Below are 57,671 nucleotides of genomic sequence, written 5' to 3' on the forward strand. Positions count from 1 at the left end.
CCTGAGCTACCTCGGCGGAGTCACTCTGGCCGCCATCATCACCTTCTACCGCGTCCGCAATTAACAGACACGACCTAGTCGCGCGTGCGCCGAACGTGAAGACATGTGCGAATTTTCGAGCTCAAGTCGACATCGTCTTCACGCTCGGCGCCGGCGTCAGCGCGCGACGATCACCGAGGAGCCGTGGCCGAACAGGCCCTGGTTGGCGGTGACGCCGACCTTCGCGCCCTCGACCTGGCGGCCGGTGGCCTGGCCCTTGAGCTGCCAGGTCAACTCGCACACCTGCGCGATGGCCTGCGCCGGGATGGCCTCACCGAAGCAGGCCAGGCCGCCCGACGGGTTGACCGGAACCCGGCCGCCGATGGTGGTGGCTCCGGAACGCAGCAGCTGCTCGCCTTCACCCTTGGCGCACAGGCCCAGGTGCTCGTACCAGTCCAACTCGAGTGCGGTGGACAGGTCGTATACCTCGGCCAGGCTGACGTCCTCGGGGCCGATCCCGGCCTCGGCGTAGGCCGCGTCGAGGATCTGGTCCTTGAACACCCGCTCCGGCGCGGGCACGACCGCGGTGGAATCTGTTGCGATGTCCGGCAATTCGGGCAGGTGCTGCGGGTACTGCGGCGTCACCGTGGAGATCGCGCGCACCGACGGCACACCCTCCAGCGAGCCGAGATGCTTCTCGGCGAACGACTTCGACGCCACGATCAGCGCGGCGGCGCCGTCGGAGGTGGCGCAGATGTCGAGTTGACGCAGTGGGTCGGAGACCACCGGGCTGGCCAGCACGTCCTCGATCGCAGATTCCTTGCGGTAGCGCGCATTCGGGTTCTGCAGGCCGTGGCGCGAGTTCTTCACCTTCACCTGGGCGAAGTCCTCGGCGGTGGCGCCGTAGAGGTCCATGCGCCGGCGGGCCAGAAGCGCGAAGTACACCGGGTTCATCGCCCCGAGCAGGTGGAAGCGCTGCCAGTCGGGATCGTTCTTGCGCTCACCGCCGACGGGGGCGAAGGCGCCCTTGGGCGTGGTGTCGGCGCCGATCACCAGTGCGACGTCGCAGAACCCGGCCAGGATGTGGGCGCGGGCACTCTGCAGCGCCTGCGAGCCCGACGCGCACGCGGCGTAGGAGGACGACACCGGCACGCCGTTCCAGCCCAGCTTCTGGGCGAAGGTGGACCCGGCGATGAAGCCCGGGTAGCCGTTGCGGATGGTGTCGGCACCGGCGACCAGCTGGATCTGGCGCCAGTCCAGGCCGGCCTCGGCCAGGCCCTCGCGGGCGGCGACGACGCCGTACTCGGTGAAGTCGCGTCCCCACTTGCCCCACGGGTGCATGCCCGCGCCGAGGATGTACAAAGGCTCCGGGCTCATCAGGGGATCCTCCAGGCGTGGGTGGTGCGCTCGACGCCCTCGTCGTCGGTGTAGAGCGTCATGGTGGTCAGCTCCATCTCCATGCCGACCTTCAGATCGGCGGCCAGCGTGCCTTCGACGACCTTGCCGAGCACGATCAAGCCCTCATCGGCCAACTCGACCGCGGCGATCGCGAACGGCTCGAACGGGTCCGACTTCGGATACGGCGCAGGTGGGAGATACCGGTTCTCGGTGTAACTCCACACCTTGCCGCGGCGTGACAGTGGGACCAGGTCGAGGGTGTCGCTGTCACACGCCGGGTTGGGGCAGTTGTTCTCGCGCGGCGGGAACACGTACGTGGCGCACTGGGTGCACTTGCCGCCGATCAGATGCGTGGCACCGGCGTCGTCGGTGGAAAACCATCCGTCGATCGCGGGTTGCGAAGATGCTGCTGGCACGCGGTCAGCCTAAACGATCCCGCACCTGAAATTGAAACGTGTTGCAGTTTTGTCCCAGTGAGTGGTGTGGCCAGTTGCCGGAGACTGTTTGTCCGGAGGATTGCAGTCACCGCTGAGCAGCTATCCCCACGGGGCCACGTCACCCCGTCGGTTGTAGGTAGCGGGCGCGGTTGAGGGCCGCTTCGGTGCCGAGTTCGGCACGTAGCTCTGGGTTTTCGACGTACGTCCGTACGTAGCTGTACAGAATGTAGGGGTCGACATCGAACTGTCGGCAGTCGAATTCGATCATCGGTGCTGGCGGTAGGCGGTCGATACGCCAGAGCCGTGTGGTGTACCGGTGGGGCCAATCGGCATTGGTATACGCGATCGCCAGGATGACCGGGTACCCGTTGGTTGCCGCCTTGAAGGCCGCAAAGGCCGACCAGTCCAGTCGTGACTCGAAGCTTCGTCCGCGTTGGGTAATTCCCTGACTCGTCAGTGTGACGCCGCCACGGCGGACGTGTCCGGAAACCACAACTGCGAGGAAGGACGCAAACATGATTCCCAGGGCACCAATCACCGCGGCGAAGCCGGGAAACCCCTCATCTTGGTAAATGAATGTCTCGACTGCAGCCGTCGCGCAAAAGAGGGTGCCGCACCCCATCAAGGCAACCAGGATGGTGAATTGCCAGCTTGAGTAACGGATTTCCGTCCCCAGGACACCATCCGGCGTCATTTCTGTCCGAATCGCGGCCGAAAGAACCACTCGCTGGTGCCGCACGACGAGGCCATAAGCGACGGTAAGAACCATCAACAGCGCGAACAGCAAGAAATATTTGAGTGCGATGACATTGCCTGCTGCTGCGACGACGATTCCGAACATGGTGGAGAAGAAGGCGATGGCACTCAGTCCGACAACGGAGAGCCAGAACCGAACGCCATCGTGCGTCTCGGTCCATCCCGTGGGAATGTCTGGTTGCTCAGAAGATCGCATCTGTGACGTAGCCCCCGAAAGTCGTCCCAGTGCCCACCCGGAACAACCTACGCGGCGGATCGCAGCCGCTATATCAAGGAGTGATCCGCCGTCCAAGCGCCCGGCCGCCCGCGGGCTGACCTAGTTGACTCGTCGCCGTCTGCACGTCGGTGACCCCGCATAGAGTGTGGGCCGTGAGCCCTGCGAAGACCGAGACGAAATCCGCGCCGACGTCGACCACCGACGACAAGCCCACGCTGATGCTGCTGGACGGCAATTCGCTGGCGTTTCGGGCGTTCTATGCGCTGCCCGCCGAGAATTTCAAGACCCAGGGCGGGCTGACCACCAACGCGGTCTACGGGTTCACCTCGATGCTGATCAACCTGCTGCGCGACGAGCAGCCCAGCCACGTGGCCGCGGCGTTCGACGTGTCGCGCCAGACCTTCCGTAAGGACAAGTACCCGGAGTACAAGGAGGGCCGGTCCGCGACGCCGGACGAGTTCCGCGGCCAGATCGACATCACCAAGGAGGTGCTCGGCGCGCTGGGCATCACGGCGATGGCCGAGCCCGGCTTCGAGGCCGACGACATCATCGCCACGCTGGCCACCCAGGCCGAGCAAGAGGGCTATCGGGTGCTGGTGGTCACCGGCGACCGTGATTCGCTGCAGTTGGTCACCGACAACATCACGGTGCTCTACCCGCGCAAGGGGGTCAGCGAGCTGACCCGGTTCACCCCGGAGGCGGTGGTGGAGAAATACGGGCTGACGCCGGCGCAGTATCCCGATTTCGCCGCCCTGCGCGGGGACCCGAGCGACAACCTGCCCGGCATCCCCGGGGTGGGTGAGAAAACCGCGACCAAGTGGATCGTCGAATATGGCTCCCTGCAGGAGCTGGTGGACAACGTCGAGAAGGTCAAGGGCAAGGTGGGTGACGCGCTGCGGGCCAACCTGTCCAGCGTCGTGCTCAACCGCGATCTCACCGAGCTGGTGCGCGACGTCCCGCTGGCCCAGACCCCGGACACCCTGCGGATGCAGCCGTGGAATCGCGACCAGATCCACCGGCTGTTCGACGATCTGGAGTTCCGGGTCCTGCGCGACCGGTTGTTCGAGACGCTGGTCGCCGCTGAGCCGGAGGTCGAGCACGGTTTCGACGTGCGTGGCCGTGCCCTGGAGCCGGGGGAGCTGGCGGCCTGGCTGGCCGAGCACAGCCTGGGCAACCGGTTCGGCCTGGCGGTGGTCGGTACTCACCTGGCCTACGACGCCGACGCCACCGCGCTGGCCATCGTGGCGGCCGACGGCGACGGCCGCTATATCGACACCGCGTCCCTCACCCCTGACGACGAGGAGGCGCTGGCGCGCTGGCTGGCCGATCCGGGTCCGCCCAAGGCTCTGCACGAGGCCAAGCTGGCGATGCACGATCTCGCCGGGCGCGGTTGGACACTGCGCGGTGTCACCTCCGACACCGCGCTGGCGGCCTACCTGGTGCGGCCGGGGCAGCGCAGCTTTGCCCTCGATGATCTCGCGGTGCGGTACCTGCGCCGCGAGTTGCGGGCGGAATCCCCTGAGCAGCAACAGCTTTCGCTTCTCGACGATTCCGAAGGGGTTGATGAGCAGGCCGTGCAGACCCTGATCCTGCGGGCTTGCGCGGTGCTGGACCTCGCCGACGCGCTCGACGAAGAACTGGCCCGCATTGATTCGTCGTCGCTGCTGGGCCGGATGGAGCTGCCGGTGCAGCGGGCACTGGCGGAGATGGAGTCAACGGGCATCGCCGTCGACCTGGACAAACTGCAGGAGCTGCAGAGCGAGTTCGCCGACCAGATCCGCGACGCCGCCGAGGCCGCCTATGCGGTGATCGGCAAGCAGATCAACCTCGGCTCGCCCAAGCAGCTGCAGGCGGTGCTGTTCGACGAGCTGGAGATGCCCAAGACCAAGCGCACCAAGACCGGATACACCACCGACGCCGATGCGCTGCAGTCCCTGTTCGACAAGACGGGCCACCCGTTCCTGCAGCACCTGTTGACCCATCGCGACGCCACCCGGCTCAAGGTGACCGTCGACGGTCTGCTCAATGCGGTGGCCTCCGACGGCCGCATCCACACCACGTTCAACCAGACGATCGCGGCCACGGGCCGGCTTTCCTCGACCGAACCGAACCTGCAGAACATCCCGATCCGCACCGAGGCGGGCCGGCGCATCCGGGACGCGTTCGTGGTCGGCAAGGGCTATGCCGAGCTGATGACGGCCGACTACAGCCAGATCGAGATGCGGATCATGGCGCATCTTTCCAAGGACGAGGGCCTGATCGAAGCCTTCAACACCGGAGAGGACCTGCACTCGTTCGTCGCATCGCGGGCGTTCTCGGTGCCGATCGACGAGGTCACCGCGGAACTGCGCCGCCGGGTCAAAGCGATGTCGTACGGCCTGGCCTATGGGCTCAGTGCGTACGGGCTGGCCAGCCAGCTCAAGATCTCCACCGAAGAGGCCAAGGTGCAGATGGAGCAGTACTTCGACCGGTTCGGCGGCATTCGCGACTACCTGCGCGACGTGGTCGACCAGGCCCGCAAGGACGGCTTCACCTCGACGGTCCTGGGCCGTCGTCGCTACCTACCCGAGCTGGACAGCAGCAACCGCAACGTGCGCGAGGCCGCCGAGCGGGCTGCGCTCAACGCACCGATCCAGGGCAGCGCTGCCGACATCATCAAGGTCGCGATGATCAATGTCGACGCGGCGATCAAGGACGCCGGGCTGAAGTCCCGGATGCTGTTGCAGGTCCACGACGAGTTGTTGTTCGAGGTGGCCGAGGGGGAGCGCGACGCCCTGGAGGCGTTGGTTCGCGAACACATGGGCAACGCGTATCCGTTGGACGTGCCGTTGGAGGTGTCGGTGGGGTACGGCCGCAGCTGGGATGCCGCCGCGCACTAGCGGCACAACCGCCGAGGACGCGCACCGAGTTGATCATGACCGAGACGTCGACCACTCAGCAGATCCGTTTCCTGGCCCGGCTGGGTGCGGCGATGGGGGCCGCGAACTATCCGGTCACCCTGGTGCGTCAGATGGTGGAACGAGCCTCCACCGCGTACGGGGTGCCCAACGACTACGTCGCCTTCCCCAACCACGTGCAGGTGATCGGTCCGACGATGGAGTCCGGGACCCCGGTGAAAGCGGCCCACCTCAAGGAGGATCTACGTTTCGACCAGACGTTCCCCTTGGCGCGCCTGGTATCCGACGCGATGACGGGCCGCGTGGCTCCGGCTGTGGGCGAGGCCCGGCTGGATCGCATCCTGGAGACGCCCAGCAGGTATCCCGGCTGGGTGACGGTCTTGGGCTACGGCGTCCAGAGCGCGGGGCTGGCGCTGGTGCTCGAGCCGTCACCGCTGAACCTTCTGGTCGCCACGGTCCTCGGGTTCATGGTGGGAATGTTCTGTGCAGTCGGGCGCCGGGTCGGCCTGCTGCAGCATCTGGTCCCAGCGGTCAGCGCGTTTGCAGTTTCGGCGATCTGCATCGCAGGTGCCCAGCGTCTGGGTCTGGACCACGTGAGTCTGCGCGCGCTGATTCCGCCGCTGGCCATGTTCCTGCCTGGAGCGGCGATCACGCTGGCGGTGGTCGAGTTGACCGCACGCGACGTCATCTCCGGGTCTTCTCGACTGATCGCAGGTTTCATGCAGATCGCCCAGTTGGCTTTCGGCATCCTGATCGCGACGCAGGTACTCGGGGTCGACGGGAGCCAGCTCAGTCCCGAGTCCATCAACAAGATCGGGCCGTGGGCGCCCTGGTTGGGGGTCGCCGTCTACTCGGTCGGTGTGATGCTCTTCCTGGCTCCTCCGCTGTCTTTCATGCCCTGGCTGCTGCTCATCACCTACACCGCGTTCGCCGCACAGTTCGTCGGTGATCTGGCGCTGGGCAGTTATGCCAGCGGGTTCTGTGGCGGACTGACGCTCACCGTGGCTGCGTTGACAATCTCGCGAAGGTCCACCGCGCCCCCGGCGATCACCTTGATCCTGCCCGGCTTCTGGCTGTTGGTTCCTGGGTCGATGGGGCTGATCGGAGTGACGGAGTTGTTCGGCGCGGACGGCGACTCCGCGTTTCCTGCCACTGTGATCTCGATGATCTCGGTGGCACTCGGTCTGCAAGCCGGGCTGGTGATCTGGCAACTCGCCAGGCGGCGAGCTGCGCATTAGCGGCTCAGTACCGGACCGGTGCCTGGTAGTGCATCATCCAGTGCAGGATGGGCGCGGCTGACCGGGCGGCAGCGACGGCATACACCTCTTCTTGTTGGAGGGCGTAGACCTGTGCGTCCCCGAAGCCGCGGTCGATGCGGTCCCGGACGAAGGCGAGTTCGACGACGGCGGCGGCGAACGCGCCGACGGCCTTTCCGGCGGGGCGGCCACCGGCCAGTGTGGCCTGCCGGATCGCGTCGTGGCGGGTCTTCAACGAGCCGAGCCAAGTGGCCTCGTTGTGCGTGATCAGTCCGGCCGCGACCATGCCGGGCAGTTTGGCCGCCACCACGTGTTGTTCGCGGCGTCGGCTGAGGACGGCGACCACGATCATCGCGATGAAGATCGGCACCATCCACACCAGGTACACGATGAAGTAGGTGCCGGCGCCCACCAGCGACGAACCATTCCACAGCCCGTGCATCAGCACCGCGCCCAGGTAGCCGGCGAGGATGCACAGCGTCTTGGCCAGGCCGCTGCGTCGTTGCAGCGCGAAGTACACCCCGATCGCGGTCATGGTGGTGAACAACGAGTGCGCGAACGGCGCCATGATCAGCCGCATCGCCGCGGTCAGCAGGGATCCGGCTAGTGAATCGGCGCTGGCGATGTACATGATGTCTTCCAGCCAGGCGAAGCCCAGCCCGACCAGGCCGGCATACACCAGGCAGTCGGTCAGCGAGTTCAGCTCGTTGCGGCGCCGGCCGGTCATCATGATCAGCAGGAACAGGCCCTTGGCGGCCTCCTCGATCAACGGCGCCCGCACGGCCACCGAGGCGAAACTGCGCGCCGATTCGGCGGAGTCCACGCCCGGTGCCAGCAGTGCGTCGGTGAACAGGCTCAACACGAGGGACAAGACGATGGCCACCGCGGCACCCCAGCCGAAGGCCAGCAGCAACAGCCGGGGTGGCTCGGGCTCCCAGCGGTCCAGCCACAGGTAGGCGAACACGGCGCCGGTCATCACGATGCTGGACAGCGTGAACCCGATGATCGCACCGACCGGGTTGAGCGCGGTGAACAGCAGGACCAGGGCGCCGATGACGACGCCACAGGCGATGATCGCCGCCAGCGGCGCCCCGACCTTGCGGACCGGTCTGGGCAGTGGTGGGGCGACCGGGAACCACGGCCGGTGCGCGGGGCCGTGCATCATCGGCCCGGGTGTCGGGTAGTACGCCACCGCAGAAGCGTAGCCGTGGGACAGTGGTCTTCCGGACATGAATTCGGTGTGAGCCCGGCGCCCGCGGGCACGGCAGTTTGTCCTGCGTGTACCTGGTCGAGTACCCTCGTTACGTATCTGTGCGTACAGCTAGTGATCGTCTAGTCATCGTCACGGATCTGCACGAACGCAATACACGCAACACAATTGTCCCTACGAGTAAACCTGTCCGGAGCAACCCACCACATGCCAAGTCCCTCCGTCACCTCGCCGCAAGTAGCCGTCAACGACATCGGCTCGGCTGAGGACTTTCTCGCCGCCATCGACAAAACCATCAAATACTTCAACGATGGCGACATCGTCGAGGGAACCATCGTCAAGGTTGACCGTGACGAGGTCCTGCTCGATATCGGTTACAAGACCGAAGGTGTCATTCCTTCCCGCGAACTCTCCATCAAGCACGACGTCGACCCCAACGAGGTCGTTTCCGTGGGCGATGAGGTCGAGGCCCTCGTTCTCACCAAGGAGGACAAGGAAGGCCGCCTGATCCTGTCCAAGAAGCGCGCTCAGTACGAGCGTGCCTGGGGCACCATCGAGGAACTCAAGGAGAAGGACGAGGCCGTCAAGGGCACCGTCATCGAGGTCGTCAAGGGCGGCCTGATCCTCGACATCGGTCTGCGTGGCTTCCTGCCGGCATCGCTGGTCGAGATGCGTCGCGTCCGCGATCTGCAGCCGTACATCGGCAAGGAGATCGAGGCCAAGATCATCGAGCTGGACAAGAACCGCAACAACGTGGTGCTTTCCCGCCGTGCCTGGCTGGAGCAGACGCAGTCTGAGGTTCGCAGCGAGTTCCTCAACCAGCTGCAAAAGGGTGCCATCCGCAAGGGTGTCGTCTCCTCGATCGTCAACTTCGGCGCGTTCGTCGATCTCGGCGGTGTCGACGGCCTGGTGCACGTCTCCGAGCTGTCCTGGAAGCACATCGATCACCCGTCCGAGGTGGTTCAGGTGGGCGACGAGGTCACCGTCGAGGTGCTCGACGTCGACATGGATCGCGAGCGGGTTTCGTTGTCGCTCAAGGCGACTCAGGAAGATCCGTGGCGCCACTTCGCCCGCACCCACGCGATCGGTCAGATCGTGCCGGGCAAGGTCACCAAGCTGGTGCCGTTCGGCGCGTTCGTCCGCGTCGAAGAGGGCATCGAGGGCCTGGTGCACATCTCGGAGCTGTCCGAGCGCCACGTCGAGGTCCCGGACCAGGTGGTCCAGGTCGGCGACGACGCGATGGTCAAGGTCATCGACATCGACCTGGAGCGTCGCCGCATCTCGCTGAGCCTCAAGCAGGCCAACGAGGACTACACCGAAGAGTTCGACCCGTCGAAGTACGGCATGGCCGACAGCTACGACGAGCAGGGCAACTACATCTTCCCCGAGGGCTTCGACGCCGAGACCAACGAATGGCTCGAAGGCTTCGACAAGCAGCGGGAGGAGTGGGAGGCCCGCTACGCCGAGGCCGAGCGCCGGCACAAGATGCACACCACGCAGATGGAGAAGTTCGCCGCGGCCGAGGCCGAGGAAGCTGCCCGTCCGGTGTCCAACGGTTCCTCGCGCTCGGAGGAGTCCACCGGTGGCACGCTGGCCAGCGACGCACAGCTGGCTGCACTGCGTGAGAAGCTCGCAGGCAACGCCTAAACAGCGCAACAACGAACGCCCCGACCCAATGGGTCGGGGCGTTCGTCGTTCTCGCCGAGAGTGAAGAAAATGGCGATGTTCGGGCGAAAACTCGCCAACTACTTCACGTTCGGGGGGACGGTATGGTGTCCCGGTGCTGCGAATTGGACTGACAGGTGGGATCGGTGCGGGCAAGTCGACGGTGTCGGCCACATTCAGCGATCTCGGCGGCATCATCGTCGACGGTGACGTCATCGCCCGGGAGGTGGTCGAGCCCGGAACGGAGGGGCTGGCCAAGCTGGTCGAAGCCTTCGGTGACGGGATCCTGCTGCCCGAGGGAGCGCTGAACCGTCCGGCACTGGCCGCCGTCGCCTTCAGCGATGACGAGAAGCGCGCCACCCTGAACGGCATCGTGCACCCACTGGTGGCGCATCGTCGTTCGGAGCTGATCGCCGCCGCCCATGACGATGCCGTGATTGTCGAGGATATCCCGCTGTTGGTGGAATCGCAGATGGCGCCGATGTTCCCGTTGGTCGTCGTGGTCAATGCCGACCCGGAGCTCCGGGTCAAGCGGCTCATCGAATACCGCGGGTTCACCGAGTCCGACGCCCGTGCCCGTATCGCCGCACAGGCCACCGAGGACCAGCGCCGCGCCGTTGCCGATGTCTGGCTGGACAACTCGGGCAGCCCCGGCGCCGTCGTCGAAGCGGCCCGCGCCCTGTGGCACGAGCGGATCCTGCCGTTCGCGCACAATGTTCAGACCCGGCAGCCGGCCCGGCGCGACACCACTGTGGTGCCCTACGACCCGACGTGGCCGGAGCAGGCCCGGCGCATCGTCGCCCGGCTCAACACGGCCTGCGGACACCGGGCGGTGCGGATCGACCACATCGGGTCGACGGCGGTGCCCGGCATGGACGCCAAGGACGTGATCGATGTGCAGGTGACGGTCGAGTCCCTGGCCGTCGCCGACGAACTCGCCGACGCCCTGTTGACGGCCGGCTATCCCGTGGTGCCGGCCATCACCGCCGACACCCCGCACACCGACGATCCGGCCATGTGGCACAAACGATTCCATGCGTCGGCAGATCCGGGCCGGCCGACCAATGTGCATCTTCGAGTCGACGGCCGGCCCAACCAGCGGTTCGCTCTGATGTTCGTCGATTGGTTGCGGGCCAACCCCGGCGTGCAGGCCGACTACCTGGCCGCCAAGCGTGCTGCGTTGGAGACTCCCGACTACGCCGTGGCGAAAGAGCCGTGGTTTCTGGACGCCTACCGGCGGGTCGGAGAGTGGGCCGACGCCACCGGTTGGACACCTTAGTTCCCTGGGCTGTACCACAATTCCGCAGTGACGGTGCGGTAGCGTCTGATGCGTCCAAAGGGGGGCGCATGACAATCGCAAAGTCCGCGTTGGTACCGGTTCGTCAGATCGCTGCCCATGAGCTGGTCGTGGACCAGATGCGGCGGGCGTTGGAACTCGGCCAGTTCCGACCCGGTGACCGGCTGCCCACCGAACGTGAACTCTCCGACATGCTCGACGTGTCCCGCACGACCGTGCGCGCCGCGGTCGCGGTCCTGGAAGGGGAGGGCCTGATCACGGTGCGCCGTGGCCGTGGCGGGGGGTTCACCGTCCAGGCGCCGCAGTACGATCCGGCCGAGATGCGTCGTGAGCTGCGCCGAAACCGCAGAGAAATCCGCGACGCGTTCGATTATCGCGTCATCGTCGAAACCGGTTCCGCCCGTTTGGCCGCCGAGCGACGCCGATCCACCGACCTGACCGAACTCCACAAGCTGCTCACGGGCATGCAGGCCGCATTGAAGACCGGGATGAACGATCAGTCGGCCCGGCACACCACCGAGTTCCAGACCCTGGATTCAGCTTTTCATCTCCGCATCGCCCAGGCCGCCCAGAACGACCGGCTGCTCGACGCGGTGGCGGACGCCCGCAGGCGGATGTGGCTACCGGTCGGTGCGATGTTCGGCCGTCTGGAGCCCAATGCCAACGACTTCCACGAGGCAATCCTGGCGGCGATCGAGAGCCGCGAACCGGAAATCGCCGCCACACAGATGGAGGCTCACATCAACGACACCAGGCGCACGGTCGAATCCTGGCTCCAGCGTTGATGTCAGGCGGCCGCACCGGGCGGCGCAGGTTCCACGGTTGGGGCGACGGCAGGCTCGGGGAGGCCGGCGTCAGGACCCTCGGGAGCGACGTTGACGGGCGCCGGGGTGTTCAGCGCGGCGCCACAGGGCAGACTGCCGTAGTCCGGGTCATCCTTGGGCCGGGTGAGACGCGGTGCGACGAACGTGTCGGCCTGGGCCACGATCTGATCGTCGACCAGGATCTCGCAGTGCAGGTTCGCCGAGTACGGCCAGTCGATCCGTACCGCCATGCCGGCAGACTGCGGATCGGACACCACGCCGGTGGCTTCGAAGACACGGCCGGGCAGCATCGACGGGTCGGCGGTATTGATGTTGTCGTCGTCGATCTTGTAGGCGATCGTCGCGTTGCGCGAGACACCGTCGATCCGGGCACGGTAGGTGACGTTGTGCAGTTGCGGGGCGGGTTGGGGCTCGACCTGCGGCGGAGCTTCTGGGTCGGCGTGCGCCGCGGCGGGAATGAACAGCGCGCCGAAGATGAGTCCGGCCAGTGCAGCAGTCGCTCTCCAGGCGTACTTAGCTGAGCTCATGAATCCTGACCTTACGCTGCTCGCCACGTCAGGGCCATTCCGTTGCCGGAAAGCCAGCTGTTGAGCTGATAGCCGCAGCTGGCCAGGCCCTCGATCGCGCGGGCGGCGGTTTGCACCGCCTCCTCGGCGACCTCGGGGCTCAGCAGGCCGTGCCGCACCGCGGTGAGCAGTTCGTCGACGTCACACAGTTCGACGCCGCGGCCGGTGCGGACCACCAGATCCAGGTAGTGATCCTCGGACTGCCAGACGGTGGACCCGGCGGTGTATCGACCGACGTCGAGGTAAAAGTCCTGGTCCCGCTCATGACCGGGGTTGAAATGGAACACGCTTGCCCGCAGCCCGAGCGAGGGCAGCAGCCACGATTCCAGGTAGTGGAACTGGGCTCGGCCCGGTGTCGGCCGGGCCATGTACAGCCCCCACGGCTCGATCGTGTAGACGTCGACGGCCCGCACGATGCCTTTGGGATCGGTGTTCGTGCGGGCCTGCAGGTCGAAGGTCTCATGTTTGGGCGGGTGAATGCGGTCAGCCTACGCGGACAGTGAACACGAGCGGAAGTTGTCGGTGTGCAGTTCTACGCTGGTGAGCATGGCCTTCGCGACCGAACACCCCGTGCTCGCGCATTCGGAGTATCGGGCTGTCGACGAGATCGTCCGGACCGGTGCGCGGTTCGAGGTGGTCAGTGAGTACGACCCTGCCGGTGACCAGCCGGCCGCCATCGACGAACTCGAACGGCGGATCAAGGCGGGCGAGCGTGACGTGGTGCTGCTGGGTGCGACCGGCACCGGAAAGTCGGCCACCACGGCCTGGCTGATCGAGCGGCTGCAGCGCCCGACGCTGGTGATGGCGCCGAACAAGACCCTGGCTGCCCAGCTCGCCAACGAACTGCGGGAGATGTTGCCGCACAACGCCGTCGAGTACTTCGTCTCGTACTACGACTACTACCAGCCCGAGGCGTACATCGCCCAGACCGATACGTACATCGAGAAGGACAGCTCGATCAACGACGACGTGGAGCGGCTGCGTCACTCCGCGACCTCGAGCCTGTTGTCCCGCCGCGACGTGGTCGTGGTGGCGTCGGTGTCGTGCATCTACGGCCTGGGCACGCCGCAGTCCTATCTCGACCGGTCAGTGGAGTTGGCGGTCGGTCAGGAAGTGCCGCGCGACGGATTGCTGCGGTTGCTGGTCGACGTGCAGTACACCCGCAACGACATGGCGTTCACCCGCGGCACCTTCCGGGTGCGCGGTGACACCGTCGAGATCATCCCGTCGTATGAAGAGCTTGCGGTGCGCATCGAGTTCTTCGGCGACGAGATCGAGGCGCTGTACTACCTGCATCCCCTGACCGGTGACATCGTCCGCCAGGTCGACTCGCTGCGGATCTTCCCGGCCACGCACTATGTGGCCGGCCCGGAACGGATGGCGCATGCGATCTCCACCATCGAGGCCGAGCTGGAGCAACGGCTGGCCGAGCTCGAGGGCCAGGGCAAGCTGCTGGAGGCCCAGCGGTTGCGGATGCGAACCAACTACGACGTCGAGATGATGAAGCAGGTCGGCTTCTGCTCGGGCATCGAGAACTACTCGCGCCACATCGACGGCCGGCCGGCCGGATCGGCGCCGGCGACCCTGCTGGATTACTTCCCGGAAGATTTCCTGCTCGTGATCGACGAGTCCCACGTCACGGTGCCGCAGATCGGCGGCATGTACGAGGGGGACATGTCGCGCAAGCGCAATCTGGTCGACTTCGGCTTCCGGTTGCCCTCGGCGGTGGACAACCGCCCGTTGACGTGGGAAGAGTTCGCCGACCGGATCGGGCAGACGGTGTATCTGTCCGCCACGCCGGGAGATTTCGAGATCAGCCAGTCCGGCGGTGAATTCGTCGAGCAGGTGATCCGCCCGACCGGGCTGGTCGATCCCAAGGTGGTGGTGAAGCCGACCAAGGGGCAGATCGACGATCTGATCGGCGAGATCCGGGCCCGCACCGAGCGGGACGAGCGGGTGTTGGTCACCACGTTGACCAAGAAGATGGCCGAGGACCTCACCGACTACCTGCTCGAGCTCGGCATCAAGGTGCGCTACCTGCATTCGGAGGTCGACACCCTGCGCCGGGTCGAGCTGCTGCGGCAGCTGCGGCTGGGCGAGTACGACGTGCTGGTGGGCATCAACCTGCTGCGTGAGGGTCTGGACCTCCCCGAGGTGTCACTGGTGGCGATCCTCGACGCCGACAAGGAAGGTTTCCTGCGTTCCACCCGAAGCCTGATCCAGACCATCGGCCGCGCGGCCCGCAACGTGTCCGGCGAAGTACACATGTACGCCGACAAGATCACCGACTCGATGCGGCAGGCGATCGACGAGACCGAACGGCGTCGGGCCAAGCAGATCGCCTACAACGAGGCGAAAGGGATCGACCCGCAGCCACTGCGCAAGAAGATCGCCGACATCCTCGACCAGGTGTACCGCGAGGCCGACGATAGCGAGTCGGTCGAGGTCGGTGGTTCCGGACGCAACGCCTCGCGTGGCCGTCGCGCCCAGGGTGAGCCTGGGCGGGCGGTCAGCGCCGGCATCGTGGAAGGCCGCGACACCACGAACATGCCGCGTGCCGAGTTGGCCGATCTGATCAAGGATCTGACCGAGCAGATGATGACGGCGGCCCGGGATCTGCAATTCGAGTTGGCCGCGCGGATCCGGGACGAGATCCAGGATCTGAAGAAGGAATTGCGGGGGATGGACGCGGCCGGGCTCAAATAGGTCGGTATTGACCTCAACCGCAGTTCAGCTTCTAGCGTCATCGGTGTGACCGATACCGTGACGCCCGATGCCGGGACCTGGCGGCACTTGTTGGGCGCCAGGTACCTAGGGGCGTCGACGGTGCTGGGCGGTGGCGTGTTGCTGTACGCCACCAACGAGTTTCTGACGATCAGCCTGCTGCCCAGCGCGGTGGGCCAGATCGGAGGCCAGCGTTTTTACGCCTGGGTGACGACGGTGTACCTGGTTGCCTCGGTGATCGCGGCGACCACCGTCCACTCGACGCTGATGCGGTTGGGCCCGCGGCGGGCATATTTGTCCGGGCTCATGGTTTTCGGTGCCGGAAGCCTGGGCTGCGCGCTGGCACCCAGCATGGAGGTGCTTCTCGCCGGACGCACCGTGCAGGGGTTCGCCGGCGGGCTCGTGGCCGGCCTGGGTTACGCGGTCATCAATACCGCGTTGCCGAAAGCATTGTGGACCAAGGCCTCTGCACTGGTATCGGCGATGTGGGGCGTCGGCACGGTGATCGGGCCCGCGGCCGGTGGGCTGTTCGCCCAGTTCGGACACTGGCGGTGGGCCTTCGGCGTGCTGGTCATTTTGACCGTCGCAATGGCAGTTCTCGTGCCGATCGGGTTGCCGGCGCGAGGCGCGGAACCGGCACCGCGGGTGGCGGTGCCGGTGCGGTCGCTGGCAATGCTGGGTGCCGCGGCCATGGCCGTCAGTGTGGCCGGCATTCCCCACGACCTTCGAGCCACGACGGCACTGCTTGTGCTCGGCCTGGTGCTGGTCGTCGGATTCGTGTTCGTCGACCGACGGGCCCGCGCATCGGTCTTGCCGCCCAGTACATTTCGCCGCGGCCCGCTGAAGTGGATCTACCTGAGCCTCGGGGTACTGATGGCCGCCACCATGGTCGACATGTACGTCCCGCTGTTCGGCCAACGGTTGGCGCACCTGACGCCGGTGGCTGCCGGGTTCTTCGGGGCGGTGCTGTCGGTCGGCTGGACGGCGGGGGAGATCGTCAGCGCGTCACTGCAGAGCCGGCGGGTGATCGGGCGCACCGTGGCAGTCGCGCCGCTCGTGATGGCAATCGGTTTGGCCACCGGAGCGATGTTGATCCGGGACGGTATGGCGCCGTGGCTGGTGGTGGGCTGGGCTGCAGCGCTGGTGATCACGGGCGCCGGTATCGGTATCGCGTGGCCGCATCTGTCGGCCTGGGCGATGGGTAGCGTCGACGACCCGGCTGAGGGCCCGGCCGCCGCGGCGGCGATCAACACCGTGCAGTTGATCTGCGGGGCGTTCGGTGCGGGCTTGGCCGGTGTCATGGTCAACCTCCGCGATTCCGCCGACGCGGCCGCCGCGCATTGGCTCTTTGCCGCCTTCGCGGTACTTGCCGCCGTGGGCGTCATCGCCAGCACCGCGAGCGTGCGGGTCTGTCGCCCGACACGCCGTGCCACGTCAACACTGTGCGCACCCTCGGGAACTCCTTAACGATCACCGCGATCGAAACCGTGGCCGCGCCCGGGGTTCACTGGCAGATTGATCAGCGATGCGGGTGTGGCTGAGTGGCAAGGCACCGGCCTGCAAAGCCGTTTACACGGGTTCGAATCCCGTCACTCGCTCGATGAGGAAGACGCCGATAGGGCGGTGCTCCGACTGCGGTCTGAGCTCGCCCTATCGCGTTTTTCGTGCTTCTGCGCGCCGACGGGAATGTTGAAGATGTTGGGGCGCAACCGAATCCTCGCCAACGTTGTCAAGCGTGGGACCCAACGTGCTAGCCGATCTCGGTCGGATCGCTGCACAGGAACCGTTGGTCGCCGCGACGGAACCGGTGGTACTCGTGATCGGTGGGGAAGGGCACTCCGCTTACCTGTGTCGCCGTCGCAGCGACACCGACGCAGAACCGGAGACGGTTCGCGGGGTCGGGCAGGGCCGGGAGTTGGCGCACCGCGTCAGCGCCGTACGGGTTGCGGACCTCGAATGGCCGCTGGACGGTGAACGTCTCACTCACGCGCTGCCCGGGATCGAGACGCACGGACAATGCCGGCAGCGGAGGGGCGGCATACAACGGCAACTGGCAACTCGCCGGCGGCCAGTACTCCCTCTTGGCGACCTCGACCACGCCATCGGCTCCCGGCGTCAAGAGATAGTTCTGCGGGCTGTAGTTCGTGCTGAACGCCGGGTGGGTGAGAAGCTGCACCACGTACACCGGTGCGGCGCCGTCGTTGACCACGTCGTAGCGGACCTGGATTCCACTGTCCGACGGTGTGATGTCAACGACCAGCGTCGCTCCCAGTGCCGTCAACCCTCCGGCCGCCGGATCTGCGCATCCATACGAATGCGGTTGTGGCGGTGGTTCACTCATTGCGGTGGCATCCTCACTTGTGCATGCGGCCATCAACAGCAGTCCCGCGATGGCGACACCTTTGGAAACTACGTTGGCCTTCATGGCATCTCACCGTCCGTAGTGATCTCGTCGGGGCAGTCCGAGTTCTTCGCGAAGACCATTCTCGGTCAAGTTCTTCGAATGCCAGGGCGCCACGATTTCAGGGGTCTTCGGGTTGTTGTCGTGATCGATCGGTAGGCCCACCGCGACGCGTTCCAGCACGTCTTGGCCATAGTCGATCGAGTCGTTGCCGGTGTACTCGTTTCCTGTCGAGTGCCCGTGGGTGAAGTCATAGGTATGGGCGAGTTCGTGGTAGAGGGTCACCGACGGTGGGGCGCTCGGGTATCCGAAGTCGTCCAGGAAGAACTGCGGGTTGTACTGGATCGTCGGGTTGCCGTTGTTCGGGTCGGCGGTCCCGTTTTGCTCGGCGAATTCAGTGATCGTCACGGTGGACGGCTGCTGGCCCAGACCGTCGAGCATGGACTGCCCCGTCGGTGACGATCGGTAGAACTCCAGGTCGGCCAGCACCCGCTCCCGGAACTCAGGCGTGCCCTGGACCACGATGTTGTCGGGCAGATCCTTCAGTACCACGTTGACGACGGTGTTGGTGCCGGCCACCGGGGCAACACCGTGGACGGTGTCCTCGCCGGCCTGCGCATAGATCGTGTCGTTGCCGCCGTCGTTGTAGACGCGGTCCACGCCGGCGCCTGTGTAGGCCTTGTCGTCGCCCAAACCGCCGGAGACCAAGTCGTTTCCGACACCACCGGACACGATGTCGTTGCCGTTGCCGCCGTAGACATCGTCGCTACCGGCGCCGCCCTCGAGATAGTCGTTGCCGAAGTCGCCCTGAATGTAGTCCTCACCATCACCGCCGTAGATGACGTCATCGCCGTCACCGCCCTCGATGTGGTCGTTGCCGGTGGAGCCGTTGATGTAGTCGCGGCCGGATCCACCTTTGACCCGGTCGTTGCCCGCGCCGGCTTCTATCTTTGCGCGTACCGGAATCCCCTGTTGCACCGCGATCACGTCGTCGCCGCCGCGCGTTTCGATATTGACCTGTTGGGCCTGTCCGGGCGGGTAGCGCTTGGTGACGCCGTTGGTGGTGATCACGATCTCGCCGGTCGTTGGGTCTTGGGTGACGCTGACCTGGTCGTCGTCGTCGCCGGTTTTCACGGTGACCTCGCTGCCGTTCTGGGTTATCTCAGGCTCGCCGGAATTCAGTCCGGTGTCGTTCCCGCTCGTTCCGTTCTCGGCGGCAACGTCTTTCTCAAGTTCCACGTAGCGCGCCGTGATGCCCGCGACGCGACGGGCGATCCTCTCTACTTCGGCGACGGTCCGACCGACGATCTCTTCCATCGTTTCCACCCCGCGCCGGGCTATCTGAGTCAGACGCAGTTCGCGGTCGGGGCCCTCGGGGACGGCCGCCGCCATCGCCTGTACCCATTCTTTGAGTTCGGTCAGTTCGCGTCGCCCGGCTTCGATCAGGGCAGCTGACCGTGTCACCTCGTTGCCCAACTGACGGTCGAGGTCGGCGATTTCGGCGATCCGTCGTGCCTGTCGCTCGGTCTTGGCAGTGTAGTTTTCGGCGGCAGAACCCGACCAGCTGTCGTGGGCGACGGCAGATTCGACTGTGTCGCGGGGTGCTGACCACGCGTTTCCGTTCAGTCTGCTGCCGGTCTCCGGCTGGCCACTGCCATATGTCTGGCGCGCCTGCGACCACGCAGAGTAGAACTGGGCGAGCGCGCTCACATCGGTCCTCCGGACAAAATCTGATTGGTTCACACCATTGTCGAGCACCCTCGGCCCCGCGCGACGCACCAATCTGGGCCGTTGGTCGGAAGTCATCAGCATTTTGACCCGCACCGACTCGAGCGAATAATGCTGCGGTGCCCATGCTGCAGCTCGCCGAGATCCTGTCCACGCTTGACCTGACGGAGACGGGTGAGGGCACCTTCGTCGCAGAGCAGAAGGACAATGCCACTCACCACATCGTGGGCGGGCACATTGCGGCCCAGGCGTTGATCGCAGCCAGCCGCACGGTCGCCCACCGATCGCCGCACAGCCTGCACGTCTACCTCCTGCGCGCCGGTGACGCCCGATACCCGGTGCAGATGGAGGTGAGCACCCTGCGCGACGGTGGTTCGCTGTCCACCCGCCGGGTGATCGGCCGTCAGGGGGACGAGGTGCTGCTCGAAGCTCTTGTCTCGTTCAGCATTCCCATGGCGGCTGCGGACTATCAGCAACCGTTGCCCGCCGTTCCCGAGCCCGACAGCTTGCCTCCGGTCGAGGAACAGCTGCAGGGATTTGCCGACGAGGCGCACGGATTCTGGGTGCGTCCGCAGTGGATCGAACGCCGTTACATCGATCCGCCGGCGCGGCTTGCGGTCGAAATGGCCCAGCCTCCGGAGCGAACCCGGATGTGGTGGCGCCCGGCCGAGACGGTCACCGACGATCCGATCATCAACAGCGCGCTGCTGACCTACTTCACCGGCACCGCACTGTTGGAGACCACGGTGACGATGCGGCGGGCCACCCAGGTGAGTGTGTTCTCGGCGCTGATCGACCATGCCATCTGGTTTCACCGCCCGGCTGATTTCACCGATTGGATACTGTCCGACCAGGTTTCACCCAGCGGCATCAACGGGCGCGGTTTGGCCAGCGCCACCCTGTACAACCGGGCGGGGCAACTGGTGTGTTCGTCGACCCAGGAGATGTACTTCGGCCGAGACCGCCACGACTGAGCCACCACGCTCACCGGGTGGACTTGACCACCTGGGCGAAGTTGAACTGCCAGCGTTCGACGATGTGGAAGCCCATGCGTTCGGGCACCCGATAGGCCGGAGCGCGGCCCAGTCGCGGCCCGGGGGCCAACGCGGGACCGGTCTGGCGGCTCGGTGCCGACGGATCGCGCTCGGATATCGTCCACAGCACCGTGCACCGGCGTACCTGGTCGGCGACGCCCCAGATCCCGAGGTGGGCGTCCCACAACCGGTTTCGCTCACGGGCCGGGGCACCCCGGCCGGGATCGACGAGATGGGCATAGGCCGCCGGACGGGCGGCCTTGAGAGGTCGAATCGGTCCCGGCTTCCACGAGGTGGTGTTGTCGAAGATCAAGCAGTCACCGGGAGCGGAGTGCGCCGAGATGACATCGGCGACCTGGCTGAAGTCCATGCCCTCTTTGGCATAGGGACCGCGTTGCCCCACCAGGTAATTCGGTACCGCGGCGACGGCGAACAGCGCCAGCACCGCGGTGATCCACTCCCTGCTTCGCGCCACCCTCACTACGCACACGGCGAGCAGCAGCGCCATCCCCGGCGTGGTGAAACAGAGGTAGCGGGGATAGTAGAGCGGTTGGGCGACAGCTGAATACACCAACAGCGCCGCGGTCGGGACCGTCACCCACGCCGCGGCCAGGGCCACCACATGCTCGGTACCGCCATCGCCGGGCCGCAGCTTCCTCAGCACCGACGCGGCGATCAACACCACGCCCGCCAGCACGGCGAAGGCCACGCTGTGGTCGAAGTACTGCTCCACGAGAACTTCGCCGAACCAGTGCGCACCGGGCGGCGAGATCCAGCCGACCTGAAAGCTCTGCGAACGACACCACATGGCAAACGGCACCACGAGCGCGACGGCTACCGTGGTCACCACGGCCCATCGGGTGCGGCCACGACGGTCGGACATCATGGCCACGGCTACCGCATGCGGGGCCACCATCAGCACCACGAAGATGTTCAGCACGCTCGAAACCGCCAGCAGCGCACCGTATGACAACCACAACGCGGTACGGTCACGCCGGATGGCCACGATGAGCAGGACTGTCAGCCACCCCGCCGCCAGCGTCGACCAGGAATAGGAACGAGCCTCGATGCCCGCCCACGTGATCCGCGGCAGCATCGCGAAAAGGACGCCGGCACAGACTGATACGGTCCGGCTGCTCAATTGCCGGCCGAGAACCACCACTGCGCCTGCCGCGCCGCCGACCGCCAGGCAGCTGGAGAACCGGGACCAGAACTCGGTGGCCGGGAAGATGGTGAACCAGCCGTGCATGCCCAGGTAGTACAGCCCGTGGACGGCGTCGATGTGGCCGATCATGTCCCAGAGTTGGGGCACCGACCGAGTGGCCGCCGAAATGGTGGCGGCCTCGTCGAACCAGAGCGAGGGCCGGGCGGCTCCCGCCGCGCACAACACCACGGCGAAGGCCGCCACGGCCAGTGCGTCGAAGCGAACGTCCCCCTGCGTGCGCCGAGCCTTGCCCCCGGCGCGTTCGTTCAGCGATAGATCCACGTCAGCGACGGCCCCCCTCATCCCGATGGCAAACAGTAACCCGAGTCACTTCGAGTCGCTTTCTCCGGCACCGAGATTGCGCCGAGCGCAGGCACCCCAATGAACTGGATCACGCCCGACGGCGAATCGTCCTGGCGACAACGCTGATTCGCCGGGCGTCTGTTACGTCACGGTCAGCATCGATTTCACCGGATCGAGGGTTAACATCAGTGCCGGTATGCGCCGCCCAGAGCTCACCGAGGGCTCAGTTGTCGCCAGGCCGTGCGGGTGTCGTGATTTGCGCCCCTGGTCAGCGGCAACGGGTTACTGTCTCGGGTGGCGTTGCAACTGACAGTGGGAGGGTATTGATGAGCGCGTATCGAACCGTGGTGGTCGGCACGGACGGATCTGATTCGTCATTGCGTGCAGTCGACCGCGCCGGTCAGATTGCCGCCGGCTCGAATGCCAAGCTGATCGTGGCGACCGCCTACTTCCCCCAGAGCGAAGATCAGCGGGCCGCTGATGTGCTCAAGGACGAGGGCTACAAGATGGCCGGCAACGCGCCGATCTACGCCATCCTGCGTGAGGCGACGGACCGGGCCAAGGCCGCAGGTGCCACCGACATCGAAGAGCGCCCCGTGGTCGGCGCACCCGTCGATGCGCTCGTCGAGCTGGCCGAGGACGTCAAGGCGGATCTGCTGGTGGTCGGCAACGTCGGTTTGAGCACCATCGCCGGGCGTCTGCTCGGATCGGTGCCCGCGAACGTGGCACGCCGGTCCAAGACCGACGTGCTCATCGTCCACACCAGCTGAGCCGCCCCAGCCGGCTACCAGCCGCGTTCCCGCCACTCTCCGAGATGGGGACGCTCGGCGCCGAGCGTGGTGTCGTCGCCGTGGCCGGGATAGATCACCGTGCGGTCGTCGTAGACGTCGAACACTTTGGCACTGACGTCACCCAGTAGCCGCTCGAAGTCACCCGGTTGCCAGGTCTTGCCGACGCCGCCGGGAAACAAGCAGTCACCGGTGAACAGGTGCGTCACGCCGTCGGGTGCGGTCAGCGCCAAAGCGACGGATCCCTCGGTGTGCCCCTGTAGGTGGATCACGTCGAACGTGAGGTCGCCGATCTGCACGGTGTCCCCGTCGGCCAGGATGCGGTCGGGGGTCACCGGCAGCGGCTCGGCGTCCAGGGGGTGGGCGGCGGTCGGCGCGCCGGTGACCTTTGCCACAGACTCCAGGGCCTGCCAGTGGTCGAAATGCTGGTGGCTGGTCACGATCAGCGACACGTCCGGCGCGTGCTGTTCGATCACGTCCAACAGCACCTCGGCGTCGTTGGCCGCGTCGATCAGCAGCGTCTTTCCGGTAGAGGTGCAGGTCACCAGGTAGGCGTTGTTGTCCATCGGGCCGACCGACACCTTGATGATCGAGGCGTTCGGCAGGGTGCGCCGGGCGGCGGTCCGCGATTCGACGTGACCGGTATAGGTGTCGTCAACCGTGATGTGAGGGCTGGTCATAGCGTCACCGTAACCGGCTTGTCGGTGGGCGCACATAGCATGGGCGTGAAGTCTGTTTTCGGAAAGGAACCGCGTGGCTGACCGCCTGATCGTCAAGGGTGCCCGCGAGCACAATCTGCGAGGAGTCGACCTCGATCTGCCGCGCGATGCCCTGATCGTGTTCACCGGCCTGTCCGGGTCCGGCAAATCGTCGCTCGCCTTCGACACCATCTTCGCCGAAGGGCAGCGCCGGTACGTCGAGTCGCTGTCGGCGTACGCCCGGCAGTTTCTCGGTCAGATGGACAAGCCTGATGTCGACTTCATCGAGGGTCTGTCACCTGCGGTGTCGATCGATCAGAAGTCGACCAACCGCAACCCCCGCTCGACCGTCGGCACCATCACCGAGGTCTACGACTATCTGCGTCTGCTGTACGCCCGCGCCGGCACGCCGCACTGCCCGGTCTGTGGCGAGCGGATCGCCCGGCAGACCCCGCAGCAGATCGTCGACCAGGTACTGGCCATGGACGAGGGCCTGCGGTTCCAGGTGCTGGCGCCCGTGGTCCGCACCCGCAAGGGCGAGTTCGTCGACCTGTTCGAGAAGCTCAACACGCAGGGCTACAGCCGCGTGCGGGTCGATGGCGTGGTGCATCCGCTGACCGATCCGCCGAAGCTGAAGAAGCAGGAGAAGCACGACATCGAGGTGGTCGTCGACCGTCTGACGGTCAAGGCCAGCGCCAAGCAGCGGCTCACCGATTCGGTGGAGACCGCGCTGAACCTGGCCGACGGCATCGTGGTGCTGGAGTTCGTCGACCGTGAAGATGACCATCCGCACCGGGAGCAGCGCTTCTCCGAGAAGCTGGCCTGCCCCAACGGCCACCCGCTGGCCGTGGATGACCTGGAACCCCGGTCGTTCTCGTTCAACTCGCCCTACGGCGCCTGCCCGGAGTGCACCGGCCTGGGCATCCGTAAAGAGGTCGACCCGGAACTGGTAATCCCGGACCCGGAGCTCACCTTGGCCGAAGGCGCGATCGCGCCGTGGGCGGTGGGACAGAGCGCCGAGTACTTCACCCGGATGCTGTCCGGCCTCGGTGAGGAGATGGGGTTCGACGTCAACACCCCGTGGAAGAAGCTGCCGGCCAAGGCGCGGCGGGCGATCCTGGAGGGCTGCGACCACCAGGTGCACGTCCGCTACAAGAATCGCTACGGGCGTACCCGGTCCTACTACGCCGATTTCGAGGGCGTGATGGCGTTCCTGCAGCGCCGCATGGAGCAGACCGACTCGGAGCAGATGAAGGAACGCTACGAGGGCTTCATGCGCGACATCCCGTGCCCGGAATGCAACGGCACGCGCCTCAAGCCCGAGATCCTCGCGGTGACGATGGCGGCGGGGGACTTCGGCGCGAAATCCATCGCCGAAGTCGCTGAACTGTCGATCGCGGACTGCGCCGATTTCTTGAATGCACTGACCTTGGGGCATCGCGAGCAGGCCATCGCCGGGCAGGTGCTCAAGGAGATCCAGTCGCGGCTCGGGTTCCTGCTCGACGTCGGGTTGGACTACCTGTCGCTGTCTCGGGCGGCCGCGACGCTGTCCGGTGGGGAGGCACAACGCATCCGGCTGGCCACCCAGATCGGCTCCGGCCTGGTCGGCGTGCTGTACGTGCTCGACGAGCCGTCGATCGGTCTGCACCAGCGCGACAACCGCCGGCTGATCGACACCCTGGTGCGCCTGCGCGACCTGGGCAACACCCTGATCGTCGTCGAGCACGACCTCGACACGATCGCCCATGCCGACTGGGTGGTCGACATCGGCCCGGCAGCCGGTGAGCACGGCGGCCGGATCGTGCACAGCGGCACCTATCAGGATCTGCTGACGAATCCCGAATCCATCACGGGTGCTTACCTTTCCGGTAAGGAGAGCATCGAGGTGCCGGCGATGCGGCGGCCCACCGACAAACGCCGCCAGGTCACCGTGGTGGGTGCGCGGGAGAACAACCTCAAGGAGATCGACGTCGCGTTCCCGCTCGGCGTGCTGACCTCCGTCACCGGTGTCTCCGGCTCGGGTAAGTCGACTCTGGTCAACGACATCCTGGCCGCGGTGATGGCCAACAAGCTCAACGGCGCGCGCCAGGTGCCCGGCCGGCACACCCGGGTCAACGGTCTCGATCAGTTGGACAAGTTGGTCCGCGTCGACCAATCGCCGATCGGCCGCACGCCGCGGTCCAACCCGGCCACCTACACCGGGGTGTTCGACAAGATCCGGTCACTGTTCGCGGCCACCACCGAGGCCAAGGTTCGCGGCTATCAGCCGGGCCGGTTCTCGTTCAACGTCAAGGGCGGCCGGTGTGAGGCCTGCTCCGGTGACGGCACCATCAAGATCGAGATGAACTTCCTGCCCGACGTGTACGTGCCGTGTGAGGTGTGCCAGGGCGCGCGGTACAACCGGGAGACCCTTGAGGTTCATTACAAGGGCAAGACCATCGCCGAGGTGCTCGACATGTCGATCGAAGACGCCACCGAGTTCTTCGAGCCGATCAGCTCGATCCACCGCTACCTCAAGACCCTCGTCGATGTCGGGTTGGGTTACGTGCGGCTGGGGCAGCCGGCGCCGACGCTGTCCGGCGGTGAGGCGCAGCGCGTCAAGCTGGCTGCCGAGCTGCAGAAGCGCTCCACCGGGCGCACGGTGTACATCCTCGACGAACCCACCACCGGCCTGCATTTCGAGGACATCCGCAAACTGCTCAAGGTGATCAACGGGCTTGTCGACAAAGGCAATACGGTGATCGTGATCGAGCACAACCTCGACGTGATCAAGACCTCGGACTGGATTGTCGACATGGGTCCCGAAGGCGGGGCCGGCGGCGGCACCGTCGTCGCCCAGGGCACGCCGGAGGACGTCGCGGCGGACCCGGCCAGCTACACCGGAAAATTCCTGGCCGAGCTGATCGATGTGCCGGCACCGAAAGCCAAGCGGCGCAAGGTCAGCGCCTAGACCGGCCGCTTCGACAAGGGCGACGGGAACCGCGGGCTGACGCGTACTCCGGCCAGCCAGTCGGTGAGTGCGTCGGCGCGCTCCTGCAGCGCCCGGGTGCCGTCGCGTCCGATCTCTTCCAGCAGATGCAGTTGGATGCGTCCGTCGGCGTCCTGGCCCCAACCGCCGACGATCCGCCCGTTCCACCATGCGGTGGGGCCGGCGTTGCCGTTGCGGTCGAACACCTGGCCGCGGTGCTCCCCGAGGTACCAATCCCGGTCGAACCACCCCATGGTGGTGACGTCCAGGCCCGGGAGCAGGGCCGCCCAGGGCTCAGCCTCGGGTTCGACGTCGAGATCGTCGGGCAGCACGTAGCCCGGGGCGCCGTCCAGATCCACCTCGACGGCACCGATATCGCGCAGGGCGTGCCGGGCCCAGGTCAGGGTGTTTCCGAACCACCATTTGACGTCGGTGACCGTCGCCGGGCCAAACGTCCGTAACCAGGTGCGGACCAGTTCGGCGCGGGCATGACCGGGTTCGGCAGCCGGCAACGGCGCCCCGAGCCAGTCGGCGGTGAGCGTCCATCGGGGCCGTGAGGTGTTCCAGCCGCCGTCATTGGGACCACGCACGATTTCACCGCGGACCCCGAGAACTGTCAGAACCCTTGGCCCCAACGGGGTTTCGCCGCCCCAGCGTTTGCCGGGCGCGGGGTCGTGGCGGCCGGCCAACTCCGGCAGCGCGGCGCGCAGGTCCTTGGCGCTGGTGGGGCCGTTCTGTTCGAGGTGGTCGAGCACCGCCGCGCATGCGGTGTCCAGCCATGTGCGGCCATCCGGTGCGACACCGGCCTTCTCCACATCACCGCTGAGTTTGCGCTGTTCGTTGCCGGCCACCCGATCGCTGGCAGCGGCCTGCACCAGCGCCAGGTCCTCGGCGTGCACGATCCACAATGTGCGTCGCATCGCCAGATGTTTGACCGCCGAGCGCTTTTCGTAGAGTGCCGTGTTCAGATCTGGCACACCGAACCCGGGCATCCGCGCCCACAGAGACAGGTAGGGGGTCGACGGGTCGGTCGCGTGTAGACCTACGAAGGCGGCCGTTGCGGCATCGATCGACTCGGCCGGTCGGCTCAGGAAATGGCGCCGGGCCAACCGCGCGCGACGCTCGGCCAAGGTGAATGAGCGCACGGGTCAGGCGTCGCCCTGCTCGTGCATCGACTCACGGATCTTCTGCAACCGCTCGGCCGCCGCCTGCTGACGCTTCTCGTACTGCTCCTCGACCGAACGGCCCTCAGGTGTCTCGGCCGCCAGCTCCGAGGCGCCCAATGCGGTGCCGAATCGGGTCTCGATCTTCTCCCGCACGGCGTCGAACGTCGGCACCCCGGCCGGTGTGTAACCGGTCTCGGTTTCCTGCGGCACCTCCGGCTGCGTGGGTTCCTTGCTCACAACACCCACGGTACCTGGGCGAACCGACATTTCTTGGGATCGGTAGCGATCGGTCCGATCTTGACTCAAGACACGACGGAGCCAACGGGGCGACGCGAAAGAAGCGAAGGGGAAGCACATGAATCGAGTCATCGCAGCCGCCATGGGAATGCTGGCCACCGGTGCGGTGCTGGTCGGCTGCTCGGACGAGAAGCCGACGGACACCTCCGAGAAGCCTGCCGCCGCAGCAGACCAATCCGCCGGTGACGCGAAGGTCAGCAGCGGAGGCACCACCGTGGTGAAGGTCGACGGCAAGGACCTGGCCGGGCTCGACCTCAACTCCGTCACCTGCGTCAAGCAGGGCGGCAAGATCAACGTGGGCAGCGCCGCGATCGGCGGGCAGCAGGGCCTGGGGGTGGTGATGACCGACGAGGCCACTCCGAAGGTCGAATCGTTGGGCCTCGTCTACGACGGCAGCGCGCTCGCGGTCAGCGAGGCCATGGGCGCCAAGGTCGGCTCGGCAGAGGTCAAGGTGGACGGTGACACCTACACCATCACCGGCGAGGCCTCGGGCGCGGACATGGCCAACCCGATGGCCGGGATGATCAACAAGCCGTTCACCATCACGGTGAGCTGCAGCTGAGCCATCCGGAAACCGCCGACAGCGGCGGGCGTCTCGTCGACGCCCGCCGTTTTCCTATGATGCGTGGTGTGACGATCGTGGAGGAGCTGGGCCGCGCTCGTCACCTCGCGTTGGCCGCCGACGAGCAAGCCGCACACGATCTGTTGGCGGCGCTCATGCCCCGCATCGAAGAGGCCGACCGCGACGACTTCGCCCTCGAGGCGTTCGCCCAACTCAGCGAGATGTACCTCGTGCGCAGCGCCTATGACGGTGTAGCCGAAGGCATTCAACGCATCGACGACTGCCTGGCCATCTACACCGCGATCCGGGCCGAAACCATGCCGGAAGCGGCAGACCAGGTCACCCTGTCCGATGCCGAGGTCGACCGGATGATCTGCCGCTACGGCCGGCGCGCCGAATTCCTGCGAGCCGGGCTGGCGGCGGCGCGAGGCGAACACGAGCAGGCCGCGGCGCATCTACAGACCTTGACCGAAATGGCGCCCGGGCCATCGGATCTCGACGACGAACACCGGCGCTTGGTGTGCCGCGCCCGCATCCTGGTTGCCGACGGTCTGTGTGACGACGATCTGTACGCCGCATCGGCCCCACTGTGGGATGCGGTCACCGAATCGTTGACCGCCGTCGCTGCGGCGGGTGTCGACGCCGAGGACGATCACCTGTTCGTCACCGGCGCCCTCGGTTACGGCCGCTTCTGCGTGGAATCCGGACGGCTCGACGAAGCCCAGCCGTGGCTGCGCCGGGCCGCCGCGCGGGCCGAGGCCCGCGGCTGGGCGCTGTCGCGGGCCCGGGCCCAACTGGAACAGGCCGCGGCCTGCTGGACGGCCGCCGAATACAGCGACACCCAGGACCTGGTCACCAAGGCCTACCCGGTGATCGCCGAGCATGCCAGGGCCCACGACGTTTCTCGAAGCTGGCTGTACTTCGGCCTGATCCGGTTGGGGGTCGGCGCGCTGCGCGAGGCCGACCAGTGCTGGGAGTATGCCGAGCGGCACTGGCGGGAGTTGGGCAAACCCCAACATATCCATCGGATCCTGTTGCAGCGCAGTTGGATCTCGGTGTTCCGCGGGGCTTTCGACGACGCCGCGGCGATGGTGGCCGAGGCCCGCGAACTGCTGGACTCCGCACCGCGGCACAGCTGGTTGCAGTACGCCCGGCTCGACGCCCACCTGGGCAACATCTGGCGGGCCCGGGCGCTGGCCGAGATGGGGTTCGACGGCCTGGGCCGCCCGGACCAGAGCTGGGAAGAGGTCGAGGCCACCCACGCTTCCGGCAAGGGGGTGTTCAACTGCCGGCCCGGCAGCAAGAAGTACCGCAGCGGCATGGCGATGTTGGAGCGGGCCGCTGATCTCAAGGTGCCCGCGGCGCTCGCGGTGGACTCAGTGCGCTACACGATCGTCGACGCAGGCGCCCGGATGCGTTGGGCCAGTTGCGTCTCGGCGCCGATGCTGGCCGGCGCATTCGCCGTGGCCTGGGAGTGGGACAACGCCGAACTGGTCTCCGAACTGGTCGAATATCACAGCGCCAGAGGGACATTCAGTTCCGAACCGACGGCGCAGCAGGCGGCAGACTGGGCCGACACGGCCACCGCGCCGGTCCCGGTGGAGGCGGAACTGGTCCCTGAACTGGCGGTGGCGGCGGCAGCGCCCGCGCCTGGTGCGGGAGGGCTGACCAGGCTGGGCCCGCTGCCGCCGCTGCGCATGGACCCGCAGGCCGCCCCGATCCTGACTCGATACCGCGAACTGGCCTGGGAGCGCTATGGCCGGATCGTCACCTCACCGGAGCCGGAATGGACGACCTGGCCATGACCGCAACCCTGGTGCTGCGCTTCGCCGATGTCGGCATCGTGACCTACGCCAGTCTGCGCGTGGTGGGGGAGCCTTCCCGATCGGTCACGTGGGTGCTCGAAGAACCGGAACTGCAGACGCTCTACGACGCGCTGGACCTGGCGCTACCTGACCCTCGCGACACGGAATCCCCGGCCGACGCCATCGAAAGGTCGCTCACTGCAGGGCCTTTCGCTGACCCGAAGAGCGAGCTGAAGTGGGCCGGCGATCTGGGGGCCCGGCTGATCGGGAGGGACGCCTGGAATCTGCTGGCCGACTACGTGGCCTCCCCGCGCGCCGCATTGTTCGTCACCCCGAGTCCGAAACTGGCCCGGGTGCCCTGGGGCCAGCTGGTCATGCCCGACCGCCATCGATTCCGGTTGATGGAGCTGGTCGATGTGCTGATGGCGGTGCCACCCAACATCGTGCACGCACCCCGCATCACCGCCAACTGGTCGGCGCGGCGAGAGGAGCCCGCGGCGCTGGTCCTCGACCCGCGGATCCCCGGGCAGCGTCCCGATTCGGCCTTCGGCTCGGTACTGGGCCGTCCCTCGCCCGAGACCGCGCTGGCGCGCCATTTCGCGCCGCTGGTGGAAACCGGCCGGGTGCGGCCCGACGTGACCGCGTCCGTAGAACTGTTCCGGCGCACCGATATCGACCGGCACTGGCTGGCGACGGTCTGTGCCGAGACCCCGGCCCGGCTCCTCTACGTCGGACACGCCAGCGCAGCCGAGGGCGGTGTCGGACATGCTGACCGGGCGGCGCTGCACCTCGCCGAAGACCGCGCCCTGAGTGCGGCCGACATCATCGCGGCCGGGCTTGCCGTCCCGCCGCGTGTGGCGCTGCTGGCCTGTGCGTCCGGCGGAGACTACCGGTTCGACGAGGCCACGGGCCTGGTGGCGGCGATGGTTCTGGGCGGGGCCCAGCTGGTCACCGCGACGCTGTGGCCACTGCCCACCACGGCCGGATACCGCCGGTTCGTCTCGGGTGCAACGGATCCGGCGCACGATCCGATGGGGGAGACGGTGGTCGGTGTGGACCTGGCCCACCGCGAGGACGAGGCGGGACGCGCCGTCAACCGTTGGCAGCGCGCCCAGATGCGGCGTTGGCGTGAGGGGGATCTCCGTGCCAGTCCGCTCTATTGGGCTGCGCTGGCCACGTTCACCGTCGACGGCGCCCGCTGATCAGACCGGTCGATCACACCGGCGCAACGCAGACCGCGACGGTGCATTCATCCCCGGGCCGGTAATACGCGTCGACCACACTGCCCGGAGACAGCTTCGGCAGCGCCGAGACCGGAATCAACGTCCGCTGCCGCACCGGGAACTGGCCTCCACCACACCGGCTGACCATCAGGTCGAGCTCGACCTCGTGGTGGTCTTCGCAGATCGTCCCGGTGGTGCGCATCCCGGTGACGATCCCGCGGGACCGGGTGCCGGTGCGGATCAAGGCGAGCTGAGCGGCAGTCATCAGGCCCTTGCGGATCAGCATGTGGTCGAATTCGGCTGCCAGCTCGGCGAGTGTGGCCAGACGCTCGCCGGTCTCGTCGTCCGTCGTGCGACAACGGGTGCGGGGCGCGGCGGTCAACGCGGCGCCGAGGGCGCCGCCGCACAGTAACCACAGGACGGTGAGCAGCACGGCGTCGGTCATCTCATCAGGCTGCGGCCGACCGGCGGCTACCGAACCCAACTTCGGCCCCTCTATCGTAGGGTCGGTGAGCATCGGGTCCGAGACGGCGGGGGCGCAGGCCGCCGCGAATCCGGGCCTGAACTTGCCGGCACCGCGCCGCGCCGTGATCGATCGGGCCTGGCGTGCAATCGGCCCGGGAGTCGAGGTGTTCAGCGCCGGCGACGGCGGGCCGCTGCGCCGGACCGTCAAACGCATCATCGATCCACTGGTGCTCCGGCTGCGCAGCAACACGCACTTCTCGGCACCGGTGCTGGCGCCGGAGACAGCCGCCGAGCTGCATGAGCAGATGATGCGCTGCGCGCCGCAATTGCGTGCTGCCGCAGCGTGGTTCACCGAGCTCAAAGCACAGCGCCGGCGGTTGCGCATCACCAGCGGCAACGCTCAAGAGCTGTACTTCCCGGTGTGTTTCGAACTTGCGGTGACCCGTGGCGCCCCGGCATCCGACAAAGGCGAGGTGGCCGCCGAGGTGCTGGCCGAGCTGCACCACGGCCGGGACCGGACCGCCATCGAGTCGCTCAACCGGTACGTGGCCGACCCGCGGGTCCTCGATCGGTTGCGTCGCCAGTTGGAGCGCAGCTGGGATGACGTCGTCGCCTCCGATGCCATCACCGACCCGTTCTTCGCCGGGCTGGCGACCGTGCTGGGCCCTGCCGACAGCCACCGTGCCGAGGCCGCCCGGCAGCGGGTGTGGTCGGCGCTGGTGGCCGACGCCACCCCGTACAACCTCGGCGCGCGGGCGCGACGGTCGGACGCGGAGCTGCCGTTCTCGATCGTCGAGGCAGGGTTGAGTTCGGCACTGCCGCAACGGCCCCCGGCGATCACCGGTCCGGCCGAAAGCGACCGCCCGCTGGACCGCAGCGTGGTGGACCGGGTGCGGGCCACGTTGCGGCGGGCACTGGACCGCGACGAACTGCCCGACATCCCGTTGCTGTGCGACGAGGAGGTGGACCGGGCCTGCGCACCGTGGGGTCTGCTCGCCGAGGACAAACAGGCCGGCCTGCTGGCCGGAATCGAAGTCGCCCGGGATCTTCATCCGCTCGACGCCGCGAGGACGGGACGTTACCAACTGTCGGCTCGTATCCAGGCCCGGCTGGCCAAGGAGGCCTACGTGTTGCACGCGCGTCGCTATGCGTCCGAGGGCGGCCCCATCCATCCCCGCCAACGGCAGGTCCTCGCGGATCTGACGGGCTTCGCCCGGCCCTATCTGAGCCGGCTCTGGGCACGTCTGCATGGCCGCGACGTGTGGCAGGAATCCTGCGCGGATGTCGACGAGCTTCGGTCACTGCTGGAAGGGGTGGCCAGATCGGTCAGCCTCGACCACCGACAGCAGATCAAATCGATGCTGGAAACGCAGGTGGCACCGTGAGATTGGTTGCCGACGGCGGTCTGTGGAGCACCGGTCCGCTCAACCTCCCAGCACCGTTGGTCGCCGTCCTCGAAGTCAGCGGCGCCGTGCTGTCCTGGGCGGTCGACGGTGACGCCACCGACCCGCCGTCGATCACATTCACCAACCCGGCCCGCGCGGACTGGCTGTGGCGCGTGCTCGGCGAGGCCGGCCATGTCGCCGTCCTGGAGACCGTGCGTCATCGCGAACCGGGGGAACCGGTCGACCTGCCCCGTGTCGACGCGCTACCGGGTGCCACGACTGCGTTGCGGCGGTTAGCCTTTGGGCACTGGCTTCGGCGATGGTGGCCGGCCAGCGACCGCGACGGCATCGCGACGCTGGATCGCTGCCTACTCGACGCCGAGGTGGCCCTGCTGACGGTAGCGGCCGAGGAATACTTCACCGACGACACCCTGGATTCCGATGCCGCCGGGCTCTTGGCACCCCAGCTGACGGCACTGAACATCCGTGCCGCAGAAGGAGACCCGAGGGTGGTGGCGCTGATCGACGACTGCCGCGAGCTGGCCGCCGACATCGGGCTGGATTGGCCAGATGTCACCGCGGCCACACCTCGGCGCGACGACTTTGCGTTGGCCGCCGGCCGCGGCGAACCATCGCCTGCGGCAGACCGGATCGCCGGCGGCGTGGCGTCGGTCGAATGGGCGGCGGTGCCGCCGGGCATGTTCGACGCCGCCGAGAACACGATCGAGTGGTCGGTGAACGCCGGTGCCGAGGCGGTGGTGCAGGTCGCGCTCGCCGGCCCAAATTCTCCGTCGGGCATCGCCGTGCAACTGCACGGTGGCGGCCCCGTCGGCTCCGGGGTCCTCGACGCCGCCGGCCGCGCCGTACTGCCGTTACACGATCCGAATGGTCAGCGTCTCAATGAGACTCAGGTATGGAACCAGGACTGGTCACAGACCACCGCGCAGGTTGGCGCGGTACACGTGGCAGAATCGGCCGAGACCCGGCACCGGGTGCGCGCGCTGGCCCGGGCCAGGCTTGCGGCGCCGCCCGAGGACGCCTTTCTGGCCGAGGTGTTCGCGGCCGAATCCGACTACTGAGCCCCTACTTCGCCGCGGTCTGGATGAAGGCCGGTGAGGCCGACGACTGTGGTAATCCGACCGCCGGTACCTCTGGAGTGTCGATGGCGCCGGCCAGCCACGGCAGGGCCATGGCGAACGCGTGGCTGGCGAACGGCCAGTCGTGGGTGCCCTGTTGGGTCACCACCGCGCACGCGATGCCGTGCTTCGACCCGAGCGCACACAAGGCGTTGGCCGCCTTGGCCTGATCGTTGACCTGGCTGCCGGGTTTGGCGGCCGAGGACGTGTCGTTGACGTCGAACCAGCCCGCTGTCTGCGAGTACTGACCGTGCCGGTTGATCACCGTGGCCGGGTCGAAGGCGTCCCACGCCGCGGCGTTCCCGCCGAACAACCGGTCGATCGTCTGCGCCTTGGTTCCCGAGTTCGGGCCGATGTCACCGGCGATGTCGACGAACGCGCTGAACAACTCGGGATGCATGACGGCCAGATCCACCGCGCACGTGCCGCCCATCGACCAGCCCACGATGCCCCAGTTGGCGGACGCTGGACTGACCCCGTAATGGCTGTTCAGGTACGGCACAACGTCTTTGGTGAGGTGATCGGCCGAGTTGCCGCGTTTGCCGTTGACGCATTCGGTGTCGTTGTTGAAGGTGCCGCCGGGGTCGACGAACGCCAGAACCGGGGCGTAGCCGTGGTGGGTGGCGGCGAAGTCGTCCATGGTCTTGATCACGTTGCCGGCCCGCATCCAGTCGGCCGGGGTGTTGAACTCACCGCCGATCATCATGACCGTCGGCAAATGCGGAGCGGGGTTGGCGGCGAACCACGCCGGCGGCAGGTAGACATACTCGCCTCGGTGCCGGAAACCCGATGCGGTGCTGGGAATCTCGACTGGGACCACGGTGCCCCTGGCCGGCACCCGGCCTTGACGCTGCATGGCGGTCACGGTCACCTGATCGGTCTGATCGGGCAGCGGACCGGCGGTCAACTGGTTCCACGCGGTCTGCACCCACGGGAAGTAACCCACCCAGAGGTTGACTGCCAAGGCCACGCACAGCAACGTCAACGGCACCGCCAGCACCGCGCTGCCGCGGCGCCACCATCGGCTGCCGCGCCAGCCGGCGAGCAGGATCACCACGGCCGCACCGGCCAATCCGATCCACACCCACAGGGACCGTGGTGCGGGATTGCCGGCCAGCCCCTCCGACTCGATATACCAGTTGGTGCCCGCCACCAGAACGCCACCGACCGCGGCCGCCAACGGCAACCAGATCAGCGCCCAACGGCGGGTGCGATAGCCGATCGCGGCGATCAGCACCACGGCGGTGACGGCTTGGACACTGGTCGGGACCCAGCCGTGCATCAACGACAGGTGGTGGGTGAACGTCACAGCAATATCGTCGTCGCCGATTCTTGTGATCGGCTGTGAAGTACCTGCTAACGCGGCTTTGCCAGCGGGAACGGCAAGGTTTCGCGGATGCTGCGTCCGGTGATCATCATGACCACGCGGTCCACGCCCATGCCGAGGCCTCCCGTCGGCGGCATCGCATACTCCATGGCCTGGAGGAAGTCCTCGTCGAGTTCCATCGCCTCAGGGTCGCCGCCGGCGGCCAGCAACGACTGCTCTTGCAATCGGCGGCGCTGTTCGACCGGGTCGGTCAGCTCGCTGTAGGCGGTTCCGAGCTCCACACCCCAGGCCACCAGATCCCAGCGTTCGGCGACGCCGGGGATGCTGCGGTGCGGCCGGGTCAACGGCGATACCGAGGTGGGGAAGTCCTTGTAGAAGGTGGGTTCTGTGGTGCGGTCCTCGACCAGGTGCTCGTACATCTCCAGCACCACCGCGCCGGCGTCCCAGTGGGTCAGGTAGGGGATGCGGGCCGAATCGCACAGCCGACGCAGCGTGGCCAGGTCGGTGTCGACGGTGATGTGCTCGCCGAGGGCCTCCGAGACGGCGTCGTGCACGGTCTTGACGGCCCAGGTGCCAGAGATGTCGACCGGCTCGAGAACACCGTCGGCCCGTGGCCGTTGGAAGACCTGGGCGCCGTTGGCGGCCGCCGCCGCGTTCTGGATCAGCTCACGGCAGCCGTCGATCCACACGGTGTAGTCGGCGTGCGCCTGGTAGGCCTCCAACAGGGTGAACTCGGGGTTGTGGCTGAAGTCGACGCCCTCGTTGCGGAACGCACGGCCCAGCTCGAAGACGCGTTCGACGCCACCCACGCACAACCGCTTGAGGTAGAGCTCCGGGGCGATCCGCAGATACAGATCCAGGTCGTAGGCGTTGATGTGGGTCAGGAACGGCCGGGCGTTGGCCCCGCCGTGGATCTGCTGCAGGATCGGCGTCTCGACCTCCAGGAAACCCTTGGCGTACAACGTTTCCCGGATGGCGTGCAGGGCGCCGCTGCGGGCCCGGATCAGCTCACGAGCCTCGGTGTTGACCGCGAGGTCGACGTAGCGGGCCCGGACACGGGCCTCCTGGTCGGTCAGGCCCTTCCACTTGTCAGGCAGCGGGCGCAGGCACTTGCCGATCAGCCGCCAGCCATCCACCAACAGCGAGTGAGTGCCGGTGCGGCTGCGGCCCATCGCGCCGCTCACCTCGATCAGATCGCCCAGATCGATGGTCGAGGTGAAATCGGCGGTCGTGGCGCTGCTGAGCCGGCCGTTGTCGAGTAGCAGCTGAACTTCGCCCGACCAGTCGCGCAGTTCGGCGAAGAGCACCCCGCCGTAATCGCGAACCCGCAGGATCCGCCCGGCCACGGTGACACCGGTACCGTCCGCCGAATCCAGGGCGGCTGCGACCGTGTGGCTGGGGGCCTGCCCCACCGGGTAGGCGTCCACGCCGCCGGCCTGCAACTGGCGCAGTTTGGCCATCCGCACGCGGACCTGCTCGGGCAGTCGGGGCTGACCATTGCCGTCGGCAGCCTCGGTCGCCAGTCCACTGAGGTCCGGGGCGCTGCCGTCGTGGTGCAACCGGCCGGATTGCAGCAGACCCGCCGGGGCCGCGACATGGTCGCCGGTGTGCTGACGGTTGCGCCGCGAGAACGGCAGGACCAGAAAGCCTTCGGCGATGACGGAGGCCACCCCGACCCGCGGGATCAGCCGGGCGTCCTCATAGCAGGCGTAGCGGGGTACCCATTCGGGTTGGTACTTCATGTTCGAGCGGTACAGCGTCTCCAACTGCCACCAGCGGGAGAAGAACACCAGCAGGGCCCGCCAGAGCCGGGCCACCGGACCCGCGCCCAGCTGTGCGCCCTGCTGGAATGCCGATCGGAACATCGCGAAGTTCAACGAAATGCGGCTGATCCCAAACCCTTCGGACTGCAGACACAGTTCGCTGACCATCAGTTCGATGGTGCCGTTGGGTGATTGGGGGGAGCGGCGCATGACGTCGAGCGAGACGCCGTTGGTCCCCCACGGTACGAGGGAGAGCAAGGCCACCACGTTCTCGGCGTCCCCGTCGGCCTGCACTGCCTCGACCAACAGGCAGTCACCGTCGGCGGGATCGCCGAGCCGGCCCAGTGCCATCGAGAACCCGCGTTCGGTCTCGGTGTCGCGCCACGCGTCGGCCCGCTCGATGACCTCGGCCATCGCTGCTTCGTCGAGCTCGCGGTGGCGGCGGATCCGTACCGAGGTGCCGGCCCGCCGCGCCCGGGTGACGGCCTGACGTACGGCGCGCATGTCGGGCCCGGACAACCGGAAGTTGTCCGGGTACAGGATCGCCTCGTCTCCGAGTTGCAGCGCGTTCAGACCGGCCGCCCGGAACGCCTCGGCGGCAGCCGAACTGGCGCCCATCACCCCTGGCGCCCAGCCGTAGGTCTGGCACAACTGCAACCAGGCGGCAATGGCGTGCGGCCACGCCTTCGGGTCACCCACCGGGTCGCCACTGGCCAGACAGACGCCGACCTCGACGCGGTAGGTGATCGCGGCGCGTCCGTTGGGGGCGAACACCACCGACTTGTCGCGGCGGGTGGCGAAGTAGCCCAACGAATCGTTCTTGCCGTAGAGCTCGAGCAGACCCCGGATTGCCGATTCGTCCTCGCCGGTGAGCGCATTGGACGCGCGCTGGGACTGGAACAGCACCACCGCGGCCGCCATCAACGCCAGGGCACCGAACAAACCGAAGATGGCGTTGAGGAACGGGTGGGAGTACCCCTCGAACACATCGGTCGGAACCGTGGCGAAGCCGCTGACCCGGTTGACCGCGTACAGCAGCCGCCAGTCCGGCGGCAGCGTGCCGGGGAACAACTCCAGCAGCCCCCAGGCGGCCAGGATGCCGACCGCCATTCCCGCGATCAAAACCACGGCCGATTTGACCAGTGCGCCCCGGCGCACCTTGGCCCAGAACTCGTTGCGGGCCAACACCAGGAGCGCGATCGCGGCCACGTGGAAGACCAACCCGATGACCTCGCCGACGTCTTCGGCGACTGGGTCGCCGCCGGTGGCGAGATCGCCGACGTTCCAGCCGATCGCTCCGACGAAGTACAGCACCAGGATCCACCAGGCGATCCGCTTGCGCGCGGCCAGCGCCGCGGCCAACAGCGCCAGCACGAATGCCCAGGAGAAGCTGGTGTCGGGGAAGTTGAAGATGTAGTCGTTGACGAATTCTCGCGGTACCTGGATCAACCAGCGCACCGTCTGGGACACGCTGGCGATCAGCGACAGCGTCGCGATGATCCCGACGGTCCAGCCGGCGGCCGTGGGGACCCAGGAGAACCTCGACACCGGCTGCGTCGGGGTCCGGTGCCCGCGATTGAGAACGGTCATACGCCCGGAGAATAGGCGGTCAACCCGTCAATTGGGCTGAGCGCGCGCACAGACGCTGCCCGGGCGGGTTACCAGACCGGCCCGGTGTACTTCTCGCCCGGTCCTTTGCCCGGCTCTTCGGGCGCCACGCTGGCTTCGCGGAACGCCAGCTGCAGGCTCTTGAGGCCGTCGCGCACCGGGCCCGCGTGGGGTCCCAGAAATTCGGCCGAGGCGGTCACCAACCCGGCCAGTGCGGTGATGAGGCGGCGGGCCTCGTCGAGGTCGCGGTGCGGGCTATCCTCGGGGTCCTCGGCGGACAGACCGATCTTCTCCGCCGCGGCGCTCATCAACATGACCGCCGCCCGGGTGATCACTTCGACGGCGGGAATCTCGGCCAGGTCACGCACGACCTGCGACGTCGCGTCGTCGGGCGTTTCAGTTGGATCGGTCATGCCTGCTAGACTGTCATGCGCGACCGTCCCGGCACATGTCAGGGACAGCAAGTGGAGTCCCACTCCCACCGTTGGCCACAAGGTACAACGGTCCGGTCGCCGGTGTCCTCGGGCACCGGTTCTGCGTTCCACCATGGTGACGCAGGCGGCGCAAGCCGTGATCGGTCGGCATTGGGCCCTGCTTCGAGCAGGGCTTTTCTGTTCTACGGGCAGAAGTGCAGATGGGCGGGTCTCCTCAGCAGACCCAACATAGGAGGCCCCATCAGCACTGAGACCCGCGTCAACGAGCGCATTCGTGTACCAGAAGTCCGCCTGATCGGACCAGGCGGCGAGCAGGTAGGCATTGTGCGCATCGAAGACGCTCTCCGCGTCGCCGCGGATGCCGATCTCGACCTTGTCGAAGTAGCTCCCAACGCCAGACCGCCGGTCTGCAAGATCATGGACTACGGCAAGTTCAAGTACGAGACGGCTCTCAAGGAGCGCGAGTCTCGCAAAAACCAGCAGCAGACCGTCGTCAAGGAACAGAAGCTGCGTCCCAAGATCGACGATCACGACTACGAGACGAAGAAGGGCCATGTGGTCCGCTTCCTCGAAGCCGGATCCAAGGTCAAGGTGACCATCATGTTCCGTGGTCGTGAGCAGTCCCGGCCCGAACTCGGGTACCGGTTGTTGCAACGGTTGGGCGCAGACGTGGCCGAATACGGCTTCGTCGAGACGTCCGCCAAGCAGGACGGCCGCAACATGACGATGGTGCTGGCCCCGCACCGCGGCGCGAAGACTCGCGCCAAGGCGGCGGAGCAGGCCGAGCGCCCGGGCGGGCAGCAGGCCGACACCCAAGAACCAGACGTCACGTAGAGCTAGTTTCACAAGAGAACTGAGGATTCATGCCCAAGGCGAAGACCCACAGCGGTGCCTCCAAGCGGTTCCGCAAGACCGGGACCGGAAAGATCGTGCGGCAGAAGGCGAACCGTCGCCACTTGCTGGAGCACAAGCCCACCAAGCGCACCCGCCGGCTCGACGGCCGCACCGTGGTGGCAGCCAACGACACCAAGCGTGTCAACAAGTTGCTCAACGGCTAGACCTGCCGCTCCCTGTACCGACCGAGAATAGGAACATCCCATGGCACGCGTGAAGCGCGCACTCAACGCCCAGAAGAAGCGGCGTACCGTACTCAAGGCCTCGAAGGGCTACCGCGGTCAGCGGTCGCGGCTCTACCGCAAGGCCAAGGAGCAGCAGCTCCACTCGCTGACCTACGCCTACCGCGACCGTCGCGCCCGCAAGGGTGAGTTCCGCAAGCTGTGGATCTCGCGCATCAACGCCGCGGCCCGCGCCAACGACATCACCTACAACCGCCTGATCCAGGGGTTGAAGGCCGCCGGCGTCGAGGTCGACCGCAAGAACCTGGCCGAGATCGCCGTGAGTGACGCCGCCGCGTTCACCGCGCTGGTCGAGGTTGCCAAGGCCGCGCTCCCCGAGGATGTCAATGCGCCCTCCGGAGAGGCCGCCTGACGCTCACCGAGCGTTCTGCCCGGGTGGTGGCTGCGGTCAAACTGCAGCGCCACATCGGGCGCCGCCGCGCCGCACGTTTCCTTGCCGAGGGTCCCAACCTCGTCGAAGCCGCGTTGCGGCGCGGACTCGTTTCCGAGGTGTTCGCGACCGAGGCCGCGCTGGATCGGTTCGGTGGGCTGCTGGCCGACGCTCCGGTGCAGTTGGTCACCGAGCGTGCGGCGAAAGCCTTGTCCGACACCGTGACTCCGGTCGGCCTGGTGGCCGTGTGCCGGCTGCCCGAGATCACCCTCGACGAGGTGCTGGATGCCGCACCCCGGTTGGTCGCGGTGCCCGTGCAGATCTCGGAACCGGGCAACGCCGGTACCTTGATCCGCACCGCCGACGCGATGGGTGCCGATGCGGTGGTGCTGGCCGGCAACAGCGTCGACCCCTACAACAGCAAGTGCCTGCGGGCGTCGGCCGGCAGCATCTTCTCGCTGCCGGTGATCAGTGCGCCCGACGAGGCGGCCGTCGTGGCGCAGCTGCAGGCCGCCGGGTTACAGGTGCTGGCCACCACGATCGACGGCGAGGCCAGCCTCGATCACGTCGACCTCACGCCGCCCACGGCCTGGCTGTTCGGCCCCGAAGCCCACGGCCTGCCAACCGAATTGGCCACCGCGGCCGATCACCGGGTGCACATTCCGATGCCCGGGCAGTCCGAAAGCCTCAACATCGCCTCGGCCGCGTCGATCTGCCTGTATGAGAGCGCGCGCGCTCACCGCGCCGACTAGCCCGACGGGTTGGCACCGCGTCTGAAGCGCTGTGGCGATTTTCGGCCCGGTTTTCCGCCACAGCGCTTCACGCGTGGAGCAATACGGTCGGTTTAAGGTCGAGCCATGTGCCAATACTGCGGATGCCGGGACATGCCGCTGCTGCGGGATTACATCGCCGAACATGAACGGTCCGTCGACCATGGCCGCGAAGCTGTACGCGCCCTGGACCGCGGTGAGCTGGACGTGGCCGCACAGCGTCTGACGGCGATGTTCGACGAGTTGCGCGCCCACTGGCAGGGCGAGGAGAACGGACTGTTCGCGGTGATGCACTCCGACGAACTCTATGCCCAGCACATCGACCCGCTGGTGGCCGAACATCGCGAGCTGGCCGCATTTCTCGAGGTCGTCGATCTGACCGACCCCGACCACCAGGCGAGGGTTCGGGCGGAGATCGAGGAGCTCTACGTCCACATCGCCAAAGAAGAAGACGGGCTGTTTCCGGCGGCGCTCACCGCGCTCGACGGTGACGACTGGGATGCCGCGATGGCCGGGTGGCGCGCGGCGCACCCGGGTCGCGAAATGATCCAGGGACAGCCCTAACTGAGCAGACCCCGCGCCACGTGGGTGATCTGTACCTCGTTGCTGCCGGCATAGATCATCAGTGACTTGGCGTCGCGGGCCAGCTGTTCCACGCGGTACTCGGTCATGTAGCCGTTGCCGCCGAACAGCTGCACGGCTTCCATCGCCACGTCGGTGGCGGCCTGCGAGCAGTACCACTTGATGGCCGACGCCTCGGCCAGCGAGATCGGCGCCCCCTTCTCGGCCGATTCGATGACGCGGAACAGCATGTTGCGCACGTTCATCCGGGCCACTTCCATGTTGGCGAGCTTGAGCTGGATCAGCTGGAACTGGCTGATCTCCTGGCCCCACAGGGTGCGGTTCTTGGCGTAGTCCACGCTCAGGCGCAGGCATTCCTCGATCACGCCGAGTGCCATTGCGGCCACCCCGATGCGCTCGGCCGAGAAGTTCGACCGCGCGCTGGCCCGGCCTTCGTCGGCTCCGTCGTCGGACCCTTCGGTCTCGCCGAGCAGTCGGTCCCGGCCCAGACGGACGTTGTTGAAGAACAGCTCGCCGGTACGTGATGAGTGAATGCCCATCTTGCGGAACGGCTTCGACTGCACGAAGCCCTCCATGCCCCGGTCGAGGACGAAGGTAAGCACCTTGCGGTTGCGTTTGTCGGCGCCGTCGCCTTCGTCCAATTTGGCGTAGACCACCACGACGTCGGCGTCGGGCCCGTTGGTGATGAAGGTCTTCTGGCCGTTGAGGATGTAATCGTCCCCATCACGGGTGACATAGGACTTCATGCCGCCGAAGGCGTCCGAGCCCGAATCGGGCTCGGTGATCGCCCACGCGCCGATCTTCTCGTAGGTCACCAGACCGGGCAGCCAGCGTTCCTGCTGGGCCAGGGTGCCGCGGCTCTGGATGGTCGACACGGTCAGGCCGAGGCTGACGCCCAAGCCGGTGACCAGGCCCATCGACACCCGGCACAGTTCGCTGATCAGGACGAATCCCATACCCGGCGAGCTGCTGCCGCCGAACATCCCGCCACGGGCGCCCGAGGGTTTGGTGTCGCCGCTGCGCAGCTTCTCCAGCCGCTTGTCCAGCGATTCCTTGGCCATGCTGTCGATGCCGAACGTGGAGAACAACTTTCGCACGATCGGGTACGGCTCCATGTCGCCGCTCTCGAGCTCGTCGAGATGGGGCCGGATCTCCTTGTCCACGAACTCGCGAACTGCGTCCCGGACAGCGATGTCTACGTCAGACCAATCAAGCATCTCGACAGCTTAGACACGTGTCAAAACTCAGGCCGCAGGGCGGCGGGCCGGACGCCGCAGCGCCGGCAGGGAGAACGTCGTGTGCACCAGCGCGCCGGCCCGGTCCAGCAGGGTCTTGTGGCGCGGCAAGTAGTGCATCGGCAGCCCGCGGCGGTCGCGCGGCGGGGCCATGAAGCTCGGCGCTTCCACCAGTGGGCCGTCGGCCGGGAGCTTGCCGGCTGCGCGTCGGTACGCCGACAAGGCGCGAGGGTGCAGTCTGATCTCGTCGGGCACGGCGACGAATGCCAGTTCGACCACCTTGCCGAAGATTCGCAGGAGGACTTCGTCGCCCGGCGTCCACCGCATTCCGGCCTTCTCCCTGACAGCCGGGTCGAACAGGCCGGCCGCGATCCAACGTTGCGCTCCGACAAGGGGTTTGAACAGCTGGTCCCACACCGGAGTCGGCATCAGCACGAACCACGGCTTGGGAATCCGGATGGTGAAGATGTCGAGGGTGGCCCGGTTGATCTCGAGCTCGTCGCGGCACTTGGCGTCCCAGTACTCCTGAAACTCCTCCCAGCTCTTGGGAACCGGTCGCATGCTCATGCCGTACATGCGATACCACTGCACGTGTTCGTCGAACAGTTGTTGCTTCTCGGCCTCGGTGAGACCGCCGCAGAAATACTCCGCGGTCTTGATGATCAACATGAAGAACGTGGCGTGTGCCCAGTAGAACGTCTCCGGGTTCAGCGCGTGATAGCGGCGCCCCTGGCTGTCCACGCCCTTGATGGTGGTGTGGAAACCCTTGATCTGCGCACCGGTGTCGGCTGCACGGTCGCCGTCGTAGACCACCCCCATGATCGGGTACACCGACCGGGCCACCCGCTGTAGGGGTTCACGCAGCAGGATCGAATGTTCTTCGACGCCGGCGCCCAGCTCGGGATACATGTTCTGGATCGCGCCGATCCACACGCCCAGCATCCCGGTGCGTAGGTCGCCGAAGTACTTCCAGGTCAGCGACTCGGGGCCGAGGGGATCGTGCTCGGTGGTGAGGGTGGTTCGTGTGGTCATTGCGTCCTCGTTGACTCGTCATGACGTGAATCACAGCTGGGGTTAACGATAGTAGTGACAACGTACGTTGTCTACGATGCCGCGGCGCGTCGTCGCGCACTGTTATTCGGCGGCTATCGTCGCGCCACAGCGCTGTGACCAGCCAGGTTCTCGGCCGGCGGGGGAGTGTGGGCAAACCCGCTCGCGGCGTGATTGCTGCCCGGTCCGCGGGCCACTTAGTCTTGCGCTGTGGATGGCGAGCCGTTCGATGATCCGTCCGGCCGTGTCGCGGACGTCGAGCAGGCGTCGCAACAGCGCCGAGTGCGGGCACCCGGATTGCCGGGCCCGCTGGGGTGGCTGCAGAACGTCAACCGCAGCCCGGCCGTCGTCGATCTGGTCCGTCGGGTGCGTCGGTCCCTTCCCGGGGATCCGGACTTCGGTGACCGGCTCTCGGTGTCGGGTGAGGGTGGTCCGCGGGCGGCGGCGCGCGTGGCCGACCGGCTCCTGGACCGCGACGCCGCCTCGCGTGAGGTGAGTCTGGGTGCCTTGCAGGTGTGGCAGGCGCTGACCGAGCGGGTCTCGGGAACGCCGGCCAATCCCGAGGTGACGCTGGTGTTCACCGACCTGGTCGGATTCTCGTCGTGGTCGCTGCGCTCGGGCGACGACGCCACACTGCGACTGCTGCGCCGCGTGGCACAGGTGATCGAGCCCCCGGTTCTGGAAGCCGGTGGCCACATCGTCAAACGCATGGGCGACGGCATGATGGCGGTGTTCTCTGACCCGGTTACCGCCCTTGCGGCGATGGTCGTGGCGCTCGACGGGGTGAAGGGTATCGACCTGGACGGATACGCGCCCCGTATGCGGGTCGGTATTCACACCGGGCGCCCGCAGCGCATCGGGTCGGACTGGCTCGGCGTCGATGTCAACATCGCTGCCCGGGTGATGGAGCGGGCCAACAGTGGCGGCCTCGTGGTGTCCCACACCACGCTGGCGGGCATCGCCGAAGATCAGCTGGCCGAGCTGGGGGTCAGTGTCAAACGTCAACGCCGGCAGATGTTCTCGACCAAGCCGGAAGGTGTGCCCGACGATCTGGTGATGTACCGGGTGAAAACGTCGGGGCAGCTGCCCGCTTCCTGACGGCAAACGCGTTCGAGGTGCGAAGGGCCGATCACCTATGATCGCCGGGTGGCTCAGCAGCCCAGTGATCTCTCAGAAGAAGCCCTGACCAAAGCCGTCAGCGCGGCCCGGCATGCCTTCGAGCTGGCCGGTGACCTCGACGCGCTCGCGCGCGCCAAGACCGAGCACCTCGGCGATCGTGCCCCGATCGCCGTGGCCCGCCAGTCGCTGGCGACGCTGCCCAAGACCGACCGCGCCGATGCCGGCAAACGCGTCAACGTCGCTCGCGGCGAGGCCCAGCGTGCGTACGACGAGCGGCTGGCCGCGCTGCGCGCCGAGCGCGACGCCGCCGTGCTGGTCGCCGAACGCATCGACGTGACGCTGCCTTCGACGCGGCATCCGGTGGGCGCCCGTCACCCGATCACGATCCTGGCCGAGAACGTCGCCGACACCTTCGTGGCGATGGGCTGGGAACTGGCCGAGGGGCCCGAGGTCGAGACCGAGCAGTTCAACTTCGACGCGCTCAACTTCCCGCCGGATCACCCGGCCCGCAGCGAGCAGGACACCTTCCAGATTGCGCCGGACAAGTCACGCCAGGTCCTGCGCACCCATACCTCGCCGGTGCAGATCCGGGCGCTGCTGGAACGCGACCTGCCCGTCTATGTCGTCTCGATCGGGCGGACCTTCCGTACCGACGAACTCGATTCCACCCACACTCCGGTGTTCCACCAGGTGGAGGGTCTGGCCGTGGACAAAGGCCTGACCATGGCGCATCTGCGCGGCACGCTCGACGCGTTCGCACGGTCCCAGTTCGGCCCGGAGGGGCGCACCCGGTTCCGTCCGCACTTCTTCCCGTTCACCGAGCCGTCGGCCGAGGTGGACATCTGGTTCCCCGGCAAGAAGGGTGGCGCCGGCTGGGTCGAGTGGGGCGGCTGCGGCATGGTCAACCCGAATGTGTTGCGCGCCTGCGGTATTGACCCCGACGTCTACTCCGGATTTGCCTTCGGTATGGGATTGGAGCGAACCCTGCAGTTCCGCAACGGAATTCCTGACATGCGCGACATGGTTGAGGGCGACGTCCGCTTCTCACTGCCGTTCGGGGTCGGTGCCTGATGCGAATTCCTTTCAGCTGGCTGCGTGAGGCCGTCCGCGCCGGCGCCCCGGATTGGGATGCGTCCGTCGAGGAGCTCGAGGACACGTTCATCCGGATCGGACATGAGGTCGAGGAGATCATTCCGATCGGTCCGGTGAGCGGTCCGCTGACCGTCGGCCGGGTCGCCGAGATCGAGGAACTCACCGAGTTCAAGAAGCCGATCCGCGCCTGCAAGGTCGATGTCGGCGAGCCAGAGCTGCGCGACATCGTGTGTGGGGCAACGAATTTCACGGTCGGCGACCTGGTGGTGGTGGCCCTGCCCGGCACCGTGCTGCCCGGCGATTTCACGATCGCCACCCGCAAGACCTACGGCCGGGTGTCCGACGGCATGATTTGTTCGGCGTCGGAGATGAACCTGGGCGTCGAGGGTGCGGGCATCCTGGTCCTGCCCGAGGGTACGGCTGAACCGGGTGCCCCGGCGGCCGATCTCCTCGGTCTGGACGACGTGGTGTTTCACCTGGCGATCACGCCGGACCGCGGCTACTGCCTGTCGGTCCGCGGCCTGGCGCGCGAGATCGCCTGTGCTCACGACCTGGATTTCGTCGACCTGGCCGACGTGGCGCCGCTGCCCGCCGAGGGCGAAGCCTGGCCGCTGACCGTCCAACCCGGCACCGGGGTCCTGCGTTTCGGCCTGCGTCCGGTCACCGGCATCGATCCGGCCGCGGCGACGCCGTGGTGGATGCAGCGGCGGTTGATGCTCAGCGGTATCCGTGCCATCTCGCCGGCCGTCGACGTGACCAACTACGTCATGCTCGAACTCGGGCACCCGATGCACGCGCATGACAGCAGCCTGATCACCGGTGGGTTCGACGTGCGTTTCGCCCGCGATGGCGAGAAGGTCGTCACCCTCGACGATGTCGAGCGCACCTTGAACTCGGCCGACGTGCTGATCGTCGATGACGTCGCCACCGCCGCGATTGGTGGCGTGATGGGCGCGGGCACCACCGAGGTGCGCGATTCCACCACCGATGTACTGCTGGAGGCCGCGGTGTGGGATCCGGCCGCGGTATCACGAACCCAGCGCCGCCTGCATCTGGCCAGTGAGGCCGGCCGTCGCTACGAGCGGTCCGTTGACCCGGCGATTTCAGTTGCCGCACTTGATCGTTGCGCGACCCTGCTGGCCGAGATCGCCGGCGGCACGATCGAACCGAAGCTGACCGACTGGCGCGCCGACGGGCGTACCGACTGGTCGCAGCCGGCCATCGAGATCCCGGCCGACCTGCCCGACCGGACCGCGGGCGTGGAATACGCCGCAGGAACGACAGCGCGACGGCTCACCCAGATCGGTGCGGCGGTCACCGGATCCGACCCGCTCACCGTTACCCCACCGAGCTGGCGGCCAGATCTGCGTCAGCGCGCCGACCTCGTCGAAGAGGTGCTGCGTCTGGAAGGGCTGGAGTCCATCCCGTCGGTGCTGCCGACCGCGCCGGCCGGGCGGGGGCTGTCCGCAGTCCAGAAGCGTCGCCGTGCGGTCGGAAAGTCATTGGCGCTGGCCGGATTCGTCGAGATCCTGCCGACACCGTTCCTGCCTGCCGGGGTGTTCGACGCGTGGAGCCTGGCCGCCGACGACCCGCGTCGCCGCACCACGACGGTGCTGAACCCGCTGGAGGCCGACCGGCCGCAACTGGCCACCACCCTGCTGCCCGGCCTGCTGGAGGCGTTGGGCCGCAACGTCTCCCGTGGTACCGCCGATGTGGCGCTGTTCGCGATCCAGCAGGTGGTGCATCCGACCGCGGAGACTCGCTCCGTCGAGCGCATCCCCAACGACCGCAGGCCCACCGACGAGGAGATCGCCGGGCTGGACGCCTCCCTGCCGAACCAGCCGCAGCACGTGGCGGCGGTGCTGGCCGGACTGCGCGAGCCCGCCGGTCCGTGGGGCCAGGGGCGGCCGGTGGAGGCCGCCGATGCGTTCGAGGCGGTTCGGGTGATCGGTCGCGCGGCCGGGGTGGAGTTCACCCTGCGCGCGGCCCAGGAGCTGCCGTGGCATCCGGGTCGCTGCGCCGAGGTGCTCGTCGGCAACACGGTCGTCGGCTACGCCGGACAGTTGCACCCGGCTGTCATCGAGCGGACCGGCCTGTCCAAGGGCACCTGCGCCGTCGAACTCGATCTTGACGCCGTGCCGATCGTCGAGACGCTGCCCGCGCCGAAGGTGTCGCCGTTCCCGGCGGTGTTCCAGGACATCAGCGTGGTGGTCGGTAACGAGGTTGCCGCGGCTGCCGTCGTCGACGCCGTCCGCGACGGAGCCGGTGAACTGCTGGAGGACGTCCGGCTGTTCGACGTCTACACCGGCCCGCAGATCGGGGAGGGCCGCAAGTCCCTGACCCTGGCGCTGCGGTTCCGGGCCGCCGACCGCACCCTCACCGAAGACGAGGCGAGCGCCGCCCGTGACGCCGCGGTCGCGGTGGCCGCAGAGCGCGTCGGCGCCGTCCTGCGCGGCTGACCCCACCCGCTCGCGGAGCGAATGGGTTAATGAGTTTGCATCTGCATGCATAACCATGCAGAATTGGCGGCATGACTTCGATAGCGGTGGCCGGCGCCAGCGGCTACGCCGGCGGAGAGATCCTGCGCTTGCTGCTCGGACATCCGGCCTATGCAGACGGTCGATTGACGATCGGGGCATTGACCGCGGCATCCAGTGCCGGGACGACGCTCGCCGAACATCATCCGCACTTGCTGCCGTTGGCCTCGCGAGTGCTGGAGTCGACCAACGCCGAGGTGCTGGCCGGGCATGACGTGGTGTTTCTGGGGTTGCCGCACGGACATTCCGCGGCCCTGGCCGAACAACTCGGCCCGGACACCCTGATCATCGACTGCGGTGCCGACTTCCGGCTGACCGACGCCGCCGACTGGGAGAAGTTCTACGGCTCCGCGCACGCCGGCAGCTGGCCCTACGGCCTGCCCGAGCTGCCCGGCGCCCGCGACCGGTTGCGCGACACCAAGCGCATCGCGGTACCCGGCTGCTATCCGACCGCGGCACTGCTGGCGCTGCTGCCGGCCGTCGCCGCCGATCTCGTCGACCCAGCCGTCACGGTGGTCGCCGTCAGCGGCACCTCCGGCGCCGGCAAATCGGCCAAGGTGGATCTCCTCGGCGCGGAGGTGATCGGGTCGGCCCGCGCCTACAACATCGCCGGCAAGCACCGGCACACCCCGGAGATCGCGCAGGGACTGCGGGCGGTGACCGACAAGGACGTCACCGTCTCGTTCACCCCGGTGCTGATCCCGACGGCACGTGGCATCCTGGCCACCTGCACCGCCCGCACCGAGGCATCAGCCGCAGAGATCCGGGCCGCCTACGAAAAGGCTTACGACGCAGAGCCGTTCATTCATCTGCTGCCCGAGGGGCAACTGCCCAAGACCGGATCGGTGATCGGCAGCAATGCCGCCCAGATCCAGGTCGGCTTGGATGTTGAGGCGAGCAGTCTTGTGGCCATCGCCGCCATCGACAACCTGACCAAAGGCACCGGCGGCGCCGCGGTGCAGTCGATGAACCTGGCCCTGGGCTGGCCTGAGACCGAAGGACTGTCGATCGTGGGAGTGGCACCGTGACAGAAGCGGCACAGACGACCAAGCTGGTCCGCACCCAGGGTGTCACGGCCCCGGCCGGGTTCCGGGCCGCGGGAATCGCCGCCGGTATCAAGGCATCCGGTGCGCCGGACCTGGCGCTGGTGTTCAACGAGGGCCCGGACTACGCCGCGGCCGGCGTGTTCACCCGCAACAAGATCAAGGCCGCACCCGTGAAGTGGTCGCAGCAGGTGCTGACCACCGGCCGGCTGCGCGCGGTGATCCTGAACTCCGGCGGCGCCAACGCCTGCACCGGCCCGCTGGGCTTCCAGGACACCCACGCCACCGCCGAGGCCGTGGCCACTGCGCTGAGTGATTGGGGCACCGAGACCGGTGCCATCGAAGTAGCCGTGTGCTCCACCGGCCTGATCGGGGACCGGTTGCCGATGGACAAGGTGCTGGCCGGCGTCACCGAGATCGTGCATGAGTTGGCCGGCGGCCTGACCGGAGGCGAAGACGCGGCCCGGGCCATTATGACCACCGATACCGTGCCGAAACAGGTTGCGCTGCACCACTCCCCGGAATCGGGGGAGAACTGGACGGTCGGCGGGATGGCCAAGGGTGCCGGCATGCTGGCGCCGTCACTGGCCACCATGTTGGTGGTGCTGACCACCGACGCGGTCGCCGATGCTGCGGCGCTCGATGCCGCACTCAGGCGCGCGGCCGCGCTGACCTTCGACCGGCTCGACGTCGACGGCAGCTGCTCGACCAACGACACCGTGCTGCTGCTGGCCTCGGGTGCCAGCGAGATCGCCCCGAGCCAGGACGATCTCGACGCGGCCGTGCTGCGGGTGTGCGACGACCTGTGCGCGCAGTTGCAGGCCGACGCCGAGGGTGTCACCAAACGCATCACCATCACCGTCACCGGAGCCGAGAGCGAGGACGATGCGCTCGTCGCGGCGCGGGTCATTGCCCGCGACAGCCTGGTCAAGACCGCGCTGTTCGGTTCCGACCCGAACTGGGGCCGGGTCCTGGCCGCGGTCGGTATCGCGCCGGTGAAGCTTGATCCGGAGCGGATCAGCGTGTCGTTCAACGGTTCTCCGGTATGCATCGACGGGGCCGGGGCGCCTGGTGCCCGCGAGGTCGACCTGTCCGGTGCGGACATCGCCGTGGTGGTGGACCTGGCGGTGGGAAGCGGCAGTGCTTCTATCAGGACTACCGACCTGTCCCACGCCTACGTCGAAGAGAATTCGGCCTACAGCTCATGAGCCACGTCATCGAGCGCGGCGTCAAGGCCCAGGTGCTCGCCTCGGCGCTGCCGTGGCTCAAGCAATTGCACGGCAAGATCGTCGTCGTCAAGTACGGCGGCAACGCGATGACCGACGACACCCTCAAGGCGGCGTTTGCCGCCGACATGGTGTTCCTGCGCAACTGCGGCATCAAACCCGTCGTGGTGCACGGCGGCGGGCCGCAGATCAGCGCCATGCTCAAGAAGCTGGGCATCGCCGGCGATTTCAAGGGTGGCTTCCGGGTGACGACGCCGGAGGTGCTCGACGTGGCGCGCATGGTGCTGTTCGGGCAGGTGGGCCGCGAACTCGTCAACCTGATCAACGCCCACGGCCCGTACGCGGTGGGTCTCACCGGTGAGGACGCGCATCTGTTCACCGCGGTGCGGCGCAGCGTCACCGTGGACGGGGTGGCCACCGACATCGGGCTGGTTGGCGACGTCGAGCACGTCAACGCCGGCTCCCTGTTGGATCTCATTGCCGCCGGCCGAATCCCGGTGGTCTCGACCATCGGTCCGGATGTCGACGGCGTGGTGCACAACATCAACGCCGACACCGCGGCCGCAGCCCTGGCCGAGGCGTTGGGTGCCGAAAAGCTGGTCATGCTCACCGATGTCGAGGGCCTCTACACCGATTGGCCCGACCGCTCCTCACTGGTCAGCGAGATCGACACGGCCGCACTGACCCAACTGCTGCCCAAGCTCGAATCGGGCATGGTGCCCAAGATCGAGGCCTGCCTTCGGGCGGTCAACGGCGGGGTGCCGAGCGCGCACGTCATCGACGGCCGCGTCGAACATTGCGTGCTCGTCGAGCTTTTCACCGATGAAGGAACGGGAACGAAAGTGGTGAGCCCGTCGTGACTCTGCAGGACCGCTGGGAAGCGGTGATGATGAACAACTACGGCACCCCGCCGTTGGCGTTGGCCAGCGGCGACGGCGCGGTAGTCACCGATACCGACGGCAAGTCCTATCTGGACCTGCTCGGCGGGATCGCGGTCAACCTGCTCGGCCACCGCCACCCGGGTGTCATCGAGGCCGTCACCACCCAGCTCAACACGCTGGGCCACACCTCGAACCTGTATGCCACCGAGCCGGGCATCGCGCTGGCCGAGGCATTGGTCGGGCACCTGGGCGCGCCGGCGCGGGCGTTCTTCTGCAACTCGGGCACCGAGGCCAACGAGGTCGCCTTCAAGATCACCCGGCTCACCGGCAAGACGAATATCATTGCCGCCCAAGGCGCCTTCCACGGCCGCACCATGGGATCGCTGGCGTTGACCGGCCAGCCCGCCAAGCAGGCGCCGTTCGAGCCGCTGCCGGGCAACGTCACCCACGTGCCCTACGGTGACGCCGAAGCCCTGGCCGCCGCGGTCGATTCGGATACGGCCGCCGTGTTCCTGGAGCCGATCATGGGGGAGGGCGGCGTCGTCGTCCCGCCCGCCGGCTACCTGGCTGCGGCCCGCGACATCACCGCCAAGAACGGCGCCCTGCTGGTTCTCGACGAGGTGCAGACCGGCGTCGGACGCACCGGTGCCTTCTATGCCCACCAGCACGACGGCATCACGCCCGACATCGTCACGCTGGCCAAGGGCTTGGGCGGTGGCCTGCCGATCGGCGCGTGCCTGGCCATCGGCGCGGCCGGTGATCTGCTCACCCCGGGCCTGCACGGCAGCACCTTCGGCGGCAACCCGGTGTGCACCGCGGCGGCGTTGGCCGTGCTCAAGGCGCTGTCCGACGGGGACCTGATCACGCGTGCCGGCGTGCTCGGCAAGACCCTGAGCCACGGCATCGAGGAGCTCGGCCATCCGCTCGTCGACCACGTACGCGGCAAGGGTCTGTTGCAGGGCGTGGTGTTGACCGCGCCGAGTGCCAAGGCCGTCGAGACCGCCGCCCGCGATGCCGGCTTCCTGGTCAACGCCGCGGCCGCCGACGTGATCCGGTTGGCGCCGCCGCTGATCATCACCGAACCGCAGATCGAGACGTTCCTGTCCGCCCTGCCCGCCGTACTCGACACCGCTGTGGAGGCTGATTCATGACCCGGCATTTCCTGCGCGACGACGACCTGTCGCCCGACGAGCAGGCCGAGGTGCTGGCCCTGGCCGCCGAGCTGAAGAAGGCGCCGTTCTCGCGCCGCCCGCTGGAAGGCCCGCGCGGCGTCGCGGTGATCTTCGAGAAGAACTCGACCCGCACCCGGTTCTCGTTCGAGATGGGCATCGCCCAGCTCGGTGGCCATGCCGTCGTCGTCGATGGCCGCAGCACCCAGCTGGGCCGCGAGGAGACCCTGGAAGACACCGGCGCGGTGCTGTCGCGCTACGTCGACGCCATCGTGTGGCGCACCTTCGCCCAGGAACGGCTGACCGCCATGGCATCCGGGTCGAGCGTGCCGATCGTGAATGCGCTGTCCGACGAGTTCCATCCCTGTCAGGTGCTGGCCGACCTACAGACCCTGGCCGAGCGCAAGGGTGACCTCAACGGCTTGAAGCTGACCTACCTGGGTGACGGGGCCAACAACATGGCGCACTCGCTGATGCTGGGTGGGGTCACCGCCGGCATCCACGTCACCATCGCCGCCCCGGCCGGCTTCGAACCTGATCCGCACTTCGTCGACGCCGCCAAGCGCCGCGCCGCCGAGACCGGAGCCACCGTGTCGCTGACCGAGGACCCGCGGGCCGGTGCCGACGGAGCCGACGTGCTCGTCACCGACACCTGGACCTCGATGGGGCAGGAGAACGACGGGCTGGACCGGGTGCGGCCGTTCCGCCCGTTCCAGGTCAACGCCGACCTGCTCAAGCTCGCCGACCCGGAAGCCGTTGTGCTGCACTGCCTTCCGGCGCACCGCGGTCACGAGATCACCGATGACGTGATCGACGGGCCGCAGAGCGCAGTCTTCGACGAGGCCGAGAACCGGTTGCACGCGCAGAAGGCGCTACTGGTCTGGTTGCTGGAGCACCGGTGAGGCAACCCCGGTGAGTACCCCCACCCGCGCCGGCCGTCAGGCCCGCATCATCGCCCTGCTGTCGTCGCGGCAGGTGAGCAGTCAGACCGAACTGGCCGCTCTGCTGGGGCAGGAGGGCATCGAGGTCACCCAGGCCACGTTGTCGCGCGATCTGGAGGAACTCGGCGCGGTGAAACTGCGTGGGGCCGACGGCGGCGTCGGCGTCTATGTGGTGCCCGAGGACGGCAGCCCGGTGCGCGGGGTGGCCGGCGGCACCGAGCGAATGACCCGGTTGCTGGGGGAGTTGCTGGTGTCCACCGACTCCAGCGCTAACCTTGCCGTGCTGCGCACCCCGCCCGGCGGTGCGCACTATCTGGCCAGCGCGATCGACCGGGCGGCATTACCCCACGTCGTCGGCACGATCGCCGGTGATGACACCATCTTCGTACTGGCTCGCGAGCCGATGACCGGTGCCGAGCTCGCCAGCACTTTCGAGAACCTCAAATAGAGCTGAAGTAAAAGGAGACTGCTCACATGTCCGATCGCGTGATCCTCGCGTACTCCGGGGGTCTGGACACCTCGGTGGCCATCAGCTGGATTGGCAAGGAGACCGGCCGTGAGGTCGTCGCCGTCGCCATCGACCTCGGCCAGGGTGGCGAGGATATGGAGGTCGTACGGCAGCGTGCACTGGATTGCGGTGCGGTCGAGGCGGTGGTGGTCGACGCCCGCGACGAGTTCGCCAACGAGTACTGCTTGCCGACCATCAAGTCCAACGCGCTCTACATGGACCGCTATCCGCTGGTGTCGGCCATCAGCCGGCCGTTGATCGTCAAGCACCTGGTGGCCGCGGCCCGTGAGCACGGCGGCGGCACCGTCGCCCACGGCTGCACCGGCAAGGGCAACGACCAGGTCCGCTTCGAGGTCGGATTCGCCTCGCTGGCGCCCGATCTGCAGGTGCTGGCCCCGGTCCGCGATTACGCCTGGACCCGGGAGAAGGCGATCGCCTTCGCCGAGGAGAACGCCATCCCGATCAACGTGACCAAGCGCTCGCCGTTCTCGATCGACCAGAACGTGTGGGGCCGCGCGGTGGAGACCGGGTTCCTGGAGCACCTGTGGAACGCCCCGACCAAGGACGTCTACGACTACACCGAGGACCCCACGGTCAACTGGAACACGCCCGACGAGGTCATTGTCGGCTTCGAAAAGGGTGTCCCGGTTTCGATCGACGGTCGTCCGGTGACCGTGTTGCAGGCCATCGAGGAGCTCAACCGCCGCGCCGGCGCCCAAGGTGTGGGCCGCCTCGACGTGGTCGAGGACCGGCTGGTCGGCATCAAGAGCCGCGAGATCTACGAGGCGCCGGGTGCCATGGTGCTGATCACTGCGCACACCGAACTCGAGCACGTCACGCTGGAGCGTGAGCTGGGCCGGTTCAAGCGCACCACCGACCAGAAGTGGGGCGAGCTGGTCTATGACGGCCTGTGGTACTCGCCGCTGAAGGCCTCGCTGGAGGCCTTCGTCGAGCACACCCAGCAGCACGTCACCGGCGAGATCCGGCTGGTTCTGCACGGCGGCCACATCGCGGTCAACGGCCGCCGCAGCGCGGAATCGCTGTACGACTTCAACCTGGCCACCTACGACGAGGGCGACAGCTTCGACCAGTCCTCGGCCAAGGGCTTCGTGCACGTGCACGGGTTGAGCAGCAAGATCTCCGCCAAGCGCGACCTGGGCCTCTAGGTCACCTCGACGCGCGAGCAGACGCGGATGTCCCCAAAAACCCGGTGTGTCGGGTACATCCGCGTCTGCTCGCGGAAGGAACGGACATGAGTACCAACGAAGGTTCGCTGTGGGGCGGTCGGTTCGCCGACGGCCCCTCGGATGCCCTTGCGGCCCTGAGCAAGTCGACGCACTTCGACTGGGTGCTGGCCCCGTACGACGTCACCGCGTCCAAGGCGCATGCCCGGGTGCTGCACCGGGCCGGGCTGCTCACCGACGAGCAGCGCGACGGCCTGCTCGCCGGGCTGGACAGCCTCGGTTCCGACGTCGCCGACGGCAGCTTCGAACCGCTGCCCACCGACGAGGATGTGCACGGTGCCCTCGAGCGTGGCCTGATCGACCGGGTCGGTCCCGATCTTGGCGGCCGGTTGCGGGCCGGACGATCGCGCAATGACCAGGTGGCGACGCTGTTCCGGATGTGGCTGCGCGACGCCGTCCGCCGCGTCGCCGACGGGGTGCTCGAGGTGGTCAATGCGCTGGCCATCCAGGCTGCGGCACACCCGACGGCGATCATGCCCGGCAAGACCCATCTGCAGGCGGCCCAGCCGATCCTGCTCGCACATCACCTGCTCGCGCATGCTCATCCCTTGCTGCGCAACGTCGACCGGCTCGCCGACTTCGACGACCGCACCGCGGTCTCGCCCTACGGCTCGGGGGCGCTGGCCGGCTCCTCGCTGGGGCTGGACCCCGATGCCATCGCTGCGGACCTCGGGTTCGCCTCGGCTGCAGACAATTCCGTCGACGCCACCGCCGCACGCGATTTCGCCGCCGAGGCCGCCTTCGTCTTCGCCCAGATCGGGGTGGACCTGTCCCGGCTCGCCGAGGACATCATCCTCTGGAGCACCACCGAATTCGGTTACGTCACACTGCACGACGCCTGGTCGACCGGCAGCTCGATCATGCCGCAGAAGAAGAACCCGGACATCGCCGAGCTGGCCCGCGGCAAATCCGGGCGGCTGATCGGCAACCTGACCGGCCTGCTGGCCACGCTCAAGGCGCAGCCGCTGGCCTACAACCGCGACCTGCAGGAAGACAAGGAACCGGTCTTCGACTCGGTGGCGCAGTTGGAGCTGCTGCTGCCGGCAATGGCCGGGCTGGTCGGCACACTGACCTTCGACGAGGCGCGGATGGCGGCGCTGGCCCCGGCCGGCTACACGTTGGCCACCGACATCGCCGAATGGCTGGTTCGCCAAGGTGTTCCGTTCCGGGTGGCCCATGAGGCCGCCGGTGCCGCGGTGCAGACGGCGGAGGGCCGCGGTGTGGGGCTGGACAAGCTCACCGACGAC

General features: G+C 67.3%; 49 protein-coding genes and 1 tRNA gene (1 of these 50 running past the window's edge). 32 read left to right on the forward strand and 18 right to left on the reverse strand.

Annotated features, from left to right (window positions below; all coding sequences use genetic code 11):
- Positions 1-156: 156 nt before the first annotated feature.
- The 3 genes from A5733_RS00110 to A5733_RS00120 form a co-directional block, all read right to left on the reverse strand.
- Entirely contained in the window at positions 157-1,356 is a 1,200-nt protein-coding gene (locus A5733_RS00110; protein WP_076238611.1) for a lipid-transfer protein, read from the reverse strand.
- Positions 1,356-1,793: a Zn-ribbon domain-containing OB-fold protein gene (locus A5733_RS00115; RefSeq protein WP_067768388.1), complete on the reverse strand. Its 438-nt coding sequence runs from the start codon at positions 1,791-1,793 to the stop codon at positions 1,356-1,358. Before A5733_RS00115 ends, A5733_RS00110 begins: the two co-directional genes overlap by 1 nt.
- A 139-nt stretch (positions 1,794-1,932) precedes the next feature.
- Positions 1,933-2,766: a hypothetical protein gene (locus A5733_RS00120; RefSeq protein ID WP_076238612.1), complete on the reverse strand. Its 834-nt coding sequence runs from the start codon at positions 2,764-2,766 to the stop codon at positions 1,933-1,935.
- Positions 2,767-3,005: 239 nt separating this feature from the next.
- On the opposite strand from A5733_RS00120, the gene polA reads away from it, so the two are divergent.
- Positions 3,006-5,666 (forward strand): DNA polymerase I, encoded by a 2,661-nt coding sequence (polA, locus tag A5733_RS00125; protein WP_197508242.1) that lies wholly within the window; start codon positions 3,006-3,008, stop codon positions 5,664-5,666.
- Between the two features lie 35 nt (positions 5,667-5,701).
- Positions 5,702-6,922: a threonine/serine exporter ThrE family protein gene (locus A5733_RS00130; protein ID WP_067768398.1), complete on the forward strand. Its 1,221-nt coding sequence runs from the start codon at positions 5,702-5,704 to the stop codon at positions 6,920-6,922.
- 4 nt (positions 6,923-6,926) lie between these two features.
- On the opposite strand, the gene A5733_RS00135 is transcribed toward A5733_RS00130, so the two are convergent.
- Complete coding sequence (locus A5733_RS00135; protein ID WP_067768402.1) at positions 6,927-8,102, reverse strand: PrsW family intramembrane metalloprotease; 1,176 nt, start codon at positions 8,100-8,102, stop codon at positions 6,927-6,929.
- Between the two features lie 255 nt (positions 8,103-8,357).
- On the opposite strand from A5733_RS00135, the gene rpsA reads away from it, so the two are divergent.
- From rpsA to A5733_RS00150, 3 genes are all read left to right on the forward strand, one after another.
- Positions 8,358-9,797: a 30S ribosomal protein S1 gene (gene rpsA, locus A5733_RS00140; RefSeq protein WP_003884756.1), complete on the forward strand. Its 1,440-nt coding sequence runs from the start codon at positions 8,358-8,360 to the stop codon at positions 9,795-9,797.
- 133 nt (positions 9,798-9,930) lie between these two features.
- Positions 9,931-11,094 carry a dephospho-CoA kinase gene (gene coaE / locus A5733_RS00145; RefSeq protein WP_067768403.1) on the forward strand — a complete coding sequence of 388 codons (1,164 nt, stop codon included), beginning with the start codon at positions 9,931-9,933 and terminating at the stop codon, positions 11,092-11,094.
- Between the two features lie 68 nt (positions 11,095-11,162).
- A complete protein-coding gene (locus tag A5733_RS00150; protein ID WP_067768405.1) occupies positions 11,163-11,897 on the forward strand; it encodes a FadR/GntR family transcriptional regulator in 735 nt (244 codons plus the stop codon).
- 2 nt (positions 11,898-11,899) lie between these two features.
- Here A5733_RS00150 and A5733_RS00155 read toward each other — a convergent pair whose 3' ends face one another.
- Complete coding sequence (locus tag A5733_RS00155) at positions 11,900-12,463, reverse strand: hypothetical protein (protein ID WP_067768407.1); 564 nt, start codon at positions 12,461-12,463, stop codon at positions 11,900-11,902.
- Positions 12,464-12,474: 11 nt separating this feature from the next.
- Positions 12,475-12,981 (reverse strand): DUF402 domain-containing protein, encoded by a 507-nt coding sequence (locus tag A5733_RS00160; protein WP_197508243.1) that lies wholly within the window; start codon positions 12,979-12,981, stop codon positions 12,475-12,477.
- A 67-nt stretch (positions 12,982-13,048) separates the two neighbouring features.
- On the opposite strand from A5733_RS00160, the gene uvrB reads away from it, so the two are divergent.
- From uvrB to A5733_RS00175, 3 genes are all read left to right on the forward strand, one after another.
- Complete coding sequence (gene uvrB / locus A5733_RS00165; RefSeq protein WP_076238644.1) at positions 13,049-15,208, forward strand: excinuclease ABC subunit UvrB; 2,160 nt, start codon at positions 13,049-13,051, stop codon at positions 15,206-15,208.
- Between the two features lie 45 nt (positions 15,209-15,253).
- Entirely contained in the window at positions 15,254-16,693 is a 1,440-nt protein-coding gene (locus A5733_RS00170; RefSeq protein WP_076238613.1) for an MFS transporter, read from the forward strand.
- Positions 16,694-16,753: 60 nt separating this feature from the next.
- Positions 16,754-16,824 (forward strand) — tRNA-Cys (locus A5733_RS00175).
- Positions 16,825-16,976: 152 nt separating this feature from the next.
- On the opposite strand, the gene A5733_RS00180 is transcribed toward A5733_RS00175, so the two are convergent.
- Together A5733_RS00180 and A5733_RS00185 are read right to left on the reverse strand one after the other, a co-directional pair.
- Positions 16,977-17,651, reverse strand: a complete 675-nt coding sequence (locus A5733_RS00180) for a hypothetical protein (RefSeq protein ID WP_067767896.1) — start codon at positions 17,649-17,651, stop codon at positions 16,977-16,979.
- A 6-nt stretch (positions 17,652-17,657) separates the two neighbouring features.
- On the reverse strand, positions 17,658-19,337 hold the full coding sequence (locus tag A5733_RS00185) for a M91 family zinc metallopeptidase (protein ID WP_076238614.1): 1,680 nt from the start codon (positions 19,335-19,337) through the stop codon (positions 17,658-17,660).
- A gap of 143 nt (positions 19,338-19,480) precedes the next feature.
- Here A5733_RS00185 and A5733_RS00190 point away from each other — a divergent pair, with 143 nt between their 5' ends.
- On the forward strand, positions 19,481-20,329 hold the full coding sequence (locus A5733_RS00190; RefSeq protein ID WP_142253726.1) for an acyl-CoA thioesterase II: 849 nt from the start codon (positions 19,481-19,483) through the stop codon (positions 20,327-20,329).
- Positions 20,330-20,339: 10 nt separating this feature from the next.
- Here the strand turns inward: A5733_RS00190 and A5733_RS00195 are convergent, their stop codons facing one another.
- Positions 20,340-21,875 carry a glycosyltransferase family 39 protein gene (locus A5733_RS00195; RefSeq protein ID WP_076238616.1) on the reverse strand — a complete coding sequence of 512 codons (1,536 nt, stop codon included), beginning with the start codon at positions 21,873-21,875 and terminating at the stop codon, positions 20,340-20,342.
- Between the two features lie 347 nt (positions 21,876-22,222).
- On the opposite strand from A5733_RS00195, the gene A5733_RS00200 reads away from it, so the two are divergent.
- On the forward strand, positions 22,223-22,666 hold the full coding sequence (locus A5733_RS00200; RefSeq protein ID WP_003884746.1) for a universal stress protein: 444 nt from the start codon (positions 22,223-22,225) through the stop codon (positions 22,664-22,666).
- A gap of 14 nt (positions 22,667-22,680) precedes the next feature.
- Here A5733_RS00200 and A5733_RS00205 read toward each other — a convergent pair whose 3' ends face one another.
- A complete protein-coding gene (locus A5733_RS00205) occupies positions 22,681-23,364 on the reverse strand; it encodes an MBL fold metallo-hydrolase (protein ID WP_076238617.1) in 684 nt (227 codons plus the stop codon).
- Between the two features lie 73 nt (positions 23,365-23,437).
- Here A5733_RS00205 and uvrA point away from each other — a divergent pair, with 73 nt between their 5' ends.
- Positions 23,438-26,332 (forward strand): excinuclease ABC subunit UvrA, encoded by a 2,895-nt coding sequence (uvrA, locus tag A5733_RS00210; protein ID WP_076238618.1) that lies wholly within the window; start codon positions 23,438-23,440, stop codon positions 26,330-26,332.
- Here uvrA and A5733_RS00215 read toward each other — a convergent pair.
- Together A5733_RS00215 and A5733_RS00220 are read right to left on the reverse strand one after the other, a co-directional pair.
- On the reverse strand, positions 26,329-27,495 hold the full coding sequence (locus A5733_RS00215; RefSeq protein WP_076238619.1) for a winged helix DNA-binding domain-containing protein: 1,167 nt from the start codon (positions 27,493-27,495) through the stop codon (positions 26,329-26,331). The two genes, uvrA and A5733_RS00215, sit on opposite strands and share 4 nt — an antisense overlap.
- A gap of 3 nt (positions 27,496-27,498) precedes the next feature.
- Entirely contained in the window at positions 27,499-27,783 is a 285-nt protein-coding gene (locus A5733_RS00220; RefSeq protein ID WP_067767879.1) for a hypothetical protein, read from the reverse strand.
- Positions 27,784-27,871: 88 nt separating this feature from the next.
- Between A5733_RS00220 and A5733_RS00225 the strand changes: the two genes are divergently transcribed.
- From A5733_RS00225 to A5733_RS00235, 3 genes are all read left to right on the forward strand, one after another.
- Positions 27,872-28,375 carry a lipoprotein LpqH gene (locus tag A5733_RS00225; protein WP_076238620.1) on the forward strand — a complete coding sequence of 168 codons (504 nt, stop codon included), beginning with the start codon at positions 27,872-27,874 and terminating at the stop codon, positions 28,373-28,375.
- A gap of 68 nt (positions 28,376-28,443) precedes the next feature.
- A complete protein-coding gene (locus tag A5733_RS00230; RefSeq protein ID WP_076238645.1) occupies positions 28,444-30,180 on the forward strand; it encodes a hypothetical protein in 1,737 nt (578 codons plus the stop codon).
- A complete protein-coding gene (locus A5733_RS00235) occupies positions 30,177-31,382 on the forward strand; it encodes a CHAT domain-containing protein (RefSeq protein WP_198938702.1) in 1,206 nt (401 codons plus the stop codon). Before A5733_RS00230 ends, A5733_RS00235 begins: the two co-directional genes overlap by 4 nt.
- Positions 31,383-31,395: 13 nt before the next feature.
- On the opposite strand, the gene A5733_RS00240 is transcribed toward A5733_RS00235, so the two are convergent.
- A complete protein-coding gene (locus A5733_RS00240; protein ID WP_076238622.1) occupies positions 31,396-31,848 on the reverse strand; it encodes a hypothetical protein in 453 nt (150 codons plus the stop codon).
- A 64-nt stretch (positions 31,849-31,912) separates the two neighbouring features.
- On the opposite strand from A5733_RS00240, the gene A5733_RS00245 reads away from it, so the two are divergent.
- Together A5733_RS00245 and A5733_RS00250 are read left to right on the forward strand one after the other, a co-directional pair.
- Positions 31,913-33,253 (forward strand): hypothetical protein, encoded by a 1,341-nt coding sequence (locus A5733_RS00245; protein WP_369830890.1) that lies wholly within the window; start codon positions 31,913-31,915, stop codon positions 33,251-33,253.
- Positions 33,250-34,332 (forward strand): hypothetical protein, encoded by a 1,083-nt coding sequence (locus A5733_RS00250; RefSeq protein WP_076238623.1) that lies wholly within the window; start codon positions 33,250-33,252, stop codon positions 34,330-34,332. The genes A5733_RS00245 and A5733_RS00250 overlap by 4 nt, the downstream gene beginning before the upstream one ends.
- Before the next feature lie 4 nt (positions 34,333-34,336).
- On the opposite strand, the gene A5733_RS00255 is transcribed toward A5733_RS00250, so the two are convergent.
- The 3 genes from A5733_RS00255 to A5733_RS00265 form a co-directional block, all read right to left on the reverse strand.
- Positions 34,337-35,698, reverse strand: coding sequence for an alpha/beta hydrolase family protein (locus A5733_RS00255; RefSeq protein ID WP_083665912.1), 1,362 nt, complete (start codon positions 35,696-35,698; stop codon positions 34,337-34,339).
- 47 nt (positions 35,699-35,745) lie between these two features.
- Complete coding sequence (gene lysX / locus A5733_RS00260; protein ID WP_067767863.1) at positions 35,746-39,069, reverse strand: bifunctional lysylphosphatidylglycerol synthetase/lysine--tRNA ligase LysX; 3,324 nt, start codon at positions 39,067-39,069, stop codon at positions 35,746-35,748.
- Between the two features lie 68 nt (positions 39,070-39,137).
- Complete coding sequence (locus tag A5733_RS00265; protein ID WP_067767860.1) at positions 39,138-39,500, reverse strand: DUF1844 domain-containing protein; 363 nt, start codon at positions 39,498-39,500, stop codon at positions 39,138-39,140.
- A gap of 261 nt (positions 39,501-39,761) precedes the next feature.
- Here A5733_RS00265 and infC point away from each other — a divergent pair, with 261 nt between their 5' ends.
- The 5 genes from infC to A5733_RS00290 all read left to right on the forward strand — a co-directional run bounded on the left by infC (position 39,762) and on the right by A5733_RS00290 (position 42,361).
- Positions 39,762-40,355, forward strand: a complete 594-nt coding sequence (gene infC / locus A5733_RS00270) for a translation initiation factor IF-3 (protein WP_197508225.1) — start codon at positions 39,762-39,764, stop codon at positions 40,353-40,355.
- Positions 40,356-40,384: 29 nt separating this feature from the next.
- Positions 40,385-40,579: a 50S ribosomal protein L35 gene (gene rpmI / locus A5733_RS00275; RefSeq protein ID WP_066898154.1), complete on the forward strand. Its 195-nt coding sequence runs from the start codon at positions 40,385-40,387 to the stop codon at positions 40,577-40,579.
- Between the two features lie 40 nt (positions 40,580-40,619).
- Positions 40,620-41,009, forward strand: coding sequence for a 50S ribosomal protein L20 (rplT, locus tag A5733_RS00280; protein WP_003885175.1), 390 nt, complete (start codon positions 40,620-40,622; stop codon positions 41,007-41,009).
- A gap of 23 nt (positions 41,010-41,032) precedes the next feature.
- The gene (locus tag A5733_RS00285) at positions 41,033-41,779 is read left to right on the forward strand and encodes an RNA methyltransferase (protein ID WP_076238624.1); all 747 of its coding nucleotides are present in this window, start codon (positions 41,033-41,035) and stop codon (positions 41,777-41,779) included.
- 132 nt (positions 41,780-41,911) lie between these two features.
- On the forward strand, positions 41,912-42,361 hold the full coding sequence (locus A5733_RS00290; protein ID WP_083665914.1) for a hemerythrin domain-containing protein: 450 nt from the start codon (positions 41,912-41,914) through the stop codon (positions 42,359-42,361).
- Here A5733_RS00290 and A5733_RS00295 read toward each other — a convergent pair.
- Both A5733_RS00295 and A5733_RS00300 read right to left on the reverse strand, forming a co-directional pair.
- On the reverse strand, positions 42,358-43,596 hold the full coding sequence (locus tag A5733_RS00295) for an acyl-CoA dehydrogenase family protein (RefSeq protein ID WP_076238626.1): 1,239 nt from the start codon (positions 43,594-43,596) through the stop codon (positions 42,358-42,360). The two genes, A5733_RS00290 and A5733_RS00295, sit on opposite strands and share 4 nt — an antisense overlap.
- 27 nt (positions 43,597-43,623) lie before the next feature.
- A complete protein-coding gene (locus tag A5733_RS00300; protein WP_067767844.1) occupies positions 43,624-44,646 on the reverse strand; it encodes an oxygenase MpaB family protein in 1,023 nt (340 codons plus the stop codon).
- A gap of 228 nt (positions 44,647-44,874) precedes the next feature.
- Between A5733_RS00300 and A5733_RS00305 the strand changes: the two genes are divergently transcribed.
- From A5733_RS00305 to argH, 11 genes are all read left to right on the forward strand, one after another.
- Positions 44,875-45,762, forward strand: a complete 888-nt coding sequence (locus tag A5733_RS00305) for an adenylate/guanylate cyclase domain-containing protein (protein ID WP_076238627.1) — start codon at positions 44,875-44,877, stop codon at positions 45,760-45,762.
- A gap of 48 nt (positions 45,763-45,810) precedes the next feature.
- Positions 45,811-46,854, forward strand: coding sequence for a phenylalanine--tRNA ligase subunit alpha (pheS, locus tag A5733_RS00310; RefSeq protein ID WP_076238628.1), 1,044 nt, complete (start codon positions 45,811-45,813; stop codon positions 46,852-46,854).
- A complete protein-coding gene (gene pheT / locus A5733_RS00315) occupies positions 46,854-49,334 on the forward strand; it encodes a phenylalanine--tRNA ligase subunit beta (protein WP_076238629.1) in 2,481 nt (826 codons plus the stop codon). The genes pheS and pheT overlap by 1 nt, the downstream gene beginning before the upstream one ends.
- Positions 49,335-49,405: 71 nt before the next feature.
- Entirely contained in the window at positions 49,406-50,440 is a 1,035-nt protein-coding gene (gene argC, locus A5733_RS00320) for an N-acetyl-gamma-glutamyl-phosphate reductase (RefSeq protein ID WP_076238630.1), read from the forward strand.
- Positions 50,437-51,663 (forward strand): bifunctional glutamate N-acetyltransferase/amino-acid acetyltransferase ArgJ, encoded by a 1,227-nt coding sequence (gene argJ, locus A5733_RS00325; RefSeq protein WP_076238631.1) that lies wholly within the window; start codon positions 50,437-50,439, stop codon positions 51,661-51,663. Before argC ends, argJ begins: the two co-directional genes overlap by 4 nt.
- Positions 51,660-52,541: an acetylglutamate kinase gene (argB, locus tag A5733_RS00330; RefSeq protein ID WP_076238632.1), complete on the forward strand. Its 882-nt coding sequence runs from the start codon at positions 51,660-51,662 to the stop codon at positions 52,539-52,541. The genes argJ and argB overlap by 4 nt, the downstream gene beginning before the upstream one ends.
- On the forward strand, positions 52,538-53,713 hold the full coding sequence (locus tag A5733_RS00335) for an acetylornithine transaminase (protein ID WP_076238633.1): 1,176 nt from the start codon (positions 52,538-52,540) through the stop codon (positions 53,711-53,713). The genes argB and A5733_RS00335 overlap by 4 nt, the downstream gene beginning before the upstream one ends.
- Positions 53,710-54,633 carry an ornithine carbamoyltransferase gene (argF, locus tag A5733_RS00340; RefSeq protein WP_067767824.1) on the forward strand — a complete coding sequence of 308 codons (924 nt, stop codon included), beginning with the start codon at positions 53,710-53,712 and terminating at the stop codon, positions 54,631-54,633. Before A5733_RS00335 ends, argF begins: the two co-directional genes overlap by 4 nt.
- A 10-nt stretch (positions 54,634-54,643) precedes the next feature.
- Positions 54,644-55,120: an arginine repressor gene (locus tag A5733_RS00345; RefSeq protein WP_067767821.1), complete on the forward strand. Its 477-nt coding sequence runs from the start codon at positions 54,644-54,646 to the stop codon at positions 55,118-55,120.
- Between the two features lie 26 nt (positions 55,121-55,146).
- Entirely contained in the window at positions 55,147-56,346 is a 1,200-nt protein-coding gene (locus tag A5733_RS00350; RefSeq protein ID WP_066898172.1) for an argininosuccinate synthase, read from the forward strand.
- Positions 56,347-56,432: 86 nt separating this feature from the next.
- Positions 56,433-57,671, forward strand: the 5' portion of a protein-coding gene (gene argH, locus A5733_RS00355) for an argininosuccinate lyase (protein ID WP_076238634.1). It continues 174 nt past the right edge of the window; 1,239 of the gene's 1,413 nt are visible here — the first part of the coding sequence; it begins with the start codon at positions 56,433-56,435; its stop codon lies beyond the right edge, outside the window.

It is taken from the genome of Mycobacterium sp. NS-7484, from assembly GCF_001953975.1.
Taxonomy (GTDB): domain Bacteria; phylum Actinomycetota; class Actinomycetes; order Mycobacteriales; family Mycobacteriaceae; genus Mycobacterium.

What these genes read in the sequence shown, in the direction of transcription:
- argC (WP_076238630.1), top strand. Translation starts at nt 49,406, where the DNA reads ATGACTTCGATAGCGGTGGCCGGCGCCAGCGGCTACGCCGGCGGAGAG.
- rpsA (WP_003884756.1), top strand. Translation starts at nt 8,358, where the DNA reads ATGCCAAGTCCCTCCGTCACCTCGCCGCAAGTAGCCGTCAACGACATC.
- A5733_RS00350 (WP_066898172.1), top strand. Translation starts at nt 55,147, where the DNA reads ATGTCCGATCGCGTGATCCTCGCGTACTCCGGGGGTCTGGACACCTCG.
- A5733_RS00295 (WP_076238626.1), bottom strand. Translation starts at nt 43,596, where the DNA reads ATGCTTGATTGGTCTGACGTAGACATCGCTGTCCGGGACGCAGTTCGC.
- A5733_RS00220 (WP_067767879.1), bottom strand. Translation starts at nt 27,783, where the DNA reads ATGTCGGTTCGCCCAGGTACCGTGGGTGTTGTGAGCAAGGAACCCACG.
- A5733_RS00265 (WP_067767860.1), bottom strand. Translation starts at nt 39,500, where the DNA reads ATGACCGATCCAACTGAAACGCCCGACGACGCGACGTCGCAGGTCGTG.
- rpmI (WP_066898154.1), top strand. Translation starts at nt 40,385, where the DNA reads ATGCCCAAGGCGAAGACCCACAGCGGTGCCTCCAAGCGGTTCCGCAAG.
- A5733_RS00240 (WP_076238622.1), bottom strand. Translation starts at nt 31,848, where the DNA reads ATGACCGACGCCGTGCTGCTCACCGTCCTGTGGTTACTGTGCGGCGGC.
- argF (WP_067767824.1), top strand. Translation starts at nt 53,710, where the DNA reads ATGACCCGGCATTTCCTGCGCGACGACGACCTGTCGCCCGACGAGCAG.
- A5733_RS00300 (WP_067767844.1), bottom strand. Translation starts at nt 44,646, where the DNA reads ATGACCACACGAACCACCCTCACCACCGAGCACGATCCCCTCGGCCCC.
- A5733_RS00290 (WP_083665914.1), top strand. Translation starts at nt 41,912, where the DNA reads ATGCCGCTGCTGCGGGATTACATCGCCGAACATGAACGGTCCGTCGAC.
- A5733_RS00155 (WP_067768407.1), bottom strand. Translation starts at nt 12,463, where the DNA reads ATGAGCTCAGCTAAGTACGCCTGGAGAGCGACTGCTGCACTGGCCGGA.
- A5733_RS00150 (WP_067768405.1), top strand. Translation starts at nt 11,163, where the DNA reads ATGACAATCGCAAAGTCCGCGTTGGTACCGGTTCGTCAGATCGCTGCC.
- A5733_RS00200 (WP_003884746.1), top strand. Translation starts at nt 22,223, where the DNA reads ATGAGCGCGTATCGAACCGTGGTGGTCGGCACGGACGGATCTGATTCG.
- argB (WP_076238632.1), top strand. Translation starts at nt 51,660, where the DNA reads ATGAGCCACGTCATCGAGCGCGGCGTCAAGGCCCAGGTGCTCGCCTCG.
- A5733_RS00225 (WP_076238620.1), top strand. Translation starts at nt 27,872, where the DNA reads ATGAATCGAGTCATCGCAGCCGCCATGGGAATGCTGGCCACCGGTGCG.
- uvrB (WP_076238644.1), top strand. Translation starts at nt 13,049, where the DNA reads ATGGCCTTCGCGACCGAACACCCCGTGCTCGCGCATTCGGAGTATCGG.
- A5733_RS00180 (WP_067767896.1), bottom strand. Translation starts at nt 17,651, where the DNA reads ATGAAGGCCAACGTAGTTTCCAAAGGTGTCGCCATCGCGGGACTGCTG.
- lysX (WP_067767863.1), bottom strand. Translation starts at nt 39,069, where the DNA reads ATGACCGTTCTCAATCGCGGGCACCGGACCCCGACGCAGCCGGTGTCG.
- polA (WP_197508242.1), top strand. Translation starts at nt 3,006, where the DNA reads ATGCTGCTGGACGGCAATTCGCTGGCGTTTCGGGCGTTCTATGCGCTG.
- A5733_RS00190 (WP_142253726.1), top strand. Translation starts at nt 19,481, where the DNA reads ATGCTGCAGCTCGCCGAGATCCTGTCCACGCTTGACCTGACGGAGACG.
- A5733_RS00130 (WP_067768398.1), top strand. Translation starts at nt 5,702, where the DNA reads ATGACCGAGACGTCGACCACTCAGCAGATCCGTTTCCTGGCCCGGCTG.
- A5733_RS00135 (WP_067768402.1), bottom strand. Translation starts at nt 8,102, where the DNA reads ATGCACGGCCCCGCGCACCGGCCGTGGTTCCCGGTCGCCCCACCACTG.
- rplT (WP_003885175.1), top strand. Translation starts at nt 40,620, where the DNA reads ATGGCACGCGTGAAGCGCGCACTCAACGCCCAGAAGAAGCGGCGTACC.
- A5733_RS00110 (WP_076238611.1), bottom strand. Translation starts at nt 1,356, where the DNA reads ATGAGCCCGGAGCCTTTGTACATCCTCGGCGCGGGCATGCACCCGTGG.
- A5733_RS00205 (WP_076238617.1), bottom strand. Translation starts at nt 23,364, where the DNA reads ATGACCAGCCCTCACATCACGGTTGACGACACCTATACCGGTCACGTC.
- pheT (WP_076238629.1), top strand. Translation starts at nt 46,854, where the DNA reads ATGCGAATTCCTTTCAGCTGGCTGCGTGAGGCCGTCCGCGCCGGCGCC.
- A5733_RS00235 (WP_198938702.1), top strand. Translation starts at nt 30,177, where the DNA reads ATGACCGCAACCCTGGTGCTGCGCTTCGCCGATGTCGGCATCGTGACC.
- A5733_RS00120 (WP_076238612.1), bottom strand. Translation starts at nt 2,766, where the DNA reads ATGCGATCTTCTGAGCAACCAGACATTCCCACGGGATGGACCGAGACG.